The following is a 56,942-nucleotide window of genomic DNA, read 5'->3' on the forward strand; positions in this document are numbered from 1 at the left end:
AGTTTGATTCGTTGATCCATGGGAGACTCTTGGTTCCAGGGCATGATCAGTTACCTCCTGATCATGCGTATTAACCTGTAAACCATGTCCCCGGTTAGATATGTAAACGATGTCCCCGGTTTGTACCGGGGCGAGCCCGCTCACCACCATTGAGTTCGCCTGCTACCGAGATTCTCATGACTCCCTCTTCAGACCGGTTCAAACCCGCCTTCGGCCTCGGCAACCCCCACCTGCAAACACTGTGGGGGCCGCTGTGGCGCCCCACTACCCATCTCGAACGCCAACGCGAACGCCTGTGGCTGGACGACGGTGACTTCCTCGACCTCGACTGGCACGGCCCCCACGACGCCCAAGCGCCGCTGGTGCTGGTGCTGCACGGGCTGACCGGTTCATCCAACTCGCCCTACGTCGCCGGCCTGCAAAAAGCCCTCGCCAGCCAAGGCTGGGCCAGCGCAGCGCTGAACTGGCGTGGTTGTTCGGGAGAGCCCAATCTACTGGCGCGCAGCTATCACTCGGGCGCCAGCGAAGACCTGGCCGCCGCAATTGCCCACCTGCGTGCCAAGCGACCGTTGGCGCCGCTGTATGCCGTGGGGTATTCGCTGGGTGGCAACGTGCTGCTCAAGCACCTCGGTGAAACCGGCGGTGCCTGCGGGCTGCAAGGCGCGGCGGCGGTGTCGGTGCCCTTTCGCCTGGATCAATGCGCCGACCGCATCGGGCTGGGGTTTTCGCGGGTGTACCAGAAGCACTTCATGCGCGAGATGCTCGCGTATATCCGCGTCAAGCAGAGCCGCTTCCTACAGGACGGCCGCGCGGACGGGCTGAAGACCCTGGAGGCCTTGGGCTCGCTGGAGAAGATGCGCACATTCTGGGATTTCGACGGGCGGGTGACTGCGCCACTGCATGGCTTCCTCAGTGCCGAGGACTATTACCGACGGGCGTCGAGTCGCTACTACTTGGGGGAAATCCGCACGCCGACGCTGATTATCCAGGCGGCGGATGATCCGTTCGTGTTTGCCCACAGCTTGCCTGAGGCCGCTGAGTTGTCGGATTGCACGGAGTTCGAATTGACCGCCAAAGGTGGGCATGTCGGATTTGTCGACGGCTCACTCAAGCGCCCGAGCTACTACCTCGAACGCCGCATCCCACAATGGCTACTGACACAACATCGGTAAAAATGTGGGAGCGGGCTTAGATCCCGAATAGCTCAATCGCCGGTTGCAATAGCCCGCGCCGGATCAGTAATCCACTCACTCCAAGACCCCGCATACAACTTACCCAATGGGTACCCCGCCAGGCTCAGGGCAAACAGGTTATGACACGCCGTGACCCCCGAACCGCAATAGGCCACCAACTCGTCCGGTGAGCGGCCTTGCAACTGATCAGCAAACCGTTGCTTGAGCTGCTCAACCGGCAGGAAACGCCCATCGCTGCCCAGGTTTTCACTGAACGCCGCGCACTGCGCCCCCGGAATATGCCCGGCAACCGGGTCGATCGGCTCAACCTCACCACGAAACCGCGCCTGTGCGCGGGCATCGATCAGGGTCAAACCTGGCTGGCCCAAGCGTTTTTGCAAGTGCTCGGCATCCAGTAGCAAACCGTTATCCGGCGTGCCGACAAAGGTCCCAGACGCAACCAGCGGCGCATCCAGGCTCAACGGGAAACCGGCGGCATGCCAGGCCTTGAGGCCACCATCGAGGATAAACACACCATCGCGCTTGCCCAACCAGGCCAGCAACCACCACGCCCGGGCGGCGTATGCGCCGGGGCCGTCGTCATACAGCACCACGTCGGTGTCGGCATTGATGCCCCACGCCTGCAGTTGTTGAAGCAGAACGTCCGCCGCCGGCAGTGGATGACGGCCGGTCACGCCTTTAATCACCGGGCCACTGAGGTGGCGCTCAAGGTCAGCGTACTGCGCGCCCTCGATATGCCCCTCGGCGTAGCTGCAACGCCCGTAATCCGGGTCTTCGAGAGCAAAACGGCAATCCAGGATCACCAGCCCGGGCGACTTCTGGCGCTCGGCCAATTGGGAGGGACTGATCAGTTGGGCAAGCGGCATGACGGACTCCTGTAAACAGATTCGGGAAAGGTCCTACTTCACTTCTTCCAGTGCCTGATTCAACGGCACGTAAAACTCTTTGAACAACGCATCCACCGCATCCTTGGCTTGGGGTGTGACAAACCCCGCCTCCAGCACCAGCACTTGATACACCCCGCGTTTGATCGCCTCGGCGCTCAAATGGGCGGAGTTTTCATTGGTGGTGCACAGGAAACGCACCCACGACGTAAGGATGATCCACGCATTGAGGGTCAGGGCTTCGGTTTGGATCGGGTCCATATTGAGGATGCCGGCATCGACAAACCCCCGGTAGATGGCGTTGCCCTGGGTCAGGCAGCGCTGGGAAAACCGCCGATAGCCGGTGGCCAGTTCCGGGTCGCTTTCCAGCAAGTGTTCAAGGTCGCGGTGCAGGAAACGATAGCGCCACATGCCGGCCAGCAGGGCCTGCAAGTAGAAGCGCTTGTCTTCAACGGTGGCGGCGCGCCCCTGGGGCGGGCGCAGAAAACTGTCTACCAGGGCTTCGTATTCACGAAACAGCACGGCGATGATCGCCTGCTTGTTGGGGAAGTGGTAGTACAGGTTGCCCGGCGAAATTTCCATGTGGGCGGCGATGTGGTTGGTGCTGATACTGCGCTCGCCCTGCTGGTTAAAAAGCTCCAGGCTGGTTTGCACAATGCGCTCGCTGGTCTTTACTCGTGGTGCCATAGGGGAATCAGCTTCTATACACGTGATGGGGCATCTTACGGCCTATCCCGGCCAGGATAAATCTGCATGTTGCTGCAATGTTATTTGACAATTTAGAGCAATGACTCTAAAAATCCAGGCAGACCTATAACAACCGGGAACTGCGCCATGTCTGCCAACGTTGCCTACCTGCAAGATTCCCAGGCGCTGGATCAACTCCAGGACCTGTTCGACGCCCAACAGCGCGCCTATGCCGCCAACCCGATGCCGCCGGCAGCGCAACGCCTGCAGTGGCTCAAGGCCTTGCGCGACGTGCTCAGCGACGAACGCCAGGCGTTGATCAACGCGATCAGCCAGGACTTCAGCCACCGCAGCGCCGACGAAACCCTGTTCGCCGAACTGATGCCCAGCCTGCATGGCATTCACTACGCCAGCAAACACCTCAAGGGCTGGATGAAGCCTTCGCGCCGCGCCGTAGGCCTGGCCTTCCAGCCCGCGTCAGCCAAAGTCATCTATCAACCGCTGGGCGTGGTCGGGGTGATCGTGCCTTGGAATTACCCGCTGTACCTGGCCATCGGCCCGCTGGTCGGTGCATTGGCCGCCGGTAACCGGGTGATGCTCAAGCTCAGCGAATCCACCCCGGCCACCGGCGAACTGCTCAAGACGCTGCTGGCGAAGATCTTTCCCGAAGACCTGGTGTGCGTGGTGCTGGGCGAAGCTGAAGTGGGCATGGCGTTTTCCAGGCTGCGTTTCGACCACCTGCTGTTCACCGGCGCCACCAGCATCGGCAAACACGTGATGCGCGCGGCGGCCGAGCACCTCACGCCGGTCACCCTGGAGCTGGGCGGCAAGTCGCCGGCCATCGTGTCCGCCGATGTGCCGCTCAAGGACGCCGCCGAACGCATCGCCTTCGGCAAAGCCTTGAACGCCGGGCAGACCTGCGTGGCGCCGGACTACGTGCTGGTCCCGGAAGAGCGTGTGGAAGGGTTCGTCGAGGCCTACACCCAAGCCATTCGCGGGTTTTATCCGACCCTGGCAGACAACCCGGACTACACCGCCATCATCAACGAACGGCAATTGGCGCGGCTCAATGCCTACACCAAGGACGCCACCGACAAAGGCGCCACCCTGATCCCGCTGTATGAGCAAGGCCAGGCACGGCGCATGGCCCACAGCCTGCTGCTGAATGTCAGCGACGACATGACGGTGATGCAGGACGAGATCTTCGGCCCGCTGCTGCCCATCGTGCCCTATCGCGGCCTCGACCAGGCCTTTGCCTACATCAACCAGCGCCCTCGCCCGCTGGCCCTGTATTACTTCGGCTACAACAAGCGCGAACAGGAGCGTGTGCTGCACGAGACCCATTCCGGCGGCGTATGCCTGAACGACACCCTGCTGCACGTGGCCCAGGACGACATGCCATTTGGCGGCATCGGCCCCTCGGGCATGGGCCACTACCACGGTCACGAAGGCTTTCTCACCTTCAGCAAGGCCAAGGGCGTGCTGGTGAAACAGCGCCTGAACGCCGCGAAATTGATCTACCCACCGTACGGAAAATCCATCCAGAAGTTGATCCAGAAGCTGTTTATCCGCTGATCACGCCACTCTCGGGATAACAATAACAATGAACCCCAGCCTGACTGAAACACCCGCGCTGTCACGGCGCGGCGTCTTGAAAATCGGCCTGTGCGCCAGCGCCTTCCTGGCCACCGCCGGGCTTGGCGCCAGCCTCAGCGGCTGCTCCAGCAGCACGCCGGCCAGCGGTTTTGTGATGTTGCGCAGCAGTGATTTGCCGTTCCTGCGCGCCGTCATCCCGGTGCTGCTTGAAGGCGTGGCCAGCGCCCAGGAAGTCGCCAGCGCAATCGAAGACACGCTGAAAAAGCTCGACTTCAGCCTGCAACGCCTGTCGCCGGAGATGTTCAAGCTCACCCAGCAACTGTTCGACGTGCTGGGCATGGGCATCACCCGCGGACCGTTGACCGGGATCTGGGGCAGTTGGGAAAACGCCAGCAGCGAGCAGATCCGCAATTTCCTGCACCGCTGGGAGAACAGTTACCTGAACCTGTTGCGCATGGGCCAGGGCTCGCTGCTCAAGCTGGTGATCATGGCGTGGTACTTCCAGCCGGCGTCGTGGGCCCACTGCGGCTATCCCGGGCCGCCGAAGATCTAGCGTTGATAACCCCATCAAAACTGTGGGAGCTGGCTTGCCTGCGATGGCGGTGCATCAGTGAAGGCGGTATTGGCTGACCCACCGCCTTCGCGGGCAAGCCCGCTCCCACAGGGGGTTTGCAGTGAATGCCTGAACTCAACTTCGTACAAAAATAAGAGTGCATGTCTATGCCCGTACCCGATCTGTTCCGTGATGGCCTGGCCCGTGGCTGGAAAACCCACAATGGCTCTGCCCTCGACAGCGACCTGACCCTGGAAGCCGACGTAGCCATCATCGGCAGCGGCGCCGGGGGCGGTACCACCGCCGAAATCCTCAGTGCCGCCGGCTACAAAGTGTTGCTGATCGAGGAAGGCCCGCTCAAGACCAGCAGCGACTTCAAGCTGCTTGAAGACGAGGCCTACACCAGCCTGTACCAGGAAGGCATCGGCCGCATGAGCAAGGACGGCTCGATCACCATCCTGCAAGGTCGGGCGGTAGGCGGCACCACGCTGATCAACTGGACATCGAGCTTTCGCACACCAGACGCCACCCTTTCCCACTGGGCCAGCGAATACGCGGTGAAGGGCCACAGCAGCGCCGAGATGGCGCCGTGGTTTGAAAAAATGGAGCAGCGCCTGGGCATCGCCCCCTGGGCCATGCCGCCGAATGCCAACAACGAGGTGATCCGCAAAGGCTGCGAGAAGCTCGGCTACAGCTGGCACGTGATCCCGCGCAACGTACGTGGCTGCTTCAACCTGGGGTATTGCGGCATGGGGTGCCCGGTCAACGCCAAGCAATCGATGCTGGTGACCACGATCCCGTCCACCCTGGAAAAAGGCGGTGAGCTGCTCTACCTCGCCCGCGCCGAACGCCTGAAATTCACCGGCGACACCATCAGCAGCCTGGAATGCGTGGCGATGGACGCCCTGTGCGTGGCGCCCACAGGGCGCAGGATCAGCGTGAAGGCCAAGCACTACGTGCTGTCTGGCGGCGGCATCAACAGCCCGGCCCTACTGATGCGCTCGGACGCGCCCGACCCGCACTCGCGCCTGGGCAAGCGGACCTTTTTGCACCTGGTGAATTTTTCCGCCGGGCTGTTCGACGAGGTGATCAACCCGTTCTACGGCGCACCGCAGTCGATCTACTCCGACCATTTCCAATGGCAGGACGGCACCACCGGCAAAATGTCGTACAAGCTTGAGGCGCCGCCCCTGCACCCGGCGCTGGCCAGTACGCTGCTCGGTGGCTACGGCACGCAAAACGCCCTGGACATGAGCCAACTGCCCAATACCCACGCGATGCTCGCCCTGCTGCGCGACGGCTTTCACCCCGACAGCCCCGGTGGCAACGTGGAGTTGCGCGGCGACGGTACGCCGGTGCTCGACTATCAGGTCTCGGACTACGCCTGGGACGGCCTGCGCCGGGCATTCCACAGCATGGCCGAGATTCAGTTCGCCGCGGGCGCCAAGTCGGTCAAGCCGCTGCATCACGATGCGCGCTACGTCAAAACCCTGGCCGAAGCCCGAACCCTGATCGAAGGCCTGAAGCTGGAACTGCACCGCACCTGCCTGGGCAGCGCCCATGTGATGGGCGGTTGCGCCATGGGCGAAGAGCCGAAAAATGCGGTGGCCGACAGCCTCGGGCGCCATCACCAATTACGCAACCTGTCGATCCACGATGGCTCGCTATTCCCCACCAGCATTGGGGCAAACCCGCAATTGTCGGTGTATGGATTGACCGCACAATTGGCCACGGCCTTGGCCGAACGTCTGAAAACAGCGTGAAAAAACGTCGGATAAGCGGCCTCTATCTACATAAGTCGACTTGGCCGACCGGGATGGCTGCGATACCATCCGGTTCCCCAACGGACTCCGCCAGGACGACGCGATGAACCGAGTGTTGTACCCAGGTACTTTCGACCCGATTACCAAAGGCCATGGCGATCTGGTCGAACGCGCCTCACGCTTGTTCGACCATGTGATCATCGCGGTCGCAGCCAGCCCCAAGAAAAACCCGCTGTTCCCCCTGGAACAGCGCGTGGAGCTGGCGCGTGAAGTCACCAAGCACCTGCCCAATGTGGAAGTGGTGGGCTTCTCGACGCTGCTGGCGCATTTCGCCAAAGAGCAGAATGCCAATGTGTTCCTGCGCGGCCTGCGCGCGGTGTCGGACTTCGAATACGAATTCCAGCTGGCCAACATGAACCGCCAACTGGCGCCGGATGTGGAGAGCCTGTTTCTCACGCCGTCGGAACGTTATTCGTTCATTTCCTCGACGTTGGTTCGTGAAATCGCCGCGTTGGGTGGAGATATCACCAAGTTCGTCCACCCGGCCGTCGCCGATGCACTGACCCTGCGCTTCAAGAAGTAATTTGGCCCGTAGTCAGCGGGCTTGCCCGCGCCCGCGGTGTGTCAGGTTAGCTTGAGGCGCCTGGTCGATCGCAGCGCGGGGCAAGCCCGCTCACTACAGCCATAGGTCAGAGCTGCTCGCACTGCGGCCGCCAATGCGGCACAATTGCGCGCATTAGTTTTCAGATGCCCTGGCTGACAGCCCTGGCAGGAGTTTCCATGTCCCTGATCATCACCGACGATTGCATCAACTGCGACGTCTGCGAACCCGAGTGCCCGAACGCTGCCATTTCCCAAGGTGAAGAGATCTACGTGATCGATCCGAACCTGTGCACGCAGTGCGTCGGCCACTATGACGAACCTCAGTGCCAGCAGGTCTGCCCGGTGGATTGCATTCCGCTGGATGAAGCCCATCCGGAATCGCAAGAGCAGTTGATGGAGAAGTACCGCAAGATTACTGGCAAGGCTTAAGGGCCTCTTCGCGAGCAAGCCCGCTCCCACAGTTAACCGAGTTCCAACATGAGAATGCGGTCGAATGTGGGAGCGGGCTTGCTCGCGAAGGCGTCATCAGCCATCACCGAGCAATCAGCTCTGACACCTTGGGCAAAACACACTCGCCCGCTGCCCCAGCACCACATTGCGCAACTCAGTCCCGCACACCTTGCACGCCTCGTTCCCCCGGCCATAGACAAACAGCTCCTGCTGGAAGTACCCCGGCTGCCCGTCCCCACCGATAAAGTCGCGCAATGTCGTACCGCCCCGCTCGATCGCAGCGGCCAGGATGCGCTTGATCTCGATCGCCAGCTTTAAATAGCGCCCACGGGAAATACCGCCCGCCGCACGACGCGGATCAATCCCCGCCGCAAACAACGCCTCGGTCGCATAGATGTTGCCCACACCAACCACCACCGCGTTGTCCATGATGAACGGCTTCACCGCCATCGACTTGCCGCGAGACAGTTGAAACAAACGCTCACCGTCGAACAGGTCGGTCAACGGCTCCGGCCCCAGGCGCAGCAGCAGCTCGTGGTTGTGCGGGTCCTGGCTCCAGAGCATCGCGCCAAAGCGCCGCGGGTCGGTGTAGCGCAGGGCCAGGCCAGACTCCAGCTCGATGTCCACATGCTCATGCTTGGCCGCTGGCGTGCCGACCTCCACCAGGCGCAGGTTGCCCGACATGCCCAGGTGACTGATCAAGGTGCCCACTTCGGCATTGATCAACAGGTACTTGGCGCGCCGTTCCACCAGCACGATGCGCTGCCCGGACAGGCGCACATCCAGGTCTTCCGGGATCGGCCAGCGCAGGCGCCGCTCACGGACCACCACGCGGCTGACGCGCTGGCCTTCCAGGTGCGGCGCAATTCCGCGCCGGGTGGTTTCGACTTCAGGTAACTCGGGCATGTGTACCTCGTGAAAGAAGGGTCAGTGGGCGCCCAGTTCGCGGATCGACAACTTCATGCTTTCGAAGTCGTAGTCCGACAGGCCCACGTAGTCCAGCACCAGATGGCCGATGGCATTCCACTCATGATCGACAGTCTGGTTGCCCAACACGCGGTACGACGAGCCGATGTGCTCGGCCATTTTGAGGATCGCCAGCAGGTTTTTCAGCTGCGGATTGCGCGACGATTCATCGCTGAAGATCGCCAGGGCGTTGTGGTGGTTGGCGATGGCGTCGGTCACATGCTCCGGCAGGCGCCAGGACTTGGCGGTGTAGTAGCCGACCACCGCGTGGTTGGTGTTGAACGCGTTGTTCTCGGTGTCGACCACACGGCAGTCGGGGCCGGCGTTGGCATAGGCCTCTTCGAGCACCGTCATGTAGTTGGGGAAGCGCTTGAGCATCAGCGGCACGCCGCAATCGTGGAACAGGCCGAGGGCGTAAGCCTCGTCCACCGCCTGGGCGCCGATGCGCTTGGCCAGGGTCAGGCAGGTCATGGCCACGTCCTGGGCAGTGTCCCAGAAGCGGTTGAGGGTGACGATGGTGTCGTCGCTCATCTCGCCCTTGATCGACAGGGCGTTGATCAGGTTGATGATCGAACGGCTGCCCAGCAGGTTCACGGCGCGCTGGATCGAGGCGATCTTGTTGCTCAAGCCGTAATACGACGAGTTGACGATCTTCAGCAACGCGCCGGACAGGCCCGGGTCCTGGGCGATCAGCCGGGCGATCACTTCCAGGTCCGGGTCAGGCATGTACTGCTCCATCTGCAGATCCACCATGATCTGCGGTTGAGGCGGCACACTGATGCCTTGCAGGGCCTGCTGGATCTGTTCGGCGGATAGCTCTTGGGACATAAGTACTTACTCTGGGCTAGGCGGGGATTCTAACCCCTAAGCAAACCTGACCGACACCTCAAAAACCCGAACTGGAACCCGATCCAAGGTGGGAGCTGGCTTGCCTGCGATGGCCTCACCGCCGTACGTCAGATACACCGCGCCGTCTGCATCGCAGGCAAGCCAGCTCCCACATGAAACGGCGTGCAACAGGTATACTCCCGCTCTTTTTTCCGGAGCGACGTCATGTCCCTGCCAAGCCTGCGTCTCAAAGCCAACGCCGATCGTCGTTTGCGCAACGGCCACCTGTGGGTCTACAGCAACGAAATCGACGTGGCCGCCACCCCACTCCACGGCTTCCAGGCAGGCGACCAGGCTATCCTGGAAGCGGCCGGCGGCAAGACCCTGGGCATCGTGGCCATGAGCCCGAACAACCTGATCTGCGCCCGCCTACTGTCGCGCGACATCAAGTTGCCGCTGGACAAGTCGCTGCTGGTGCACCGCCTGAACGTCGCCCTGTCCCTGCGTGACCGCCTGTTCGACAAGCCGTTCTACCGCCTGGTCTACGGCGATTCCGACCTGTTGCCAGGCCTGGTGGTCGACCGTTTCGGCGACATCCTGGTGGTACAGATCGCCTCGGCGACCATGGAAGCCCATAAAGAAGACGTGATCGCCGCCCTGACCCAAGTGCTCAAGCCCAGCGGCATCCTGTTCAAGAACGACTCCGCCGCGCGCGACGCCGAAGGCCTCAACCGTTACGTCGAAACCGTGTTCGGCCTGGTGCCGGAGTGGGTGGCGCTGGAAGAAAACGGCGTGAAATTCGAAGCCCCGGTGATCCAGGGCCAGAAAACCGGCTGGTTCTACGACCACCGCATGAACCGCGCGCGCCTAGCGCCGTATGCCAAAGGCAAACGTGTACTCGACCTGTACAGCTACATCGGCGGCTGGGGCGTGCAAGCCGCGGCCTTTGGCGCCAGTGAAGTGTTCTGCGTCGACGCCTCGGCCTTCGCCCTCGACGGCGTGGAACGCAACGCCGCGCTGAACGGCTTCGCCGAGAAAATGACCTGCATCGAAGGCGACGTGTTTGAAGCCTTGAAAGAACTGAAAGCCAGCGAAGAACGCTTCGACGTGATCGTCGCCGACCCACCGGCCTTCATCAAACGCAAAAAAGACATGAAGAACGGCGAAGGCGCCTACCGCCGCCTGAACGAGCAAGCCATGCGCCTGCTCAGCAAAGACGGCATCCTCGTCAGCGCTTCGTGCTCCATGCACCTGCCGGAAGACGACCTGCAAAACATCCTGCTGACCAGCGCCCGCCACCTGGACCGCAATATCCAGATGCTCGAACGCGGCGGCCAGGGCCCGGATCACCCGGTGCATCCGGCGATTGTCGAGACGCGCTACATCAAGAGCATCACGTGCCGCCTGCTGCCTAACAGCTAAGTAGAGTTAGAACGCAGAACAAAATGTGGGAGCGGGCTTGCTCGCGAATGCGGTGGATCAGTTACAAAGTTGTTAACTGACACACCGTATTCGCGAGCAAGCCCGCTCCCACACTTTTTTGCGCAGTGCCAGAAACATTGTTCCGACTTCTACAAGCCACTTTTTTTGATTGAATTCCACTTTCCGCAGACTAGTATCGGTTTCTGGTTCTACTGCGGAAAACAAAAACAATGTCCGGGCCGACCCTCTCGCGCTTCATCCTGATCACCTGCATTTCCCTGATCAGCTTCTTTCCGATCAATATCCTGCTGCCCTCCTTCCCCGCCCTGTCCGCCCACTTCGATACGCCCACCGCTGACGTCGCGCTGTCCATCAGCCTGTTCACGCTGGTCTTTGCGGTCTCGCAACTGGTGGCCGGCCCGCTGTCGGATAAATGGGGGCGCAAGGAAGTGCTGGTCGGCTGCATCAGCCTGTCGATCCTCGGCGCCATCGGTTGCGCATGGGCGCCGGATTACCTGAGCTTCCTGCTGTTTCGCAGTGTCCAGGCCATGGGCTGTGGATTTTTCGTGCTGGGTCACGCGCTGGTGGAAGACCTGTTCGACGAACAAGACCGCGCCCGCATACGCCTGTATTACATGACCTTGAGCGGCTCGTTTGTCGCGCTGTCACCGCTGATCGGCTCCTGGCTGCAAACCACCTTCGACTGGCAAGGCAGTTTCTACGGCTTTGCCCTGATGGCCCTGGGCATGTTGATCCACGCGGCCTGCATCCTGCCGTCGAAGGCCGCCAGCACGCACCGCGCCGCCGTTTCCATCATCGGCACGCTGAAAGCCGTGGCTAAAAATCGCGACTTCCTACGTTATTGGTGGATCGCCGCGCTGGTGTTCGCCTGCTACTTCGCGCTGATCAGCGTGACACCGCTGATCTTCATGGACACGCTGCAGCTTTCCGAATACCAATACGCGCTGGTGCTGATGGTGTACGGCGTGGCCTACCTGCTCGGCGGCGTCGTGGCGTCGTATTTGCAGAAGCGCATCACCCTTTCGCGGCAGATAAACATCGGCCTCGGCTTGCTGAGTGTCGCCGGGGGGCTGCTGACATTGATTGTCGGCATGCGCGCCATCACCACGGTGACCTTGCTGATCCCGATGCTGATCAGCGCGCTGGCCGTGACCCTGGTGCGACCCGCAGCCATTTCCGCAGCGATGCTGCTGTTCTCCAGCAGCGCCGGCACGGCCGCGTCGGCGGGCAACAGCATCATGTTCCTCACCGCCGCCGTCAGCAGCGCGGCGCTGGCCCAGGCCGGCGAGCATCTGCTGCTGAGCATCGCCCTCAGTTTTATCGTGCTCAGCCTATGGGGGCTGGTGACCAACCGGCAGACTACGGCTCGCGCATTACCGGCGTGAGCAGCATGTCACTGGTCTGCAATTGCCGGTAACGCGGCTTGACCAGTTCGATCCTGCCGATGCGGATGTCGTGGATCAGCGTTTCGGTGTCCACATAGCCGTCCGGCAGTTGCGTCCAGATCAGTGGGCCGCGATCGTCCCATTGGCCTTTCTCATCCAGGGCAAAGATGCGCGGTGGCTTGGAGTCTTGGCGGTAGCCGGTGTTCGGAATCGCCAGCACTTCGGGCTGGCCATCCAGGTCGAGATCCACTGCCCACAACACACAGTTGGATTCGCACGGTGAGTCGGTTTCCAGACTCAGTTCGGCAAACTGTTCGCTGCCCTTGGGCTTGGGGCCGATCCATTCGAGTTCGGCCTTGGGCCGCTGGGCGCGCTCCTTGGCATATTGCTCGCTGAAACTCAGCGCCGTGTCGTCCATCCGTTCGCGCAAGACGCGACGGGAGTCCGCGTCGAGAATGCGCTCTTTATCCAGATCCTCCTGCAACTTGGCGTAAGCCTCCTCGCCGGCCTTCTCCAGGCCAAAACGCAGGTAGTGCGCATCAAAGGCCTCGGCCTTGGTGCGCCCGTCGAGCAAGCGTTGCACCTGATCATTCACACTGATCTGTACCGGGTTGAGCAGCGGCGTGTTGATCAACACCACCAGCGCACAAAACAGCAACGCCAGTGCCGGGTTGGTCACACGCAAGTTGCCCAGCCACACCGGTTTACGCAGCACCACCGCCCACACCGCCGCCAGGCCGTACAAACCACACAGTGATGCCGCCGCCAGCGCAATGAACCGTTGCGGCGACAAGGCGTATTGCTCGACCCGCAGCCAGCTCGAATAAAACGCCAGCGCCGCGAGCACCGGCAGGCACAACAGGCTCAACTCGATAAACCGCGTCAGCCACTTTGGATACGGCCGAGGCTGCGCGCCATCCTGGAACACCCCGTTGAGCAGAAACAGCTGAGCCCCGGCCAGCACCAGCAAAATCGGTGTGGAATAACCCGTCGCCCATATCCGCCCAAGCCCGGTAAACGGCAGGGCCAGGGTAAACAGCACGCTGATCAGCGCAATCAACGGCAGTAGCAAACCACACGCGCTGAACAGCATGCCGCGCATCTGGCCGATGACTTTTTCACTGCGGGCCGCCAAGTACATGCCGAGCGCGAACACCAGTGGCAGGGCGAAACACAGGAACAACTCACTCCAGAAATGATGCTCGAAGAACTCGATGCCCAACATCAGGAACAGCCGGCCCCACAGCTTGAGCAACGCCATGAACAGCCCCACCAGGATCAACGCGTAGAGCACGATGAACACGCTGTTCCAGGCTTGCTGGAACAGGTCTTCATAGCGCCAGCGCTGGCCTTTGGCCGAGGGCCAGGCGAACAGGAAGCTGGCGCAGACGTAACTCAGCACTACCACACTGATAAACCACGAGTTGATCGCCCAACGGTCGTCGCCGATATGCTCGACGCCATAACACACCCACAGCGTCATGCCGCCCATCAGCAGGGTGAACAGCAGCGTCGGCAACAGCGAACGCCAGTGCCGGACTTTTTCCCCGAGCAACTGCAACGTGGTGCCGCCCACCAGGACCAGGGTGTAGGTGACAAAAAACAGCGCTTCGTTCAAGCGATAAAGCTGGTCGGAGTAATAGAAGGCGATTCCCTGGACCAGGCCGATCAGCAGGTAGAAGCCAAGAAAACGATTGATACCGGGCATTCCAGTTCCTTTGGAGTGGGGAGGGACAAAAAAGGCCGCCAGTCTAAACAAAGCCGCAGGCCCTGTATTGCCCCGTTCCCTCCAGCCGCCAGCGGTGTAGAATCGGCCCTATTCATCGCCAGTCATCCCCCGGCGGGTTTATGAGCTCGAGGCCCAAGCACGCGGCGATCCCGCGACGCGAGTGGCAACTTCCGGACACACGGCCATTTTTCGGGTGTTCCAGTAGTGAAATAGAAGCTCACTCCCCTTTAGTACTTGATTAGCCGCCCGGAGTGCTCCAATGCCTGATTACCGCTCGAAAACATCCACCCACGGCCGCAACATGGCCGGCGCGCGCGCACTGTGGCGTGCCACGGGGATGAAAGATGACGACTTCAAAAAGCCGATCATCGCGATTGCCAACTCGTTCACCCAGTTCGTACCCGGCCACGTCCACCTCAAGGACCTGGGCCAACTGGTCGCCCGCGAGATCGAACGCGCCGGCGGTGTGGCTAAAGAATTCAACACCATCGCCGTCGACGACGGCATCGCCATGGGCCATGACGGCATGCTGTATTCCCTCCCGAGCCGCGAGATCATCGCCGACTCCGTGGAATACATGGTCAACGCCCACTGCGCCGACGCCATCGTGTGCATCTCCAACTGCGACAAGATCACCCCCGGCATGCTGATGGCTGCCCTGCGCCTGAACATCCCGGTGATCTTCGTCTCCGGCGGCCCGATGGAAGCCGGCAAGACCAAGCTCGCCTCCCACGGCCTCGACCTGGTGGACGCCATGGTCATCGCCGCCGATTCCAGCGCTTCTGACGAGAAGGTCGCGGAATACGAGCGCAGCGCTTGCCCAACGTGCGGCTCGTGCTCCGGCATGTTCACCGCCAACTCGATGAACTGCCTGGTGGAAGCCCTGGGCCTGGCCTTGCCGGGCAACGGTTCGACACTGGCCACCCACAGCGACCGCGAGCAGCTGTTCCTGCAGGCCGGCCGCACCATCGTCGAGCTGTGCAAGCGTTACTACGGCGAGAACGATGACTCGGTGTTGCCGCGCAACATTGCCAACTTCAAGGCGTTCGAAAACGCCATGACCCTGGACATCGCCATGGGCGGTTCCACCAACACCATCCTGCACTTGCTGGCCGCGGCCCAGGAAGCCGAGATCGATTTCGACCTGCGCGACATCGACCGCCTGTCCCGCCACGTGCCGCAACTGTGCAAAGTCGCGCCGAACATCCAGAAGTACCACATGGAAGATGTGCACCGCGCCGGCGGGATCTTCTCGATCCTCGGCTCCCTGGCCCGTGGCGGCCTGCTGCACACCGACCTGCCGACCGTGCACAGCCGCAGCATGGAAGAAGCCATCGCCAAGTGGGACATCACCCAGACAGACGACGAAGCGGTGCACCACTTCTTCAAGGCTGGCCCGGCCGGCATCCCGACGCAAACCGCGTTCAGCCAGTCGACCCGTTGGGACACGCTGGATGACGACCGCGAAAACGGCTGCATCCGCAGCGTCGAGCACGCCTACTCAAAAGAAGGCGGCCTGGCCGTGCTGTACGGCAACATCGCTCTGGATGGCTGCGTGGTGAAAACCGCCGGTGTGGATGAATCCATCCACGTCTTCGAAGGCCGCGCCAAGATCTACGAAAGCCAGGACAGCTCGGTTCGCGGCATCCTCGCCGACGAAGTGAAGGAAGGCGACATCGTGATCATCCGCTACGAAGGCCCGAAAGGCGGCCCGGGTATGCAGGAAATGCTCTACCCGACCTCTTACCTGAAATCCAAGGGTCTGGGCAAAGCCTGCGCCTTGCTGACCGACGGCCGTTTCTCTGGCGGCACCTCGGGCCTGTCCATCGGCCACGCTTCGCCAGAAGCCGCAGCCGGCGGCGCGATTGGCCTGGTGCAGGATGGCGACAAGGTGCTGATCGACATTCCGAACCGTTCGATCAACCTGTTGATCAGCGATGAGGAACTGGCGGCACGCCGGGTCGAGCAGGACAAGAAGGGGTGGAAGCCGGTGGAGAAGCGTCCGCGCAAAGTCACCACCGCGTTGAAAGCCTATGCCCTGCTGGCCACCAGTGCCGACAAGGGTGCGGTGCGTAACAAAGCGATGCTTGACGGGCTATAACCCCCCTCAGCGCCTCAAAAATGCCCCGATCTTCGGGGCATTTTTTTTGCCCCCTCGCTGGAACTAAATGTCATCAGCTACCGATAAACAAACTGACCCTACCGAACTCAGCACTGCAAATGCCCGTTCATGGTTTCAGTTTTCTAACAGGTAACGCTCATGCCCAGAATCGCGCCTGCACCTTCTTTCACTGTTGCCCCGCCCCTCCAGCATCCTCCACAACACAAAGCAAACCTGCCGCCAAACGGGGCAACGGCCCTTGGTGAACATTTCTACCTATTCCAAGGCCCGACACAGCAGTCTCCCAGAAAACTGGTCATCAGCGCCCATGGCGCCTACCTTCCGGGTATGAACTTGAAAGTGCCAGAGAACACGTCTCTTGTTTTTTATGGCCCGGATGGCCATTCGCTGCAAGACCCCACCCTGGGTGGCGTAGCCCGAGAAGCCGTGAATATTTACGAGAAAACGCGCCCTGGTGAAAAAGTCCGAAATTATCTGCTCGGCAAATACCCGGAAGACTCTTACAACAACATTCGATATACCGTGAACAACTCGGACTTCGACGTGCTGACTGTGCGCAACCGGAAAAACCCTTCACTCGCCTTGAGGAACATAGCCATCACTTTGCAGGATGCCCTGACGGAGGTGAATAACAAGGGGCTGCAGTATCAAGAGATTCACGCTTCATTCTGTCGCCCGAACCTGCTTAATCCTGCAGCACCTCTATACCGTGCCACTTTGCGCGAAGAAAGTTGCGATACAGTCCCGGCAACTGGAGCGCCGATACAGGATAAGTCGTCAGGCTGAAACGCCGCGCATAAAAAGTGCCCGCCAAGAGCCGGGCATTTTTTATCCGGCTGACATCAGAACTGTGGGGTGTAGGTCATGGTGAACATCACATTGCGCGGGTCGCCATAGTAGTTACTGCCCCAGTTCGCGTTGTACGCCGGGATGTAGTACTTCTTGTCGAACATATTGTTCAGGTTCGCCGCGACGGTGAACTCCTGGTTGATCTTGTAAGCCACCCGCGAATCCCACAGTGCATTGCCCGGCACGCTGAAGGTGCGATCGTAGGCGACAGTGCTGCTTTGCGCCGTCACGCCAGCGCCGACGCTGAACTTCTGCCAGTCCCCCGGCAATTGGTAGTCGCCCCATACCTTGAGCAGGTGCTTGGGTGTCCAGGTGCTGAAGACCTTGCCTTCGTACGTGTCGTCCTTGAGGAACTTGGTGGTGTTGTAGGTATAGCTGGAGACCAGTTGCAGACCCGGCAGCACTTCACCGCCCAATGTGGCTTCAAAGCCCTGGCTGCGGACCTTGCCCGAGGCCACCGAGCAGTACCAGCCATTGCAGTTCATCGGCCCTTGCAGGTCCTGGACGCCACGGTTTTCCTGGTCGTAGCGGAAGACCGCAAACGAGGTGTTGAGGCGACCATCGGCCAGTTCACCCTTGATGCCCAGCTCGTAGTTCTTGCCCTCGATAGGCTTGAGCAGCGAGCCGGAGGTGGTCAGGTTGGTTTGCGGCTCGAACGCATCGGCGTAGCTGGCGTAGGCCGACCATTGATCGTTCAGGGCATAGACCAGGCCTGCATACGGGGTGACCTTGCCGGAGGTTTGCGTGGTGCTTTCCTCGGCAGCGTCGTACACGCCCTGGCGACCGTTCTGGCCGATGTAGGAGTACTCATACCAACTGGTGCGCGCGCCGAGGATCAGCGTGAGCGGGTCCAGCACCTTGACGCGCCAGGTGCCGTAGATGCCTTTCTGGCGAATGTCATACCAGCTCTTCGAGGCGTTCCCCGCCTGGAACAACTGGTATTTGTCGCGCTGCACACGGTTGTGGTCGATGTTGAAAATATCCGCGCCATTCGTTGCCGCCCGCGCCCACTGGTCGTCGGTGGTGAGTTTGGAATAGTTGGCGCCCAGGACCATTTCCTGTTGGAAACCCAGGCCGTCGAACTTGCCGTTGACATACACGTCCGCGCCACGACTTTTGGTATTGAAGTCGGTCACCCAGTCGATGTAGCGCACATTGCCCGTATCACCGGGGTTGGGGACGGTGTCCCACGTTGCCTGGTAAGTCGCGTCGTTGTGCTCGTCCATTGCCACCAGCGCAGCCTTCACTTTCCAGTCATCGTTGAAACGATGCTCCAGGTCGGCGAACACCTGGGTCTGGTTGTTGACGGCACGGTTCCAGCTGGCGCCGACAAAGGTCGAACGCGGCAGGCCGATATCACTGCCATTGGCGTAGCGGGGCAACGACATGAAATTGGGGCGTGAATGGCCTTTCTGGTTACTGATGCCGACGCCCACGGTAGTGTCTGGCGTGAAGTCGTAGTCGACGGCGCCGTAGACGGTCTGGTTCCAGCCGCCCGCGTAGTCGACGAAGGAGTTGGTGGTGTCGTAATCCGCCACAAACCGGCCGCGCAAGGTGCCTTCCGGGTTGAGCGGGCCACCGGCATCGACTTGGGTGCCGTAATGGTCCCACGAGCCGGCCTTGGCGGTGATGGTCACTGTGGGCGCCTGCTGGCCACGCTTGCGCACCAGATTCATGGTGCCGCCGGGGCTGTTGGCGCCTTGCAGCAAGGCGGCCGGGCCACGCAGGGTTTCGACGCGGTCGTAGATCGCCATGTTTTCGGTGAGGTAGCTGCCCAGCGTGTAGGTGTTACGCGGGATGCCCACGCCGTCGTATTGCAGCGTGCCCACTTCGAAACCACGGGAGAAGATGAACATGCCAGGGCCAGGAGATTTGGTCGCCGTCAGGCCGGGCGTGCGCTTGACCACGTCGGACAGCTTGGTGGTGTTCTGGTCGTCCATCTGCTTGCGGGTCATGACGCTGACCGACTGCGGGATGTCCTTGAGTTTCTGCTCGCCCTTGCCGATGGTCACGGCACCCGTGGTGTAGGAGCCGGTACCTTCAGTGGTGACGCCCAGGCGCTCGGCACTGATGGTGGTGGCGCCGACTTCGAGGGCGCCACCGGCGTCCACACGCTTTTCCAGGGTGACGGTATCGGCATTGATAAACGCTGCGCTCAAGCCCGTGCCGCCGAGCAGTTGCCCCAAGGCTTCACGCTGCCCCAGGTTGCCCTTCACCCCCGGCGACACCACCCCCTGGGTCAACTCACCATTCACCAGCACCTGCACCCGCGTCACCACCGAAAATGCCGCCAGCGCACCGTCCAGGCTTTGCCCTGGAATATCGAAGCGGTAGGTCTGGGCCTGGGTGGCCTCAGCAGCCTGCAAATACAGCGGCGCAGTGCCGCTGGCCAAGGAAATAGCCAGTGCCAGCAAGGGCCGTGCGGCGTATCGGTGTGCCATGGATGGTGCTCCCCGGTGCAAAAAAGTCGGTGATCGGCGCCGCACTACTTGAGAGTGCTTACTATTTACGCCTCAGTGATCAAGGACGATGGCTTGCGGGGAAACCCTGAAAATATTTTGCAAAAGTTGCAGCTAAGAGGCTTTGCCTTCGCGCAACACCAGCAAATACGGGGTGTAGTGCTCGGCATGCAGGTTGAGGGTGTATTCCAGCGCCTTGATTACGGCATCGGGTTTGTCGATCTCAAACACGCCGGAGACCACGCGATTGCGCAACGCGTCGCCAAGCACCAAGGTCTTGCCGGGCCAGTAACGGTTCAACTCGTTGACCACTTCCGACAGCGGCTGTTGGCGGAACACCAGTTGGCGCTGGCGCCAGGCAAAACCGCTGGCGGGATCGAAAGCGTGCACGTCGGCGAGGCGCTGGTCCTGATATTCCACCGCCCGTCCCGGCTCCAGGTAGACCGGCTCGCCCATGCCCGCACTGACCTGCACCTTGCCCTGGGCCACCTGCACCCGCGTCTGCGCATCGCGCCGCGCCACGCTGAACTGGGTGCCGACCACCTTGACCCAGCCCTCACCGGACTGCACCACGAACGGCCGCGCCGGGTCCTTGGTCACGCTGAAAAAACCTTCGCCACGCAGCAGACGAATCTGACGCTCGCCGCCGCTCATGCGCACTTGAATCGCGCTGTCGGTGTTGAGTTGCAACTGAGAGCCATCGGCCAATTCGACGGTGCGCGATTCGCCGGTGCCGGTGGCGTAGTCCGCGCGCAGGCGGTCGAGCCAGGGCGTGTTCTGCACGGTCAGCCCAACCGCCAGCAGCACGGCAGCGGCATAAGCCCAGCGCCGCGCGGGTTTGCGCCACGCGGCCTGCTCGGCGCGGCGGATCAACCGTGCCGGTTCACGCAAACCGCCGAGCATCGCCTGCACTTCCTGCCAGGCTTCATCCTGGGCATTGCCCTGGCCGAGCCAGGCGGCGAAGGCGTCCATTTCAGCCGGCGTCACGTCCTCGGCCTGTAGGCGGAAATACCAGCCGGACGCTTGTTCAAACAGCTCGTCGGCAGTGGGTAACGCAGTCATGTCCGACGTCCTTGTGCATCGCAGGCAAGCCGCGTCTTGATGTAGGCGCGGCATTCAATCAAGGCGCGACGCAATTGGTATTCCACGCTGCGCGGGGTGATCGACAGGCGTTCGCCAATCTGGCGGTAGGAAAGTTCGTCGACATGATAGAGCAGGAAGATCTGCCGAGTCGCCTCGGGCAACGCCAGGATCGCGTCCTGCATCAGTTGCTCCTGCTGGTAGGCGGCCAATTGTTCATCGGCGCCGGGGTTGCTGCACGGCAGTTCTTCGCTGGGCTCGCCGGCGTCCAGGCGCTCACGGCGAATGGCCTGGCGCTGGTGATCGCGCACCAGGTTACTGGCGATGGTGAAGAGGAAGGCCGGGAGGTTGTCGATCTTCTCGCCGGAGTCCAACCGGGCCAGGCGCAGGAACGATTCCTGGGTCAGGTCGGCGGCTACCTGAGCGCTGCCGGTGCGGCGGGTGACGAAGGCTTCGAGGGCTTTCTTCTGCTCCGCGAACAGGCGCGCGATCTGCGAATTCCAGGAGAGCACGGCACTACCTTGAGATGAACGAGGGGTTCAGGAGGTGCGCACGCTAGCAGAGGATGAGATTGGTTCGCAATTGAAATCTATTTTTTACTGTGGGTGTTGTGGCGTTCTTCAGGGAGCCATCGCAGGCAAGCCAGCTCCCACACTTGACCGGGTTCACACGGTCAAAATGTGGGAGCTGGCTTGCCTGCGATAAGGGCGACTCGGTGTCACTGAATGTCGTCAGGCTTCACAATCACCCAATTCTTGTCCGCCGTCACCGCCAGCCCTTCCTTGGCCTGCGCCGCCGCGTGCTTGGCCATCATGCCGTTGAGCTGGGTCATGTATTTGTCCTTGCGGTTGATCCACAAATGCACGCCGCCCTTGGCCACGTCCACATCGTGGAACAGCATGTAGCCATCGCTCGTTGGCGTGTCACCGCCCACCAGCACCGGTTTTTTCCACTCGTCGATGTAGGTCAGGATCGCCGCGTGTTTACCGGCCATCCAGGTGGCCGGGGTCCACAGGTAAGGGGTGAGTTCGAGGCCGAGGTTGGCTTTCTCGTCATATTTGCCGGCGCTGATCTGTTTGCGTGCGGTGGTCAACTCGCCGGTCTTGCGGTCCTTGAGCAGGGTGGTCACGCCGATGACGTTCTCGGGTTTGACGTTGTAGCCGTACTTCGGATCGGCGGCGACCATGCGCACCAGTTCTTCCGAGGCAGCGGTCATCACATACACGTCGATGCCGTTTTCCATCAGCTTGTTGTACAGCTCCTGCTGGCCGGTGAAGACTTTCGGCGGCTGCACTTCGGATTTTTTCACCACGTCGCCTTCGAAATAGCTGACAGGCACCGGCTTGCCGGAGGCCATCAGTTCGTCGACCTGGACCTTGAGCTCCTTGAGGGTGAACCCCGAAAACACCTGGGCGACCCACGGGTAGCAGACCATGTCGTCCACTTCGCAGAGGCGATAGTAGTAACTGAACAGACTTTCCTTATGGTCGGCAGTGTCTTTGAACGGCATAAGCTTGAGCGACGGATCAAGGCTGTCGCGGGTGATCAGGCCCTTGTTTTCCATGTAGGGCAACAGGGACTCTTCGAGGTCGTAGCGGTAGCTGGTGTTGTCCATGTCGAACACCGCGAAATTGCCCTTGTTGGCGTTGGCGGCGATCATTTTGTTCAGTTGCTCGGCGGCCGGGGCCGGCCAGTGTTTCAACTCGGTGGCGGCCATGGCGTGGCCAGCAAGGCCCAGGCACAGCGCGGCGGCAAACATTCTCGAAGCGAGCTTCATATGCGTTTTCTCCCTGAGTGAAAGACATCGACGCTAACAAATCCCTGTGACAGTTAGCGCCCGAGCACGACCGCTTGCGTCCTGATTCCGCCAACGCCATATACCTGAGCGTCAAAGGCTTATTCCAAAAGCGACAGTCACCATTCGATATCGGTATTAAATCAATATATTTCAAGCTGTTAGGATTTCCGGTTCGCAATCGCAGGCTCACGCGATTGGCAGCCTCTGACGGAGCTTCAATGAATCTGCCTCTGATTCTCAACTTACTGGTGTTCGTGGTCCTGTTACTGGGCCTGGCACAAACCCGCCGCACAAACTGGAGCCTGGCCAAAAAGGTGTTGTTCGCCCTGGCCCTGGGCGTGGCGTTCGGTGTGGCACTGCATAGCATTTATGGCGCCGGCAACCCGGTGCTCAAGGCTTCCATCGGCTGGTTCGACCTGATCGGCAACGGTTATGTGCAATTGCTGCAAATGATCGTGATCCCGCTGGTATTTGCTTCGATCCTCAGCGCCGTGGCGCGTTTACACAACGCCGCGTCCCTGGGCAAGATCAGCTTCCTGACCATCGGCACGCTGTTGTTCACCACCGCGATCGCGGCGTTGATCGGTATCGGCCTGACCAACCTGTTCGGCCTCACCGCCGAAGGCCTGGTGGCCGGTACCCAGGAAATGGCGCGCCTGCAGGTGATCCAGAGTGATTACGCGGGCAAGGTCGCCGACCTGAATATCCCGCAGTTGCTGCTGTCGTTCGTGCCGTCGAACCCGTTCGCCGACCTGGCGCGGGCCAAGCCGACGTCGATCATCAGCGTGGTGATTTTCGCCGCGTTCCTGGGGGTTGCCGCGCTGCAACTGCTCAAGGATGACGTGGAAAAAGGCCAGAAAGTGCTCAACGCCATCGACACCCTGCAAGCCTGGGTGATGCGCCTGGTGCGCCTGGTGATGAAATTGACGCCGTACGGCGTATTGGCGCTGATGACCAAGGTGGTCGCCGGTTCCAACTTGCAAGACATCATCAAGCTCGGCAGTTTCGTGGTGGTGTCGTACCTGGCCCTGGGCCTGATGTTCGTGGTGCACGGCCTGCTGCTGTCCCTGGCCGGGATCAACCCGCTGCGCTTTTTCCGCAAGGTCTGGCCGGTGCTGACGTTTGCCTTCACCAGCCGCTCCAGCGCGGCGGCGATCCCGCTGAGCATCGAGGCGCAGACCCGTCGCCTGGGCATCCCGCACTCCATCGCCGGTTTCGCCGCCTCGTTTGGCGCGACCATCGGCCAGAATGGTTGCGCGGGTCTTTACCCGGCGATGTTGGCGGTGATGGTGGCGCCGACCGTGGGCATCAACCCGCTCGACCCGCTGTGGATCGCGACGCTGGTGGCGATTGTGACCCTGAGTTCGGCCGGTGTGGCGGGCGTGGGCGGCGGCGCGACGTTTGCCGCGCTGATCGTGCTGCCGGCGATGGGCTTGCCGGTGTCATTGGTGGCGTTGCTGATTTCCGTGGAGCCGCTGATCGACATGGGCCGCACGGCGTTGAACGTGAACGGCTCGATGACGGCCGGGGCGATTACCAGCCAGATCATGGGGCAGACGGATAACGCCGTATTGGATGCCGATGAGCACGCCGAACTAGCCCAAGCCTAAAATGTGTAAACGATGTCCCCGGTTTCAGATGTAAAGGATGTCTACGGTTCTACACCCGCGCTGAGCGGCGAAGCCGCCCCAAAACCAGACACCGCGTTTTTCCTGAAACACCGCGGCGTACCTGTTGGGGCGGCTTCGCCGCCCAGCGCGGGCAAGCCTGCTCACTACGGGCTGTCAGGCTTTTTTCCAGACTTCGAAGTTGTAGGCAGGCTTGTCACCTTCAGCCGGATTTTCTTGGTTGGAAACCAGCTTCCACTGGTTCAAATCAAACTCCGGAAACCACGCATCCCCCTGCGGGCTCAACGCCACCCGCGTCAAATACAGGCGATCGGCCTGCTCCAGCCCCTGCGCATACAACTGCGCACCGCCGATCAGCATCAGCTCATCCACGCCCTGCTCCAGCGCCCACGCTTCGGCGCGCTCAACCGCAGCGTCCAGCGACGGAAAAACCTCGGCACCTTCCAGCACCAGATCGGTCTGACGGCTGACCACAAGGTTCAAGCGCCCCGGTAACGGTCGGCCCAGGGAATCCCAGGTCTTGCGCCCCATGATGATCGGCTTGCCGAGCGTAGTGGCCTTGAAATATTTGAAATCCCCCGGCAAATGCCAGGGCATGCTGTTGTCGACGCCGATCACGCGGTTTTCACCGAGGGCTGCGATCAGGCTTAAAGGGAGAGTTTTTTTCATGGCGACGAGAATACCAGAGCCCCGAGTCAGGGGTTATGCTCCAGGCTCACAAACACAACAGGACGGCGCGTGACTGCACTGACCCCGCTGCAAAAACTCTGGCTGACAGAAACCGTGCGCCTGCGCGAAGAACACGCGGGGCCCCTGGACGACCAGGAAGCCAACCGCCTGGCCCGCGCGGCCGGTGGCGATTTGCCGATGCGTATCCAGCGCCGCGCCCTGCACCTGGCCGAGCGCGATGGCCTGAGCGCCGCCCTCACCCGCTGGCTGCAAGGTGCGCGCCTGGCGCTGGTGCTGCTGGCCATCGTCGCGCTGATCAGCGGCGCCGGCCTGGCCTTCGCCGCGCTGGGCAACGGCCTGGCCCCGGTGAATGTGTTCTGGGCCTTGGGCAGCCTGCTCGGTTTGAATCTGATCCTGCTGATCAGTTGGGCCCTGGGCCTGCTGTTTGCCGGCGAACACGGCGCCAGCCTGGGGCGGCTATGGTTGTGGCTCAGCGAAAAACTCGCCCGCGACGCCAAGGCCGCACAGTTGGCACCGGCGTTGTTGCTGTTGCTGCAACGCCAAAAACTCAATCGCTGGGCCGTCGGCGTGCTGGTCAATGGCCTGTGGCTGCTGGCCATGCTCAGCGCCCTGGCGATCCTGCTGACGCTGCTCGCCACCCGCCGCTACGGCTTCGTGTGGGAAACCACCATCCTCAGCGCCGACACCTTCGTCGCCGCAACCCAAACGTTGGGCAGCCTGCCCGCGCTGCTGGGCTTCAACGTACCAACCGTCGAGATGATCCGCGCCAGCGGCGATTCCGCGCTGAACATCGAACGCGCCCGCCAGGCCTGGGCCGCTTGGTTGGTAGGCGTGCTGCTGGTCTACGGCCTGCTGCCGCGCCTGCTCCTCGCCCTGCTCTGCCTGTGGCGCTGGCAACGCGGGCGCGCCGCCCTGCGCATGGACCTCAACCTGCCGGGCTACAGCCAGCTGCGTGAACGCCTGATGCCAAGCAGCGAACGCCTCGGCGTCAACGACGCCGCACCGGAGCAGTTGCCCCCTGTCAGCGGCGGCGTCAGCGACCTGCACAGCGACGGCGCCCTGCTGGTGGCCATCGAACTGGACGACCAGCATCCATGGCCGCCCAAGCTGCCTGCCAACGTCAACGACGCCGGCATCCTCGACAGCCGCGAATCGCGCCACAAACTGCTGGAACAACTCACGCGCTTCCCGCCCGCCCGCCTGGCCATCGCCTGCGACCCACGACGTTCGCCGGATCGCGGCAGCCTCGCGCTGATCGCCGAACTCGCCCGTAGCGCCGCCGCCACCCGTGTGTGGCTGCTGCAAGCACCGCCCGGCCAGGCGCTGGACGCCGAACGCCTGGGCGACTGGCACAGCGCGCTGCAACAGCTTGAGCTGCCCTTCGCCGACTGCGCGCCGCTGAACTGGCTGGAGACCGGTCATGACTAAACCGCTGAAACTCGCCGTGGTCGGCCACACCAATGTCGGCAAAACCTCGCTGCTGCGCACCCTGACCCGCGACGTGGGCTTCGGCGAAGTCTCCCACCGCCCCAGCACCACACGGCATGTCGAAGGTGCGCGCTTGTCGGTGGACGGCGAAGCCCTGCTGGAGTTGTACGACACCCCCGGCCTGGAAGACGCCATCGCCCTGCGCGACTACCTGGAGCGCCTGGACCGACCGGGTGAACGCCTCGACGGCCCGGCTCGGCTGGCGCGGTTCCTCGAAGGCAGCGAAGCGCGCCAGCGTTTCGAACAGGAAGCCAAGGTGCTGCGCCAACTGCTGGCCTCGGACGCCGGCCTGTACGTGATCGACGCCCGCGAGCCGGTGCTAGCCAAGTACCGCGACGAGCTGCAAGTGCTGGCCAGTTGCGGCAAGCCGTTACTGCCGGTGCTCAACTTTGTCAGCAGCAGCGACCACCGCGAACCGGACTGGCGTGAAGCCCTCGCCCGCCTGGGCCTGCATGCACTGGTGCGGTTCGACAGCGTCGCACCACCGGAAGACGGCGAGCGCCGCCTGTACGAAAGCCTCGCCCTATTGCTGGAAAACGCCCGGCCGCAGTTGGAGCGCCTGATTCTTGACCAGCAGGCCCAGCGCCAGGCCCGTCAGCAAAGCGCGGCGCGGTTGATCGCCGAGCTGCTGATCGACTGTGCCGCGTGCCGTCGCAGCGTGGTCACCGAAGATGAGCCGCACGCCATCAACGAGCTGCGCAAGGCCGTGCGCCAGCGCGAACAGAAATGCGTGGAAGCGCTGCTCAAACTGTTCGGCTTTCGCCCGCAAGACGCCGCCGCCAGCGATTTGCCGCTGCTTGACGGGCGCTGGGGCGATGACCTGTTCAACCCGGAAACCCTCAAGCAACTCGGGGTGCGCGTCGGTGGCGGGATCGCCGCCGGGGCCGCCGCCGGGGCGGGTGTGGATCTGCTGGTCGGCGGCCTGACCCTCGGCGCCGCCGCCCTGGCCGGGGCGATTGCCGGTGGTGCGCTGCAAACCGCGCGCAGCTACGGCAGCCGGCTGCTGGGCAAGATCAAAGGCCAACGCGAACTGACCGTGGACGACAGCGTGCTGCGCCTGCTCGCGCTGCGCCAACGTCAGTTGCTCAAGGCCCTGAACCTGCGTGGGCATGCGGCGATGCACAGCATCAAGGTCGATACGCCCCAGGACAAAAGCTGGCGCGAGGGCAAATTGCCGGACGCGCTGCACAAAGCCCGCGCCCATCCGCAATGGTCGTCGCTCAACCCCCACGCCAAACTCAGCCAGGCCGAACGCCAGGAGCAGGTCGAAGCACTCGCCCAGCGCCTCGACGAAACCTAAGCCGCCAACACCTGCCGCGCCTTGGCCTTGAGCACCTCAAGGTCGAGCAGCGGCACATGCATCTGCTTGGCCTGCTCGTCCCAATGACGCATGCGCAGGCTGACCGCGCAGAGCGGGTCCTGCTCAAAGGCCTGGGCTTCTTCGGCGGTCATCATCCCGCCCTGATAGCCCAGGGTGCGACGGCTGGCTGCGCTCAATCGGGCGTAGTAGTCCGGTTGGTTGAACGTCAGGTAGCGCTTGGCTTGCACGTGATATTCCACGAGCCTGGCCAAGCGTTCGCTGAACCCGGCGCGGCGCAGGTAATCCGCGCCCAGCCGTTCGTGGCTGACCACGCCGTAGCCGCCCATGTCCGCGCCGCCTTGGCCGCACAGATGCCCGATGTCGTGGAAAAACGCCGCCAGCACCACTTCATCGTCAAACCCTTCCAACATGGCAAGCTGCGCGGCCTGGGACATGTGCTCGATCTGCGACACCGGCTCGCCGATGTAATCCGCCGCGCCGTGTCGCTCGTACAGGCCAAAGACCTCGGCAATCGCCTGTTCCGGGCTCATCACACACTCCCCCACAACGCGCTGATATTGCGCTCGGCCAGCGCCGGCCCGACGCTCATGCCCACGCCGGTGTGCATCAACGCTGCGCTCACCCCCGGTGCCGCCCGCAGGAACGAGAACGGCCCCGGCCCCCGTGCCCCGTATACGCCCTGCCAGCGCTCCAGCACCTGGAGCCTGCAACCCAGGGTCTGCTCGGCCAGTTCGATCATCCAGTCGTCGACCTGCTCGGCGTTGAACGGCGAGGCATCGCTGCCGTAGGCATGGGAGTCGCCGATGATCAGCTCGCCATAGGGTGTCGGGCTGATCAGCAGGTGGATGCCGTGCTCGTGCAGGTGCGGCACATCGCGCAGGATCTGCGCCCGCACCGTCGCCGCCTCGGGCAGGTCAGCGAAGGCGCCGTAGTGCACGCAACTGAGGCCGGTGAGCAAGGCGTGTTGCAGGTTGAGATTGACCGCTGGCCGTGCGCGCAGCATTTGCAGGCGACAGATACTTGGGTTGAGTTCGGCCATCGCGTCGGCCAGCAGGGTTTGGTAGTCGTGACCGGAGCAGACGATGATCTGCTCGCCGCGAAAGCTGCCCACCGTACTGTGCAGCAGGCCCGGTTCCACATCGCGTACCAGGGTGGAGAAATGAAACTCCACGTTCAATTCGTCGCGAAGGTAGTTGATCAACGCCGGGAGCGCTTCGCGCGAATACAGTTGCTGGTCGTCCTTGCCGTGCAACGCGGCACGGTGATGGCGGAACTGGCCGCCATACAAATCCTTCATCGCTGCGCCTTGCAGCAATTCGACGTGGTAGCCGTGTTCCTTGGCGCGGCCGGCGCAAAAGGCTTCGAGCAGATGCTCTTCGGCTTCGTTGCGGGCGAACAGGTAGGCGCCGTTGCGCTTGAGCTGCAGGCCGGCGGCCTGGGCCCAGTGGCCCCAGATGTCACGGCTTTGCCGCGCCAGGTCGAGCATCGTGCCTGGCGGCTGGCCGGTGACCAGGGCCTGGCCGAAGTTGCGTACCGAGGCGCCCAGGGGCGTGGCGCTGCGTTCGAAGACCTTGACCTTGAGGCCGCGCTGGGCGGCGGCGAAGGCGTGGGACAGGCCGAGGATGCCGGCGCCGACAATTAAAAGGTCGGTGGGGTGTGTCATGGAATGATGTCCTGAATTCAAGGCCGCCTTCGCGAGCAAGCCCGCTCTCACATTTGAATGTGTTCACAAATCAAAATGTGGGAGCGGGCTTGCTCGCGAAGAGGCCAGTAGCTCTGACGAAAACCTTACTGACCGGCGACCTTCTCCGACTTCCCGTCATAGCGCTTGCGCCATTCGGTGAGGATGCTGTCGCGGTTCTTCGACGCCCAGGCAAAGTCGTTCTTGATCAGCCGTTGCTCATAATCGGCCGGCAATTCGGTCTGCGGCTTGGCAATCCCCGGCTGGGCGAGCACGGCGAAGTTGTCCTTGTACAGCGCCATCGCCGCCGGGCTGGCGGAAAAGTCGGCGAGTTTTTTCGCCGCGTCGGCGTGGGCCGTGCCCTTCATCACGGCCGTCGCTTCAATGTCCCAACCCAGGCCTTCTTTCGGCAGGATGATGTCCAGCGGCGCGCCCTGGCGCTTCAACTGCACGGCCGGGTATTCAAAGGAAATCCCGATCGGGAATTCACCAGACGCCGCCAGCTTGCACGGCTTGGAGCCCGAGTGAACGTACTGGCCGATGTTCTGGTGCAGGTCGTCCATGTACTGCCAGCCCTGCTTCTCGCCATAGGTCTGCAACCACGCGCTCACATCCAGGAAACCGGTGCCGGACGAGGCCGGGTTGGGCATCACGATCTTGCCCTTGTACTCAGGCTTGGTCAGGTCTTGCCAGCTCACCGGCTTGCTCAGGCCCTGCTTTTCGGCTTCAACGGTATTGAAGCAGATGGTCGCGGCCCACACGTCCATGCCGACCCAGGCCGGGGGGTTGGCAGGGTCACGGTAGTTTTTGCCGATTTTGTCCAGGTCCTTGGGGGCGTAGTTATCCAGCATGCCTTGCTGATCGAGGATCGCCAGGCTCGACGCGGCCAGGCCCCAGACCGCGTCGGCTTGCGGGCGGTCTTTCTCGGCCAGCAGCTTGGCGGTGATGATGCCGGTGGAGTCGCGCACCCACTTGATTTCGATGTCCGGGTTGGCCTTTTCGAAGGCTTGCTTATAGGTCTTCAACTGCTCGGCTTCGAGGGCCGTGTACACCGTAAGGTCGGTCTTGGCGAAGGCATTCAGGCTGAATGCAGACAGTACGGCAGCGACCAGTGCCAGGGGTTTGAACATGGAACACCTCCTATCGGGATTATTGGCCCGGCGCGCTCTGGCGCCAGGCTTGGGAGCGACGCAACGCGCCGCGTGAGGCCCACGCCAGCAACAGCGAGACGCCGGCCGAGGTGAACAGGATCAAGGTCGACATGGCCGCCGCGCCGCCCACGTTGCCGGCATCGTCCATGTTCAACACGGCGACGGCGGCGAGGATGGTGTCGGGGCTGTAGAGGAAAATCGCGGCGGATACGGTGGTCATCGCCGATACAAACAGGTAGCGCACGATGTCCAGCAACGCCGGCAGGCAGATCGGCACGGTGACTTTCAGGTAATGGCGATACAGCGGCGCCTTGAGGGACAGCGCGGCGGCTTCGAACTCGGCGTCCAGCTGGCGCAACGCCGTGGTGGCGGTCATCTGCGCGGTGGTCAAATAATGCGCAATGGTGCACACCACCAGCAGGGTCATGGTTCCGTAGAACACATGCAGCGGGTTGCCGTTGAGGTTGAAAAAGAACACGTAGCCCAGACCCAGCACCAACCCCGGCACGGCCATCGGCACAAAGCTGAGCAGGCGCAGCGCGAGGTTGAGGCCCTTCTGGCCCTTGGTCTTTTCCATCAGGTAGGCGCCGGTGAAGATCAGCACGCTGCCGATCAACGCGGTGCACAAGGCCAGGGTCAGGCTGTTGCGGTAGGCCAGCCAGCCGCCGCCGGCAGTGTCTTCGAACTGGTAGTGGTTCAGCGACAGCGACAGGTTGTACGGCCAGAATTTCACCAGCGAGGAGTACACCGCCATGCCGAACACCAGCAGCAAAACGGCGCAGATCAGTAGGACGATGGCCAGGTAGCAGCCGTCCCTTGAACGCGATGGCAGCGGTTGGAACACTTGGGCGCGGCCGCTCATGGAGTCGCCATGACGGCGGCGCAACCACGCATCCACGCCGAAGCTGAACAGCGCCGGCAACAGCAACACCATGCCGATCAACGCGCCGCGACCGAACTGTTGCTGGCCGACCACCGCCTTGTACGCCTCCAGCGCCAGCACTTGATAATCGCCGCCGACCACCACGGGCACGCCGAAGTCGGTGATGGTCAAGGTAAACACCAGACAGAATGCCGCGAATACCGCCTGGCGCGTGGCCGGCCAGGTGATGCTGCGAAACGCCCGGGCCGGGCTCGCCCCCATGCTGGAGGCCGCGTCGAACAGGCGCGCATCCGCCAGGGACAGCGCCGACAGCAGGATCATCAAGGCGTGTGGGAAGGTGTAGATCACTTCACCCAGAACGATGCCCCAGAAACCGTAGATATTCTCCGAGAGCAAGCCGCGCAACATACCCTGGTTGCCGAATAGATAAACCAGCGCAATCCCCGGCAGCATCGACGGTGCCATCAACGGCAGCAGGGACAGGCCGCGCCAGATCGCCTTGGCGGGAATCAGCGTGCGTTGCAGGGCGTAGGCAAACAGGTAGGCCAGCGGTACGACGATGGCCGCGACGCTGAGGGAAACTTTCAGACTGTTGCCGAGCAACCAGTGGAAGTTGGCGCTGCTGATCAGTGCTTTAGCCGCGACCAGACCGCCGCCCTGCCCCGCTTCGTTGCTGAAACCACGCCAGAAGATCGCCAGCAACGGCAGCAACACGGCGACGCCCAGCAAGCACAGCCAGAGCAGTTTGCCGCCGACTACAAACAGGCGGTCGCCCAGTTCCGCACGGGAAGCCTGGCGCACGGCGGGCAAGGTCATGACAACAGCCATCTCAGGCAAACACCTGCAGGCTGCGCGGCGGCAAGGCCACCCAGATGTCCTGGGCGCCCAGGCGCGGCATGGCTTCCGGGGCCAGTTCGGCGAGCAGCGCATGGCCGGGTAACTGCTCAAGCTCAAAGCTCATGCGGCAGCGGTTGCCGAGGAACGTGACCTCGCGGACCTTGGCCGGGAACAGGTTTTCTTCATGCACCGGCGGGTTGACGCTGATGGCTTCCGGGCGGCAGAACAGGCGGCCGGACTTGGCCACGCCGGCATCATCGGCCAAGCGCATGTTCATCCCGCCGACCTGGGCGTGGCTGGCGCTGTTGCGGCTGAATGGCAACCAATTGCCCTGGCCGACAAATTCCGCCACGAACGACGTGGCCGGGCGGTCGTAGATTTCCTGGGGCGTGGCGTACTGCTCGACCTTGCCGTTGTTCATCACGGCGATGCGGTCGGCCATCAGCATGGCCTCGTCCTGGTTGTGGGTGACCATCAGCGTGGTGATGCCCAGGCGCCGTTGCAGTTGGCGCAGTTCGGTGCACAGATGCTCGCGCACACGGGCGTCGAGGGCGGACATCGGTTCATCCAGCAGCAATAACGACGGCGCAGGCGCCAGTGCCCGGGCTAGAGCCACGCGTTGTTGCTGGCCGCCGGAGAGTTGGCCGGGGTATTTCTTTTCACTGCCGACCAGGCCGACCAGTTCCAACATCTGAGCGACACGCTTGCGCACTTCATCGCGGCCGCTGCCGGTGAGGCCGTAGCCGATGTTCGCTTCGACGGTCAGGTTGGGAAACAGGGCGTAGGACTGGAACAGAATGCCGTAGTCCCGCGCCTGGGGTGGCAGCAGGGAAACGTCGCGGTTGCCCAGGTAAAGTTCGCCGCTGTCCTGGCGCTCGAGCCCGGCGATGCAGCGCAGCAAGGTGGTCTTGCCACAGCCGGACGGGCCCAACAGGCACACCAACTCACCGGCGGCGACGTCCAGGGATACGTTATCGAGCGCAGTGAAGGCGCCGAAGCGTTTCTGGATATTGCGCACCTTCATCGGCGCGCCGGGTTGGCTCAGGGCAGTGTTCATGCGTGGCACCTCATCAAACGGATGAGGGTCATGCTAGGTAGGCAATGCGTCGCGCGTGTGGCAGGAAGGCAAAAGGTGGTGATAGTGGTATTGGTGGATTTGGGTAGGGGTCAAAGAGGTGTGGTGCCTGTACTGCCGCTTTTGCGGGCAAGCCTGCTCCCACACTTGATCGGGTTCACACGGTCAAAATGTGGGAGCGGGCTTGCCCGCGAAGAGGCCCTCAAGACCACCATAGAACTCAGAGGGGCGACATTTCCTGCGCCAACCCCAGAAACGCCGCTGGCAACCGTGCGTTTTTTCTTTCCTTGAGGCAGTACAAATACTCCGGAATCTGCGGCGCATGCTCGATGGTCAGCACCCGCAGTTGCGGGTCATGGGGCACTTCCTGGCGCGCAATGATGCTGATGCCAATATTGCGCAACACCGCCTCGCGGATCGACTCGCGACTGCCGATTTCCAGCAGCGGCCCGTAGCTCACGCTAGCGCCCTGCAACATCTCTTCCGTCAGCCGCCGTGTGGTCGAGCCCGCTTCACGCATCAACAAGGTATGCCCGGCCAGGGCACTGAGGGGCACATGGTCGAGCTTGGCCAGGGGATGGTCGCGATGCACCGCCAGCACCAGCGGGTCGGTGCCCAATACCCGGCGGATCAGGCGTGGGTCTTCCACCAACTGCGAGGACGCGGCGACATCGACGCGGTAATCGTCCAGCGCTTCGAGCACCTGTTGGGAGTTGCCGATTTCCACCGACACGTCCACCTGCGGCAGGCGTTCGCGGAAGGCTTTGACCAGATCGAGGATGTAATACGGCGCCGTCGCGGCAATCCGCAATGCGCCCTGGACCTGGCCGTTGTTGCGCAGGAAAAACTCGATGTCCGCTTCTTGCTGCAACAGCGCCTTGACCATCGGCAGCAGCCGCGCGCCTTCATCGCTGACGGTCAGACGCCGGCCGCCACGGTAGAACAGCTCAACACCGTATTGGCTTTCGAGGTTGCGAATCTGGGTGGTGACCGTGGGCTGGCTCAGGCCGAGTTTTTTCGCCGCCTGGGTAATGCTGCCCAGGCGCGCGACCATGTAAAAAGCCTTCAACTCGGCACTCAGCACGCCACCCTCACATCCATTATTTGCGCAACAGGCGCAGGCCATTGAACACCACCAGCAGGCTGACGCCCATGTCGGCAAACACCGCCATCCACATGGTGGCCATGCCCAGGAACGTGACTGCGAGGAAGATCGCCTTGATCACCAGCGCCAGGGCGATGTTCTGCCGCAGGATACTCGAGGTTTGCCGCGACAACCGAATGAATGCGGGAATCTTGCGCAGATCATCGTCCATCAGGGCCACATCGGCCGTCTCGATGGCGGTGTCGGTGCCGGCGGCGGCCATGGCGAAACCGATCTCGGCACGGGCCAGGGCCGGGGCATCGTTGATGCCGTCGCCGACCATGCCGACGCGATGGCCTTGGCCATAGAGGGTTTCGATGGCTTGCAGTTTATCGGTGGGCAGCAGGTCGCCACGGGCCTGATCAATGCCGACCTGGGCGCCAATCGCCTGGGCGGTGTGGGTGTTGTCGCCGGTGAGCATCAGGGTCTTGATGCCCAGCGCGTGCAGTTGCTGGATGGCTTCGCGGCTGCTGTCCTTGACCGTGTCGGCCACGGCAAACAGCGCCAGCGGGCCGGACTTGTCGAGCAACAGCACCACGGACTTGCCTTGTTTTTCCAGGGCGAAGAGTTTTTCTTCCAGCTCCGGCGAGCACAGGCCGAGGTCCTCCACCAGGCGGTGGTTGCCCAGGTGATAGGTTTCGCCGTTGATGTCGCCACGCACACCACGGCCCGCCAGCGCCGCGAAGTTATCCACAGCGTGCAGCGCCAGGTTTTTATCCACAGCCGCATTGGCGATGGCGAGGGACACCGGGTGGTCGGAACGCCCGGCCAAACTCGCGGCTAACGCCGGTGCGCTGGCTTCGACGTTGGGGAACAGCGCCAGGTAATCGGTTTGCACCGGCTTGCCGTGGGTGATGGTGCCGGTCTTGTCGAGGGCCAGGTAGTCGAGTTTGTAGCCGCCCTCCAGGTAGACGCCGCCCTTGATCAGGATGCCTTTGCGCGCCGCCGCCGCGAGGCCGCTGACGATGGTCACGGGCGTGGAGATCACCAGCGCACACGGGCACGCCACCACCAGCAGCACGAGGGCGCGGTAGATCCAGTCGAACCACACGCCGGCCATGAACAGCGGCGGGATCAGGGCTACGCCGAGGGCAAACAGGAATACCGCCGGGGTGTAGACCCTGGAGAAACTGTCGACAAAGCGCTGGGTCGGCGCGCGGGCGCCTTGGGCCTGTTCCACGGCGTGAATGATCCGCGCCAAGGTGGAGTTGTTGGCCGCTGCGGTGACTTTGTATTCCAGAGCGCCGGCCTGGTTGATGGTGCCGGCGAAGACCTTGTCGCCCACGGTCTTTTCAATGGGCAGGCTTTCGCCGGTGATCGGCGCTTGGTCAATGGTCGATTGGCCCGCAGTGACTTCACCGTCCAGGCCGATGCGCTCGCCAGGCTTGACCCGCACGATAGCCCCAAGATCGATGCTTTTGACCTCTTGTTCAGCCCACGAACCGTCGGCCTGCCGCACCGTGGCCTGTTCGGGGGTCATCTGCATCAGGCCGCTGATAGCGTTGCGCGCACGGTCCAGGGATTTGGCTTCGATCAGTTCGGCGACGGTAAACAGGAACATCACCATGGCCGCTTCCGGCCACTGGCCGATCAGGATTGCGCCGGTCACCGCGATGCTCATCAGCGCGTTGATGTTCAGGTTGAGGTTTTTCAGGGCGATCCAGCCCTTTTTGTAGGTGGTAAGGCCGCCGCTGAGGATCGACACCAGCGCCACCAGGGCAATCACCCAGGTCGGCGCGGCGTTAGTGAAGTGCAGCACTTCGGCGCCCAATGCACCGACGCCGGACAATGCCAGCGGCCACCAGTGTTTCTTGGCGGGTGGTGCGGCAGCCGGGGTGCCTTCCTCGATGGGGTCGGCCTGCATGCCGATGGATTTGATCGCGGCGATGATCGGCGCGGTGCTCGGCAGGTCGTGGGTGACGCCGAGGATGCGGTTGATCAGGTTGAATTCCAACTGCTGGATGCCGGCGAGCTTGCCCAGTTTGTTCTGGATCAGCGTCTGCTCGGTGGGGCAATCCATGGCTTCGATGCGGAACGTGCTCAAGCGCGAGCCGGCGGTGGGCGCCTCGTTCAGCGTCACCTTTGCCGCAGCCGGGCTGGCGGAACAGCAGGAATCGCCGTGGCCGTGGTTATGCACAGGCGTGAGTTTATGCTCGCCATGATCATGGTCGTGCTTGTGTTTATGCGGGGTGTGGATGGAATCGCTCATCAGGTCGCGTCCGTAAGGTGCCTGTTGCCAAGTAAAGACCCTGTAGCCACTATAGGGTCAAGCACCCATTTGGAGATTGCCGCGATGAAGATCGGCGAACTGGCGAAACTGACCGACTGCCCCGTCGAAACCATCCGCTATTACGAGAAGGAAGGCCTGCTGCCGCCGCCGGCGCGCACCGAGGCCAATTACCGCGTGTACACCCAGGCGCACACCGAGCGGCTGATCTTTATCCGCAATTGCCGCAGCCTGGACATGACCCTGGAGGAGATCCGCAGCCTGCTGGGCTTGCGCGACAGTCCGCAGGACCAGTGCGAAAGCGTGAACGCGTTGATCGACGAGCATATCCACCATGTGAAAGCGCGGATCGACGGGCTGTTGGCGTTGCAGGAACAGTTGCTGGACCTGCGCCAGCGTTGTGGCGGTGGGGAGCAGTGCGGGATTTTGCAGCGGCTTGAAGTCAGCGGAAGCGTGGCAGCCAGTGAGGCTGAGCCTTCCCATGTGGGCAGAAGCCACGGCCACTAACTCAAGTGAATACGGACTAAATGTGGGAGCGGGCTTGCTCGCGAATGCGGTGTGTCAGCTAACACATCTGCAAGCTGATCCACCGCTTTCGCGAGCAAGCCCGCTCCCACACAAGCTAGATCCCACATTGATCAGATGGCGACATCAGCCTTGATGCTCGGATCGGCGTCGTAACCCACAATCTCGAAATCTTCGAACTTGTAGTCATAGATCGACTCAGGCTTACGCTTGATCACCAACTCCGGCAGCTTCTTCGGCGTACGCGCCAGCTGGGTCTGGATCTGTTCCATATGGTTACTGTACGCATGGGTGTCGCCAGTGGTGACGATGATCTCGTGGGGGATCAGGTCGCACTGCTGCGCCAGCATATGGGTGAGCAGCGCCAGCGCCGCGGTGTTGTACGGCAGGCCGAGGAACACGTCGGAGCTGCGGATATACAACTGCATCGACAGGTGACCGTCATGCACGAAGGCCTGGTACAGCAGGTGGCACGGTGGCAGGGCTTGCTTGCCGTTGCGCGCGTTTTCCTGGGGGCTCAGGGTCTCGTCGGGCAGGTACTCGACGTTCCAACCGTGGAACAGGATGCGGCGGCTGTTGGGGTTGGTCTTGAGCGTATGCACCATGTAGTCGATCTGGTTGATCGTGCCACCGTCCTTGGTCGGCCAGGCGGTCCACTGCTCGCCGTAAACCGGGCCCAGGTCACCGTCTTCGGTGGCCCATTCGTCCCAGATCTTCACGCCGTTTTCATTCAGCCACTTGATGTTGGTGTTGCCGCTCAACATCCAGATCAGTTCGTTGGCGATGCTTTTGAAGTGAAGCTTCTTGGTGGTCAGCAGCGGAAAGCCGTCGGCCAAGTTATGCCGATACTGACGGGCAAACACGGCCTTGGTGCCGGTGCCGGTGCGATCGCCCTTGGTCAATCCATTGGTCACGACGTCGTTCAGTAGTTCGAGATATTGCTTCATTTTTTTACCCGTATCGTTGAAGCCGAGGCAGGGCAACCGCCTCGGCATTCGAATTTAAAGCGCAGTGTTCTTCAGCGGCTGCGGGCGATTGTACGCCCACCACAGCAGGCCCAGGCCGGCGAGGATCATCGGCAGGCTGAGGATCTGACCCATGGTCACCCAGCCCCACGCCAGGTAGCCCAACTGTGCATCCGGCACGCGCACAAATTCGACGATGAACCGGAAGATCCCGTAGAACAACGCGAACATGCCCGACACAGCCATGGTTGGGCGCGGCTTGCGCGAGAACAGGTAGAGAATCAGGAACAGTGCCACGCCTTCCAGCGCAAACTGGTAGAGCTGCGACGGATGGCGCGGCAGTTGCGCCGGGTCGCTGAAGGGCGGGAACACCATCGCCCACGGCACGTCGGTCGGCTTGCCCCAGAGCTCGGCGTTGATGAAGTTGCCGATGCGCCCGGCCCCCAGGCCAATCGGTACCAGCGGCGCGACGAAGTCCATCAGTTCGAAGAACGACTTGCCGTTGCGACGGCCGAACCACCAGGCAGCGATCATCACGCCGACAAACCCACCGTGGAACGCCATGCCGCCCTTCCACACTTCGAAGATCAGCGTCGGATTGGCGATGTACGCCGACAGATCGTAGAACAACACGTAGCCCAGGCGCCCGCCGACGATCACCCCCATCGACAGCCAGAAGACCATGTCGGAGAGTTTCTCCTTGGTCCAGGTCGGGTCGAAACGGTTCAGGCGCCGGGAAGCCAGCAGCCAGGCGCCGCCGATACCGATCAGGTACATCAACCCGTACCAGTGGATTTTCAGCGGACCGATGGCCAGGGCCACCGGGTCGATCTGCGGGTAAGGCAGCATTGCGACTCCTCGTTAAATCATTCGTTATAGCGCCCGGACCATGCCGTGGCGCGATTAAGGCTGCGTTACAGCAAGAAATTCAAACCGACGCAAAACAGCAACCCGGCAAACAGGCGCTTGAGCAAGCGCGGCGACAGTTTGTGCGCCAGGCGCGCGCCGAAACGGGCAAACACCATGCTGGTCAGGGCAATGCCCAACAGCGCCGGCAAATACACGAACCCTAGACTATGAGCGGGCAGCAGCGGGTCATGCCAGCCCAGAATCATGAAACTTAATGCACTGGCCAGGGCAATCGGCAGGCCGCACGCCGATGAGGTGGCCACCGACTGCTGCATCGGCACGCTGCGCCAGGTCAAGAACGGTACGGTCAACGAGCCGCCGCCGATGCCGAAAATCGCCGACGCCCAGCCGATCACCGTGCCGGCCAGGGTCAGGCCGAGTTTGCCCGGCACCGTGCGACTGGCCTTGGGCTTGACCTCCAGGGCCAGTTGCAGCGCGATCACCAAGGCGAACACACCAATGACCTTCTGCAAGTGCGGGCCGGAGATGGCTTCGGCGGTCAGTGCGCCAAAACCGGCGCCGATCAGGATGCCCACGGTCATCCACACAAAGATCGGCCAACGCACCGCGCCACGCCGGTGGTGCTCACGCACGGCGTTGATCGAGGTAAAAATGATGGTCGCCAGGGAGGTGCCCACGGCCAGGTGGGTCAGCACCTGGGGATCGAAGCCCTGCAAGGTGAAGCTGAACACCAGCACTGGCACGATGATGATCCCGCCGCCCACCCCGAACAGCCCGGCCAGCACACCCGCACAGGCGCCCAGCGCCAAATACAGCAAAAATTCCATGGGAGCCCCCAAATCAAGTCCGGCATGTTAACGGATGGAAGGCATGCGACCCAACTGGAGACGATGGAACGCCCGCGCTTGAGTGCGTAGAGTGGCAAAAAACACAAAAGGGATCGCCTGATGTGCCTGATTGTCTTCGCCTGGCGGCCGGGCCATGCCCAGCCACTGATCGTCGCGGCCAACCGTGATGAGTTCTACGCCCGCCCCAGCCTGCCGCTGGCCCAGTGGCCGGATGCACCCGAGGTCTACGCCGGCCGCGATCAAGAGGCCGGCGGCACCTGGCTGGGCGTGAATGCCGACGGGCGGTTTGCCGCCCTGACCAATATCCGCGATCCGCACCAGCCACCGGCGCGCAAGTCCCGCGGGGAACTGGTGGCGCGCTTTCTCAATGGAAACCTGCCGATTGACGACTACTTGGCCGACGTTAACGGCCGTTCGATCGAATATGCCGGGTTTAACCTGCTGCTGGGCACACGGGAGGAGTTGTGGCACTACAACGCCAATCACACCCAGCCGACGCGGTTGCAGGCCGGGGTGTATGGGTTATCCAACGCTGGGCTGGATACGCCGTGGCCCAAGTTGCTCAAGGCCAAGGCGGCGCTGAGTGCGGTGCTGGATGACCCGCAACCCGAGGCGTTGCTGGGGCTTTTGAGTGATCCGCAGACAGCGCCGTTTGCAGACTTGCCCGATACCGGCGTGGGGTTGGCGACGGAGAGTCTGTTATCCAGCGTGTTTATTGCCAGCCCCAGTTATGGGACGCGGGCGAGTACGGCGTTGATTGTGAATGCCGATGGGACTCGGCGGATGGTGGAGCGTAGTTTTGGGCCCCATGGTGGGCGGCTGGGTGAGGTAGAACTCAACGTGTAGTGAGCGGGCTTGCCCCGCGCTGGGTGGCGAAGCCGCCCTAAACCCAGACACCGCGATCTTCCTGAAACACCGCGGCGGCCGGTTTGGGGCGGCTTCGCCACCCAGCGCGGGGCAAGCCCGCTCACTACAAGGGCCATCAGCTGAAGTCAGAGAGTCTTCGCCGAAGCCGGATTGATCATCCGCGTCAGCCCCAGATTCTTCAGCGCCAACTGCAGCGAGCTGTGGATAACTTGCGGGTTGTCGATGGTCATCAATTCCGCCAGCAGCTCCTTGGCCATGCCCAGGTCCACCTGGCGCAGCATCCACTTCACCTTTGGCAGGTTGGTGGCGTTCATCGACAGGCTGTCAAAGCCCATTGCCATCAACAGCACTGCCGCCGCCGGGTCACCGGCCATTTCGCCGCAGATACTCACCGGCTTACCTTCGGCATGGGCGTCGCGCACCACATGTTGCAGGGCTTGCAGCACCGCCGGGTGCAGGTAGTCGTAGAGGTCGGCCACCCGTGGGTTGTTACGGTCCACGGCCAGCAGGTATTGGGTCAGGTCGTTGGAACCCACCGACAGGAAGTCCACCTGCCGCGCCAGTTCCTTGGCCTGGTACACCGCCGCCGGGATTTCGATCATCACGCCAATCGGCGGCATCGGTACGTCGGCGCCTTCGTCGCGCACTTCGCCCCAGGCACGGTGGATCAGGTGCAGCGCCTCTTCCAGCTCATGGGTGCCGGAGATCATCGGCAACAGGATGCGCAGGTTGTTCAGGCCTTCGCTGGCCTTGAGCATGGCGCGGGTCTGGACGAGGAAAATTTCAGGATGGTCGAGCGTGACACGAATCCCACGCCAGCCGAGGAAGGGGTTGTCTTCCTTGATCGGGAAATACGACAGTGACTTGTCGCCGCCAATGTCCAGGCTGCGCATGGTCACCGGCAACGGGTGGAAGGCCTGCAGTTGCTCGCGATAGATCGCCAGCTGCTCCTTCTCGCTCGGGAAACGCTGGTTGATCATGAACGGCACTTCGGTGCGGTACAGCCCCACCCCTTCGGCGCCACGCTGTTGCGCGCGAGCCACATCGGCCAGCAGGCCAGTGTTGACCAGCAGCGGCACGCGATGGCCGTCGGTGGTCACGCACGGCAGTTCGCGCAAGGAATCGAGGCCCAGCGCCAGTTGTTTCTCTTCTTCAACCACCTCGGCGTATTGCTTGCGCAGCACTTCGCCGGGGTTGGTGAACACCTCGCCGCGATGGCCATCGACAATCATGTCGATGCCGTCGACCTTGGCATACGGCAGGTCCACCAGGCCCATCACCGTCGGGATGCCCATGGCCCGGGCCAGGATCGCGACGTGGGAGTTGCCCGAACCGAGTACCGAGACCAGGCCCACCAGCTTGCCTTCCGGCACTTCGCCCAGTTGGGTCGCGGTCAGTTCTTCACTGACCAGGATGGTCTTGTCGGGGAAGACCATATTAGTGGTGCGATCTTCCTGCAGGTACGCCAGCAAACGACGACCGAGGTCGCGTACATCCGAGGCGCGCTCGCGCAGGTAGTCGTCGTCCATCATTTCGAAACGGTTGACGTGATCGGTGACCACCTGGCGCAGCGCGCCCTGGGCCCACTGGCCGGTCTTGATCACGGTCTTGACTTCGTTACCCAGGGACGCGTCGTCGAGCATCATCTGGTACACGTCGAACAGCGCACGCTCTTCGGGGCGCAGCTGGGTGGCCAGCTTGTTCGACAGGTTGCGCATGTCGGCGCGCACGCCTTCGAGGGCGGTCTTGAACAGTTTGATTTCAGCGTCAATGTCGTTGACGGTCTTGTCCGGCACTACATCCAGGTCCGCCGGCGGCAGCATGACCACCGCCGTACCGACCGCCGCGCCCGGCGAACCCGGCACGCCGACGAACTTGGCTTCCTGGATGCCCTTGCCCTCACGGCCCAGGCCGCGAATCGAGCCAGTGGCCTCGGCGTGGGCGATAACCCCGGCGAGCTGCGCGCTCATGGTCACGAGGAAGGCTTCTTCACCTTCGTCGAACTGGCGGCGTTCTTTTTGCTGGATGACCAACACGCCGACGACGCGGCGGTGGTGAATGATCGGCGCGCCGAGGAACGAGGCGTAGCGCTCCTCGCCGGTTTCGGCAAAGTAGCGGTAACGCGGGTGATCAGCCGCGTTTTCGAGGTTCAGGGGTTCTTCACGCGTCCCCACCAGGCCCACCAGACCTTCATTGGGCGCCATGCTGACCTTACCGATGGAGCGCTTGTTCAAGCCCTCGGTGGCCATCAGCACAAAACGGTTGGTCTCGGGGTCCAGCAGGTAAACCGAGCAGACCTGGCTGCCCATGGCTTCCTTGACGCGCAACACAATAATCCCCAACGCCGCCTTGAGATCCTTGGCGGAGTTAACTTCCTGGACGATCTTGCGCAGCGTATTGAGCATGGCTCGGGGTCGAACTCCGTCGTCAGTCGCGCGCTAAAAGGCGCGGGGCAAGCTCTTTGAGAGCGCGACGATAAACCTCGCGCTTGAATGTCACCACCTGGCCCAACGGATACCAATAGCTGACCCAGCGCCAGCCATCGAACTCCGGTTTACCGGTCAAATCCATCCGCACCCGCTGCTCGTTGGAGATCAGGCGCAGGAGAAACCATTTCTGCTTCTGGCCGATACACAGCGGTTGGCTGTGGGTACGCACCAGGCGTTGCGGCAAACGATAACGCAACCAGCCACGGGTACAGGCCAGAATCTGCACATCTTCGCGCTCAAGGCCGACTTCTTCGTTCAACTCACGGTACAAGGCGTCTTCAGGGGTTTCGTCGGGGTTGATTCCACCTTGAGGAAACTGCCAGGCATCTTGGTTGATTCGGCGAGCCCATAGCACCTGTCCGGCATCATTCGTAAGAATAATCCCGACATTAGGACGGAAACCATCGGGGTCGATCACGGCAACAACCTCGCAAACGCATGTCGCCGCATTGTTCCACAAAGGTTGTTGCAGCGGCAACGAGGCTTCTTAGCTTATGTGCACTCTTGTGAAAAGACCGTATTCTGGACGCCTTTTTACAGACATTTCAGCGAGTAACTGCAATGCGCCTGGCTTTATTCGACTTGGACAACACCCTTCTCGGCGGCGACAGCGATCACGCCTGGGGCGATTACCTCTGTGAACGCGGGATTCTCGACCCGATCGCCTACAAGGCCCGCAACGACGAGTTCTACCAGGATTACCTGGCCGGCAAGCTGGACAACGCCGCCTACCTGAACTTCAGCCTGGAAATCCTCGGCCGTACCGAGATGGCCCAACTCGACGAGTGGCACCGCGATTTCATGCGCGACTGCGTCGAGCCACTGATGCTGCCCAGCGCCGTGGAACTGCTGGCCAAGCACCGCGCCGCCGGCGACACACTGGTGATCATCACCGCCACCAACCGTTTCGTCACCGCGCCGATTGCCGCACGCCTGGGCGTGGAAACCCTGATTGCCACCGAATGCGAGATGGAAGATGGCCGCTACACCGGGCGCAGCACTGACGTGCCGTGCTTCCGGGAAGGCAAGGTGACGCGCTTGAATCGGTGGTTGGAAGAAACCGGATTCAGCCTGGAAGGCAGCTATTTCTATAGCGATTCGATGAATGACCTGCCGTTGCTGGAGCAAGTGACGCACGCGGTGGCGGTGGATCCGGACCCGAATTTGCGGGCTGAGGCCGAAAAGCGCGGGTGGCCGGTGATTACATTGCGCAGCTGATGGCCTCTTCGCGAGCAAGCCCGCTCCCACATTTTGACCGTATTCTCATGTTGGAACTCGGTCGAGTGTGGGAGCGGGCTTGCTCGCGAATGCAGGCGACTCGATCTTGCGCCTTAAACCGGCTTAGCGCCCATGAGCCCCGCAATCGCCACGAACCCCACCAGGCTGACCACCGCCAGCACCAGGGTGAAATTCAGGCTGCCGCCCTCGCCTTTACGCAGGCGATTAAGCCGCGCCACCAGCCAGAACCAGGCCAGCGCCGCTACGGTATAGAGGATGCTGGAGCCCAGGAGCCAGGTCTGCCCCAGCGGCCAGCCGACCAAATGCACCAGCCACCAGCCGGTGAACGGCATGCTGACCACGCAGATCCCCATCAGCAACCAGACGAAGGCCCACGGCCGCTGCACGGTAACCGCCGGGCCGGCACTGCGTTTGCGCCAGGCCAACAGCGCCAGGCCGAGGCCGCTGAGCAGCAGCAACACGGTGGCCGCGATGTGGATAACTTTCAGGGTGATCAGGGTTTGCATATCTCGAATCTCTCAAAGGCCGCCCCAATCAGCGTAGTCGCTCAACCGAGGAACAGTTTGTAGGCCGGGTTATCGCTTTCATCCCAGTACGGGTAGCCGATGGCTTCCAGGGCTGCCGGTACCAGGTGACGCTCGTTCGCCGGCACTTGCAGGCCTGCGACCACACGGCCGTCAGCTGCGCCGTGGTTGCGATAGTGGAACATCGAGATGTTCCAGCGCCCGCCTAATTTGTTAAGAAAGTTGAACAAGGCTCCCGGGCGCTCCGGGAATTCGAAGCGAAACACCACTTCATTGCTGACGTGCGCCGCATGCCCGCCGACCATATGGCGGATGTGCAACTTGGCCAGTTCGTTCTCGGTCAGGTCCAGCACCGGGAAACCCTGGCCGGTAAGGCTGGCGATCAAGGCACTGCGCGGGTCGTTTTCCGGGTGGGTCTGCACACCGACAAAGATGTGCGCCTCGCTGCCAGAGTGGAAGCGGTAGTTGAATTCAGTGATCTGGCGCTTGCCCACGGCCTCGCAGAACGCCTTGAAGCTGCCCGGCTTCTCGGGGATGGTCACGGCGATAATCGCTTCACGGCCTTCGCCCAGCTCGGCGCGCTCGGCTACGTGGCGCAGGCGGTCGAAGTTGACGTTGGCACCGGAGTCGATGGCCACCAGGGTTTGCCCGGTGACGCCACGGGTCTCGACGTACTTCTTGATGCCCGCCACACCCAGCGCGCCTGCCGGCTCGGTGATGGAACGGGTGTCGTCGTAGATATCCTTGATCGCCGCACAGATTTCATCGGTGCTCACGGTGATCACTTCATCCACATAGTCCTTGCAGATGTCGAAGGTGTGCTGGCCGATCTGCGCCACCGCCACGCCATCGGCAAATAGCCCGACGGTCGGCAGTACCACGCGCTCACCTGCGGCCAGCGCGGCTTGCAGGCAGTTGGAATCGTCCGGTTCGACGCCGATGACCTTGATGTCCGGCCGCAGGTATTTCACGTACGCCGCGATACCGGCGATCAGCCCGCCGCCGCCCACGGGTACGAAGATCGCGTCCAACGGCCCCGGGTGCTGGCGCAGGATTTCCATCGCCACGGTGCCCTGCCCGGCAATGGTGTGCGGATCATCGTAGGGGTGAATGTAGACGTAGCCCTTTTCGTCGACCAGTTTCAGCGAGTAGGCCAGGGCTTCCGGGAAGGAATCACCGTGCAACACCACCTTGCCACCACGGGAGCGCACACCTTCAACCTTGATCTCGGGGGTGGTCTTGGGCATCACGATGGTGGCCTTGACCCCCAGCACCTTGGCGGCCAGGGCCAGGCCCTGGGCATGGTTGCCCGCCGAGGCCGTGACCACACCGCGGGCACGCTCCTCGCTGCTCAATTGGGTCAGCTTGTTGTAGGCGCCGCGAATCTTGAACGAGAACACCGGCTGCAAGTCTTCACGCTTGAGCCAGACCTTGTTGCCCAGCCGCTCGGAGAGCTGGCGGGCGGTCTGCAGCGGGGTTTCTACGGCAACGTCGTAGACGCGCGAGGTGAGGATCTTTTTGACGTACTGTTCAAGCATCGGCGGGCATCTACTTTCACGGTTTGGCAGGGCCAAGGAGTCTAACCCGGCTTTTGGCCGGGCGACCACACGAATCCAGAGGTTTTGTTGGGTTATACTCGCGCCCCTCGATAACTCCCCCGCCCGTTCCGGAGCCCGCATGACCCAGGATCAACTCAAACAGGCAGTGGCCCAGGCCGCTGTCGATTTAATCCTTCCCAAACTCGACGACAAGAGCATCGTCGGTGTCGGCACCGGCTCCACCGCCAACTGCTTTATCGATGCGCTGGCCCAGCACAAGGGCGCATTCGACGGCGCCGTGGCCAGCTCCGAAGCCACCGCTGCACGCCTCAAGGGCCATGGCATTCCGGTGTACGAGCTCAACACCGTGAGCGACCTGGAGTTCTACGTCGACGGCGCCGATGAAAGCGACGCGCACCTGAACCTGATCAAAGGCGGCGGCGCAGCCCTGACCCGCGAGAAGATCGTCGCGGCCGTGGCCAAGACCTTCATCTGCATCGCCGACGCCAGTAAGCTGGTACCGGTGCTCGGCGCGTTCCCGCTGCCGGTGGAAGTGATCCCGATGGCCCGCAGCCACGTGGCCCGCGAGCTGGTAAAACTGGGCGGCGACCCGGTTTACCGTGAGGGCGTGTTGACCGATAACGGCAACATCATCCTGGATGTGTTCAATATGCAGATCACCAACCCGGTGGAGCTGGAAACCCAGATCAATGCCATCGTCGGCGTGGTCACCAATGGTTTGTTCGCTGCGCGCCCGGCTGATGTACTGCTGCTGGGCACCGCTGAAGGTGTGAAAACCCTCAAGGCCTAAGGCTTACTGCCTCGCTTTATGTGGGAGCCAGCTCCCACATTTGATCCCCTCGCTCAAAGCACCCATGTAACAAAAACGCTACTTTTCGCCGCCCCCCTCGCCAAAATCGTGCGCCACGTCACGACACTCAACACCGCCGCTGGTATCAAATCCGTTACAAATTACAGCCAGGCGACTCGCCCGTTTAACAATGCGCCAAATCACAATCGCCCAGGGAATGAGGCGCACATTGTGCAAAGGGTCTCGGCCTGAACATCCCCATCACCTCAAGGAAGACCTTGTGATAAAGCCCCTAGCCCTTGCTATCAGCGCGGCCTGCGCCCTGCTGCCGACCCACCTCCTGGCCTACGACTACGGCGAGCACGCCAACACCACCCTGGAAAAACTGATCAACGACTACCCCGGCCGTTATCGCGGCACGGCCAACTTCGCCGGGGCCGCCGATTGGATGCAGAGCCAGATGGGCACGGCCTACAGCATCAGCCGCCAGGACTTCACCTGGAACAGCGGCAGTCGCGCGTCGCAAAACGTGGTGGCCTACGCCGCCGGCACCAAACCGCAGTACGTGGTGATTGGCGCACACTTCGACACCTTCTTCGGCCGCCCGACCCTGCAAGGCCTGGACGACAACGGCTCCGGCGCCAGCGTGCTGACGGAAGTGGCGAAGAACCTTGGCGGCCTGCAACTGGAAAACGGCTTGCAGATCGTCGGCTTTGGCGCCGAAGAGGAAGGCCTGCGCGGTTCGCGGGCGTTTGTTGCGTCGCTGAGTGCCAGCCAGCGCGCGAACATGCTGGCGATGATCAACCTCGACAGCCTGATCACCGGCGACATGATGTACGCCCACGCCGGCCAGAACAGCACCGCCAACCCGGCCTTGGCGTCGTTGCGCGAGCACACCTTTGAGATCGCCAAGGAATTGAACATCCCGCTGTTCACCAACCCCGGCCTGGACCCGCAATACCCCAAAGGCACCGGCTGCTGCAGCGATGGCGAGCCCTTCGAGCCGCTGAACATCCCGATTCTGTATATAGAAGCCACCAACTGGGAACTGGGCGACCTCGACGGTTACACCCAGACCGACAACCCGAAGATCCCCGGTGGCTCGACCTGGCACGACCCCGCCGAAGACAACAAGGCCGTGCTCACCGACGCCTTCGGCCAGGCGCGCATCGATCAACGCCTGCGCGACTATTCGCGCCTGCTCAGCCGCCTCGTGCTGGAGTTGACCAACGCCGACCTGATGGCCTCCACCGCCTCGGGCGGCGCCGTTGCACGCAATATGCAAGACAACCTGCAACGCCAGCACCAGGCCATGGTGCGCCTGCATGACCGGCGCTGGCTGACCTTGCAGTCGGCCAGCCGCGAGGTTGGCAGCTTTGATGGCGAGATCGGCGTGGACGGCGAATACAACCCGGACAGCGGCTTCGATACTGCCCCCAACCCCGAAGCGCGACGCGTGGGCCTGCATGCGCTGGGCGACTATCAACTGACCCCGAGCCTGAACATCGGCGCCAGCCTAAGCTACCTCAACGGCCGTGACACGCTTGAGCACCGTGGCAAACTCGACAGCGACACTTGGCAAGCCGCGGCCTATGCGCTGCTCAACGATGGCGGGCCGAGCTGGCTGGCCGGCGACCTGAGCATCGGCCACAGCCGCTTCGAGTCCAAGCGCAACCTGCTGATCCAGGCGAATGGCGGACCGATCCTGCTCAACCAGCAATTGACCGGCAACACCGACGCCCTGACCCTGGGCGCGCGCGTGCTGGGTGGCTATGACTTTGACTTCGGCGCCATCAAGAGCGGGCCTTTTGCAGGCCTGGACTACAGCCACTCGCGTATCGATAAATTCCGCGAAAAGCAGGACCTGCGCACGGCCCTGACCTACGAGGAACAGTCTTTCGACTCCCTGGAAGCCAGCCTCGGCTGGCGCGTGCGAGGCGCTGTCGCCCTGCCCTACGGCCTCAACCTGCTGCCTTACGGCGACGTCGCTTGGGTCAAGGAGATGGCTGACGGCCGCCTGGACGACCTGCAACTGACCGCCCGCGCCGACGGCCAGGCGCGCACCGCCAAGCTGGGTTCAGCGGACAAGAGCTTTGGTCGCGCGCAAGTCGGCAGCCAATTGGCGATCACCCCGCAGTTGGGAGTATTTGCCGAGGTCAATGGCCGCCTGGGCCACAGCGAAGGCAGCCAGACCGGCTACTCGCTGGGGGTACAATGGATGTTCTGATCAGGGCTTCTTGAACACGTAGAACAGGTTGGGCTCACTGGTCAGGTACAACGTACCGTCATCGTCCATGGCAATCCCTTCGGCCTGAGGCACGCGTTTTTTCAGGCCATGGCGCCCGTTGAGCAGCGACAAACTGCTCAACGGGCGACCGTCGACATCCAGCTCCAACACCAGAAACGACTCATCCGACAGCGCCAGCAAATGGCCGCTGCGCTCATCGTATTGCAGGCTCGACAGGTCACGCACAAACAGCCCGGCATCGCGCTTGGGGTTGTTGATCACATGCACCGAGTAGGTTTTTTCCGGCTTGAAATGGGGAAAGCCGTGAATCTCGTAGATCAGCATCGGGTCGCGCTCCTTGGCCACGAACAGACGCTTGCCCAGCGAGTCATAGGCCAGCCCTTCAAAGCCCTTGTTGCCACCCATGTGCAGGCCCAGGACCATTTGCTCGGCGTCGGCGGCATCGAGAAACTGCGTGTCGTCATCCACATGCACCTTGATCAGCCGCTGCTGGCGCTCGTCGCTGATGACGTAGATGCTCTCGCTGATGAATTCCACCGCCTCGGCATCCCCAAACCCCACCAGGGGGATGCGCCGCAGGATCTTGCCTTCCAGCGACAGTTCGATCAGCTCGGGGTTTCTATTGGTGACGGTAAACAGGCTCTTGCGCACCGGGTCGTAAGTCAGGGCCGACACATCACTGTCCAGGCCTTCGATGACCTGGGCCTCAAGGGTCACACGGTAATCGGCCAGGCCGATGGAATGCTCATTGGCCGGCTGGCGCCACGCCAGGAAGTTGAACCAGCCACGCTCGAACAGGCGAAATTCTTGCGCAACCACTGCAGCGCTGATCAGGGCGATCAGCGCAAGTAGCAGGAGGATGGGTGTGGGGCGGACAAGTCGGCGCATCGGGCGGGCTCAAAGTCAAAGGTGGCGCATGAATATCACGCCCGTCTGAATTTAAACTTAAACGCGCCCTGGTGTCTGGCGGATGCCGTTCTTAGAGAACTATCCGACGTAACCGAGGTGTTATTTGTGCTTTTCGAAGCGATAGAACAGGTTCGGCTCGCTGACCATGTACAGGTTGCCGTCCTCGTCCATGGTCACCCCTTCCGCACGTGGAATGGTGTCCTTGAGCCCATTGAAACCGCCAAGCAGGGTCATGAAGCTGACTTGCTCGCCCTTTTCATCCAGCTCCAGCAGCAGGTGGGAATCGGCCGAAAGCACCAGCCAGTGACCGGTGCGTGGGTCCACGGCCAGGGCCGAGAGGTTGCGCATGTCCAATTCGGTGCTGCTCAGTTTTTGCTTGTCACCAGCCAGGGTCTGGCTGCCGTCGCTTTTCCAGGTGAACAGCGCAGGCGGGCGTTCTTCGCCAAGGATGATCTGCTGGTTGCGCTTGTCCCAGGTGACGCCCTCAAAGGCTTTGTTCTGGTTCTTCGACGGGCCCAGGTCGTAGCTGTGGAAGTCGGCCTTGTTCAGCTGGGTCGTGCCGGCGTCGACCTTGACGATGGTCAAGGTGTGGTCACGCTCGTCGACCACGGCCAACAGGTCGTTTTCCAGCACCGTCACGCCTTCCGGGTTGCTCCAGCCGTTGAGTGGCATCTTGCGCAGCACATCACCTTGCAGGGTCAGCTCAACCAGGAACGGGTTTTTGCCCATGACGGAAAACAGGGTTTTGGTGCGGGGGTTGTAGGAGACGTCCGAAGCCTCATCCTTCTCCATGCCTGGCAAAACTTTGCCATCGATCACCACCTGATAATCCGGCAGCCACACGCTCTGCTGGCGTTCGGCAGGGTTTTCGAAGCGTTCCTTGACCCACAGCATGCCGCGATCATCCCAGTGCATCGCCCAGGCGAGGCCATAGGTAATCACGCCGACCAATAGCAGCCAGGAATACCAGCGCAGGGCAAAACGCGAACGCGGCTTGGAGGTACTGCTGGGCAGGGTAACGGCCATGGGGGCGCTTTTTCCGGAAAGTCAGCGTTAGGTGATAGCACAGGATCTAGAAGCCCGCGCGCAAGACGCTGAGGATTATCCGGATGGCGTGTGAAAAAAATGCAAAGAGCTGGATTTTGCGGGCACACACAAAACCAATGTGGGAATGGGTTTGTGTGGGAGCGGGCTTGCTCGCGAAAGCGGTGTGTCAGTCAAAGATGTTCCAACTGAACCACCGTATTCGCGAGCAAGCCCGCTCCCACATTTTTAATCGCGTTTCGCCAGTACCTAGCGAACCACGCTTTCGAAGCGATTCACACCCGACAACTCCAGCACCAGCTCATCGCCCACATTCAGCGGGCCCACGCCTGCCGGGGTGCCGGTGAGGATCACGTCGCCAGCCTGCAGCGAGAAGCAGCCCGCCATGTACTGGATCATCGGCACGATCGGGTTGAGCATGATCGCGCTGTTGCCGTCCTGGCGCACTTCGCCATTGATGGTCAGGCGGATGCCGATGTCGGCTAGGTCAGGGAAGGTGCTGCTCACCACGAACGGCGCGATCACTGCCGCGCCGTCGAAGGACTTGGCGATTTCCCACGGCAGGCCCTTGGCTTTCAGCTCGGCCTGCTTGTCGCGCAGGGTCAGGTCCAGCGCCGGGGCGAAACCCGAGATCGCGTCCAGTACTTCTTCGCGGCTGGGCTTGGTCGACAGTGGTTTGCCGATCAACACTGCGATTTCCGCTTCGTAGTGCACCGAACCGCGTTCGGTAGGGATGGCAAAACCCCCTTCCAACGCCACCACGCAGCTGCCTGGCTTGATGAACAGCAACGGCTCGGTTGGCACCGGATTATCCAGTTCCTTGGCATGTTCGGCGTAGTTACGCCCAATGCACACCACTTTCCCTACCGGAAAGTGGATGTTGGTGCCGTCGACATACTTGTGCTGGTAGCTCATGGAACGACTCCTTCAGGGCCGATTAAACAGCGAAGATCTTGCCAGGGTTCATGATCCCGTTCGGGTCGAACACCGCTTTGACGGCTTTCATGTATTCGATCTCGACTGGCGAACGGCTGTAGGTCAGGTAATCGCGCTTGGTCATGCCCACACCGTGTTCGGCGGAGATCGAACCGTTGTACTTCTCGACGGTTTCGAACACCCACTTGTTAACAGTGGCGCACTTGGCGAAGAACTCATCCTTGCTCAGGTTTTCCGGCTTGAGGATGTTCAGGTGCAGGTTGCCGTCGCCGATGTGGCCGAACCAGACGATTTCGAAGTCCGGGTAGTGTTCGCCGACGATCGCGTCGATTTCCTTCAAGAACGCCGGCACTTTCGACACGGTTACCGAGATGTCGTTCTTGTACGGAGTCCAGTGGGAAATGGTCTCGGAGATGTACTCGCGCAGTTTCCACAGGTTGTGCAGTTGGGTTTCGCTCTGGCTCATCACGCCGTCCAGCACCCAGCCCTGCTCCACGCAGTGTTCGAAGGTTTCCAGCGCGTGGTTGGCAACTTCTTCGGTGGTCGCTTCGAATTCCAGCAGTGCGTAGAACGGGCACTCGGTTTCGAACGGTGCCGGCACGTCGCCACGGCCGAGGACTTTGGCCAGGGCCTTGTCGGAGAAGAACTCAAAGGCTGTCAGGTCGAGCTTGCTTTGGAACGCGTGCAGCACCGGCATGATCGAGTCGAAATCAGTCGTGCCCAACACCATGGCGGTGAGGTTTTTCGGCGCACGGTCCAGGCGCATGGTGGCTTCGACCACAAAGCCCAACGTACCTTCGGCGCCGATGAACAGCTGGCGCATGTCGTAGCCGGTGGCGTTCTTGATCAGATCGCGGTTCAGCTCCAGTACGTCGCCCTTGCCGGTGACGACCTTCATGCCGGCCACCCAGTTGCGGGTCATGCCGTAGCGAATCACCTTGATCCCGCCGGCATTGGTGCCGATATTGCCGCCAATCTGGCTGGAACCGGAGGATGCGAAGTCCACCGGGTAGTACAGGCCGTTTTCTTCGGCAACGTTCTGCAGTTGCTTGGTGACCACGCCCGGCTGGCACACGGCGGTGCGGTCGGTGAGGTTCACGTCGAGGATCTGGTTCATATAGTCGAAGGACACGACCACTTCACCATTCGCCGCCACGGCAGCGGCCGACAGGCCGGTACGACCACCGGATGGCACCAGCGCGACCTTATGGTTATTGGCCCAACGCACGATGGCCTGGACCTGCTCGATGGTCTTGGGGAAGACGATGGCGGTCGGCGCGGGTGCGAAGTGCTTGGTCCAATCCTTGCCGTAAGCCTCCAGGGAGTCTGCATCGGTCAGCACTTTGCCAGGCTCAACCAGGGTCTTTAGCTCATCAATCAGGGCAGGATGGGTCATCGACAGAACTCTCGAACAATTCATGGTCATCCTGAGAACGCTTCACGTCGCAGGAATGAGTGTTTGCGGGGCGCGTATGCTAGCATACCGCCCCCGCAGGACAGAGCCCAAGGGCGTTTCTGCGGTGACGGCTTTCCTGCCGTCCGGGTCAGCTTAAGCGATCCGATTCCCTGCCATTTTTCTCCGGGATACAGGTTTACGCAGATGAGCAAGACTTCTCTCGATAAGAGCAAGATCAAGTTCCTTCTTCTGGAAGGCGTCCACCCATCGGCTGTCGACGTTCTGAAAGCCGCCGGGTACACCAGCATTGAGTACATCACCAGTTCTCTGCCGGAAGCCCAGCTCAAGGAAAAGATCGCCGACGCGCACTTCATCGGCATTCGCTCCCGCACTCAGCTGACCGAAGAAATCTTCGATCACGCCAAGAAACTCGTGGCGGTCGGCTGTTTCTGCATCGGCACCAACCAGGTCGACCTCAACGCAGCTCGCGAGCGCGGCATCGCGGTGTTCAACGCACCGTACTCCAACACCCGTTCCGTGGCGGAGCTGGTGCTGGCCGAAGCGATCCTGCTGTTGCGCGGCATTCCTGAGAAGAACGCTTCCTGCCACCGTGGCGGCTGGATCAAAAGCGCAGCCAACTCCTTCGAAATCCGCGGCAAGAAGCTGGGCATCATCGGTTACGGCTCGATCGGTACTCAACTGTCGGTCCTGGCCGAAGGCCTGGGCATGCAGGTGTTCTTCTACGACACCCTGACCAAGCTGCCATTGGGCAACGCGACCCAAGTGGCCAGCCTGACCGAACTGCTGGGCATGTCCGACATCGTGACCCTGCACGTTCCGGAAACCGCTGAGACCCAGTGGATGATCGGCGAGAAGGAAATCCGCGCCATCAAGAAAGGCGGCATCCTGATCAACGCTGCACGCGGCACCGTGGTCGAGCTGGACGCCCTGGCCGACGCGATCAAGGACAAGCACCTGATCGGCGCCGCCATCGACGTGTTCCCGGTGGAGCCACGCTCCAACGACGACATCTTCGAAAGCCCGCTGCGCGGCCTGGACAACGTGATCCTGACCCCGCACATCGGCGGTTCCACTGCCGAAGCCCAAGCCAACATCGGCCTGGAAGTGTCGGAGAAGCTGGTCAAGTACAGCGACAACGGTACATCGGTATCCTCGGTGAACTTCCCGGAAGTGGCCCTGCCGGCTCACCCTGGCAAGCACCGTCTGCTGCACATCCACCAGAACATCCCTGGCGTGATGATGGAGATCAACAAGGTCTTCGCGGAAAACGGCATCAACATCTCCGGTCAGTTCCTGCAGACCAACGAAAAGGTCGGCTACGTGGTGATCGACGTCGACGCCGAGTACTCGGACCTGGCGCAAGAGAAACTGCAGCACATTAATGGGACCATCCGAAGCCGAGTGCTTTTCTAAAGCGGTGGTCGTGGTCGGCTACAAGCTACAAGTTTTAAGCGGCAAGCTAAAAGCTGTTCCTTGCAGCTTATAGCTTGAAGCTTGCAGCAATAAAAAAACGGGAACCCCGCCAGGGGCTCCCGTTTTTTTATTTCACATTAACCGTGATCACTTTCGAGGCTACAGTGGGCTCGAACTGGCGGTGTACGTTGTCGCCGGCCACCAGTTGCAGCGTGTGTTTGCCCGGGGTCAGGGTCAGTTCGGTTTCGGTTTGTGCCTTGCCGAAGTGGATCGAGGTGGCATCGGCTGGAATGGCTTCGTCGGCTTTGAGCGACTGCACGTCCCGGTCGACCAACAGGTGATGGTGGCCGGCGCCTTGCACTTGCTTGTCGATCGGCTCCAGGTCCAGGCCCTTGACGCCGAATTTGACGGTGAAGGTCTTGTCGACCGTCGCGCCGTCTTTGGGCGAGACGATAAACACCTCGGCACCCTTCGGTGCAGGGGTACGAGGCACATCGGCGGCATTGGCCAACATCGAGGCACCCAGCAACAGGCTGGCAATCGTTGCACGGGACAAAAGGGCTTTCATTCGCTTCTCCAGTTTTTCCAGGAAATCTGTAGGGTTATGACAACTTCGCGACAAATTGCTGTCCAAGGCACTCAACACCATAGCAAAGCGATGCTGAACGGCGCCTCGCACATAAAAAATTCTCTAGGAGTGACCATGCGCTTTTCGCCTGGCCTGTTACTTTTGCTGCCCCTCATGAGCCCCTTGGCTCACGCCGAACTGGTCGATGATGTGTTTGACCGTGGCGAACTGCGCATCGCCCTTGAAGCCAACACCCCGCCGTTCAACTTCAAGGAAGGCGACAAACTCACCGGTTTTGAAGTGGAACTCGGCGAACAACTGGCCAAGGAGATGGACGTGCGCCCTTCGTTTATCACCACCGACGACGCCGATTTACTGCCAGGCGTGGAAACCGGCAAGTACGACGTGGCCATCAACCATATCGCTATGACTGCCGCCTTGCAGGATCGGTTCGATTTCAGTGAGGCGTATCGCGAGAAGCCTGAGCTGGCGATCCCGTTCCAGAAGGGCAACCCGGCGTTCAAGGCAAGTTTGGATGGCGCGTTGCAGCGGGTGAAGGCGGATGGGCGGTTGAAAGCGTTGGCGCAGAAGTGGCTGGAGAACGAGCCCGCCCCCAAAGCCGAGTGATTTTTAAATGTGGGAGCTGGCTTGCCTGCTCCCACATTGAACTACACATTTTCTGAGAGATGGGCCAAGGCCACCGCCGCCTCGGGCAGCTCCAGCTCACTGAATACCTGCACCCCATGCTGTCTGAGCAGCGCTGTCGTCACGCCTTCTCCGCTGACTTTCACGCCACTAAACGTACCGTCATACGTCAGCAAATTCCCACAAGACGGGCTATTGGCCTTGAGCACGGCGATACGAATGCCATGCCGCTGCACCAACGCCAACGCCTGGCGAGCACCGTCGAGGAAGGCTTCGCTGAAATCTTCACCCTCGGCCGTCAGCACCTGCGCACGTCCTTCCCACACATCCACGCCCTGACCACCGGGAATCTCTGCGGGCGGGCGCGGCGTCGGCAAGCCACCGGAGACTTCCGGGCAGATCGCCACCACCCGCCCTTCGGCCTGCCACGCCGCCAATTGATCGAACGGCCCACTGGCGCCACCGTCGTAGCGCACCTTGTGCCCGAGCAAACAGCGGCTGATCAGAATCTTTTCCATGCTTAAAACGGCTCGTTGCCGCGCCGGCGAAACCAGCCGGTCAAGGACAGGCGCT

51 protein-coding genes (1 of these 51 running past the window's edge) are annotated in these 56,942 nt (G+C 61.8%); 20 read left to right on the forward strand and 31 right to left on the reverse strand.

The window, feature by feature from the left end; genetic code table 11:
- Positions 1-176 precede the first annotated feature (176 nt).
- Complete coding sequence (locus IB241_RS07580) at positions 177-1,172, forward strand: hydrolase (protein WP_192297848.1); 996 nt, start codon at positions 177-179, stop codon at positions 1,170-1,172.
- Between the two features lie 32 nt (positions 1,173-1,204).
- Here the strand turns inward: IB241_RS07580 and IB241_RS07585 are convergent, their stop codons facing one another.
- Together IB241_RS07585 and IB241_RS07590 are read right to left on the reverse strand one after the other, a co-directional pair.
- Positions 1,205-2,059 carry a sulfurtransferase gene (locus IB241_RS07585; protein WP_192297849.1) on the reverse strand — a complete coding sequence of 285 codons (855 nt, stop codon included), beginning with the start codon at positions 2,057-2,059 and terminating at the stop codon, positions 1,205-1,207.
- Between the two features lie 33 nt (positions 2,060-2,092).
- Positions 2,093-2,764 carry a TetR/AcrR family transcriptional regulator gene (locus IB241_RS07590; RefSeq protein WP_192297850.1) on the reverse strand — a complete coding sequence of 224 codons (672 nt, stop codon included), beginning with the start codon at positions 2,762-2,764 and terminating at the stop codon, positions 2,093-2,095.
- Between the two features lie 147 nt (positions 2,765-2,911).
- On the opposite strand from IB241_RS07590, the gene IB241_RS07595 reads away from it, so the two are divergent.
- From IB241_RS07595 to IB241_RS07615, 5 genes are all read left to right on the forward strand, one after another.
- Positions 2,912-4,339, forward strand: coding sequence for a coniferyl aldehyde dehydrogenase (locus IB241_RS07595; protein WP_192297851.1), 1,428 nt, complete (start codon positions 2,912-2,914; stop codon positions 4,337-4,339).
- A 28-nt stretch (positions 4,340-4,367) separates the two neighbouring features.
- Positions 4,368-4,913, forward strand: a complete 546-nt coding sequence (locus IB241_RS07600) for a twin-arginine translocation pathway signal protein (protein WP_192297852.1) — start codon at positions 4,368-4,370, stop codon at positions 4,911-4,913.
- A 167-nt stretch (positions 4,914-5,080) separates the two neighbouring features.
- Positions 5,081-6,676: a GMC family oxidoreductase gene (locus IB241_RS07605; protein WP_192297853.1), complete on the forward strand. Its 1,596-nt coding sequence runs from the start codon at positions 5,081-5,083 to the stop codon at positions 6,674-6,676.
- Positions 6,677-6,779: 103 nt separating this feature from the next.
- Complete coding sequence (coaD, locus tag IB241_RS07610) at positions 6,780-7,259, forward strand: pantetheine-phosphate adenylyltransferase (protein ID WP_003176711.1); 480 nt, start codon at positions 6,780-6,782, stop codon at positions 7,257-7,259.
- A 197-nt stretch (positions 7,260-7,456) separates the two neighbouring features.
- On the forward strand, positions 7,457-7,708 hold the full coding sequence (locus IB241_RS07615; RefSeq protein ID WP_192297854.1) for a YfhL family 4Fe-4S dicluster ferredoxin: 252 nt from the start codon (positions 7,457-7,459) through the stop codon (positions 7,706-7,708).
- A gap of 114 nt (positions 7,709-7,822) precedes the next feature.
- Here the strand turns inward: IB241_RS07615 and mutM are convergent, their stop codons facing one another.
- Together mutM and IB241_RS07625 are read right to left on the reverse strand one after the other, a co-directional pair.
- Complete coding sequence (mutM, locus tag IB241_RS07620) at positions 7,823-8,635, reverse strand: bifunctional DNA-formamidopyrimidine glycosylase/DNA-(apurinic or apyrimidinic site) lyase (protein ID WP_192297855.1); 813 nt, start codon at positions 8,633-8,635, stop codon at positions 7,823-7,825.
- A 21-nt stretch (positions 8,636-8,656) separates the two neighbouring features.
- Complete coding sequence (locus IB241_RS07625) at positions 8,657-9,469, reverse strand: HDOD domain-containing protein (protein WP_192298234.1); 813 nt, start codon at positions 9,467-9,469, stop codon at positions 8,657-8,659.
- A 279-nt stretch (positions 9,470-9,748) separates the two neighbouring features.
- Here IB241_RS07625 and IB241_RS07630 point away from each other — a divergent pair, with 279 nt between their 5' ends.
- Both IB241_RS07630 and IB241_RS07635 read left to right on the forward strand, forming a co-directional pair.
- Positions 9,749-10,945: a class I SAM-dependent rRNA methyltransferase gene (locus tag IB241_RS07630; RefSeq protein ID WP_005792302.1), complete on the forward strand. Its 1,197-nt coding sequence runs from the start codon at positions 9,749-9,751 to the stop codon at positions 10,943-10,945.
- A 230-nt stretch (positions 10,946-11,175) separates the two neighbouring features.
- Positions 11,176-12,351 (forward strand): MFS transporter, encoded by a 1,176-nt coding sequence (locus tag IB241_RS07635; protein ID WP_192297856.1) that lies wholly within the window; start codon positions 11,176-11,178, stop codon positions 12,349-12,351.
- On the opposite strand, the gene IB241_RS07640 is transcribed toward IB241_RS07635, so the two are convergent.
- Positions 12,326-14,059, reverse strand: coding sequence for a DUF4153 domain-containing protein (locus IB241_RS07640; protein WP_192297857.1), 1,734 nt, complete (start codon positions 14,057-14,059; stop codon positions 12,326-12,328). The genes IB241_RS07635 and IB241_RS07640 overlap by 26 nt on opposite strands.
- A 280-nt stretch (positions 14,060-14,339) precedes the next feature.
- Between IB241_RS07640 and ilvD the strand changes: the two genes are divergently transcribed.
- The gene (gene ilvD, locus IB241_RS07645) at positions 14,340-16,181 is read left to right on the forward strand and encodes a dihydroxy-acid dehydratase (RefSeq protein WP_192297858.1); all 1,842 of its coding nucleotides are present in this window, start codon (positions 14,340-14,342) and stop codon (positions 16,179-16,181) included.
- A 159-nt stretch (positions 16,182-16,340) separates the two neighbouring features.
- Complete coding sequence (locus IB241_RS07650; RefSeq protein WP_192297859.1) at positions 16,341-16,988, forward strand: putative adhesin; 648 nt, start codon at positions 16,341-16,343, stop codon at positions 16,986-16,988.
- A 56-nt stretch (positions 16,989-17,044) separates the two neighbouring features.
- Here the strand turns inward: IB241_RS07650 and IB241_RS07655 are convergent, their stop codons facing one another.
- The 4 genes from IB241_RS07655 to IB241_RS07670 all read right to left on the reverse strand — a co-directional run bounded on the left by IB241_RS07655 (position 17,045) and on the right by IB241_RS07670 (position 22,367).
- Entirely contained in the window at positions 17,045-19,492 is a 2,448-nt protein-coding gene (locus IB241_RS07655) for a TonB-dependent siderophore receptor (RefSeq protein ID WP_192297860.1), read from the reverse strand.
- Positions 19,493-19,624: 132 nt separating this feature from the next.
- The gene (locus tag IB241_RS07660; protein ID WP_192297861.1) at positions 19,625-20,572 is read right to left on the reverse strand and encodes a FecR family protein; all 948 of its coding nucleotides are present in this window, start codon (positions 20,570-20,572) and stop codon (positions 19,625-19,627) included.
- The gene (locus IB241_RS07665) at positions 20,569-21,102 is read right to left on the reverse strand and encodes an RNA polymerase sigma factor (RefSeq protein ID WP_192297862.1); all 534 of its coding nucleotides are present in this window, start codon (positions 21,100-21,102) and stop codon (positions 20,569-20,571) included. Before IB241_RS07665 ends, IB241_RS07660 begins: the two co-directional genes overlap by 4 nt.
- A gap of 206 nt (positions 21,103-21,308) precedes the next feature.
- The gene (locus IB241_RS07670) at positions 21,309-22,367 is read right to left on the reverse strand and encodes a haloacid dehalogenase-like hydrolase (RefSeq protein WP_370694873.1); all 1,059 of its coding nucleotides are present in this window, start codon (positions 22,365-22,367) and stop codon (positions 21,309-21,311) included.
- A gap of 239 nt (positions 22,368-22,606) precedes the next feature.
- On the opposite strand from IB241_RS07670, the gene IB241_RS07675 reads away from it, so the two are divergent.
- A complete protein-coding gene (locus tag IB241_RS07675) occupies positions 22,607-23,998 on the forward strand; it encodes an L-cystine transporter (protein WP_192297863.1) in 1,392 nt (463 codons plus the stop codon).
- Positions 23,999-24,172: 174 nt separating this feature from the next.
- Here the strand turns inward: IB241_RS07675 and IB241_RS07680 are convergent, their stop codons facing one another.
- Positions 24,173-24,685 carry a dihydrofolate reductase gene (locus IB241_RS07680; RefSeq protein ID WP_192297864.1) on the reverse strand — a complete coding sequence of 171 codons (513 nt, stop codon included), beginning with the start codon at positions 24,683-24,685 and terminating at the stop codon, positions 24,173-24,175.
- Positions 24,686-24,754: 69 nt separating this feature from the next.
- On the opposite strand from IB241_RS07680, the gene IB241_RS07685 reads away from it, so the two are divergent.
- Both IB241_RS07685 and IB241_RS07690 read left to right on the forward strand, forming a co-directional pair.
- Positions 24,755-26,134: a DUF2868 domain-containing protein gene (locus IB241_RS07685; RefSeq protein WP_192297865.1), complete on the forward strand. Its 1,380-nt coding sequence runs from the start codon at positions 24,755-24,757 to the stop codon at positions 26,132-26,134.
- A complete protein-coding gene (locus tag IB241_RS07690; protein ID WP_192297866.1) occupies positions 26,127-27,494 on the forward strand; it encodes a DUF3482 domain-containing protein in 1,368 nt (455 codons plus the stop codon). Before IB241_RS07685 ends, IB241_RS07690 begins: the two co-directional genes overlap by 8 nt.
- Here IB241_RS07690 and IB241_RS07695 read toward each other — a convergent pair.
- The 7 genes from IB241_RS07695 to IB241_RS07725 form a co-directional block, all read right to left on the reverse strand.
- The gene (locus tag IB241_RS07695) at positions 27,491-28,045 is read right to left on the reverse strand and encodes a phosphonate degradation HD-domain oxygenase (protein WP_192297867.1); all 555 of its coding nucleotides are present in this window, start codon (positions 28,043-28,045) and stop codon (positions 27,491-27,493) included. The genes IB241_RS07690 and IB241_RS07695 overlap by 4 nt on opposite strands.
- On the reverse strand, positions 28,045-29,178 hold the full coding sequence (locus IB241_RS07700; protein ID WP_192297868.1) for a TIGR03364 family FAD-dependent oxidoreductase: 1,134 nt from the start codon (positions 29,176-29,178) through the stop codon (positions 28,045-28,047). Before IB241_RS07700 ends, IB241_RS07695 begins: the two co-directional genes overlap by 1 nt.
- Positions 29,179-29,303: 125 nt before the next feature.
- Positions 29,304-30,326 (reverse strand): putative 2-aminoethylphosphonate ABC transporter substrate-binding protein, encoded by a 1,023-nt coding sequence (locus IB241_RS07705; protein WP_192297869.1) that lies wholly within the window; start codon positions 30,324-30,326, stop codon positions 29,304-29,306.
- Positions 30,327-30,345: 19 nt separating this feature from the next.
- Entirely contained in the window at positions 30,346-32,058 is a 1,713-nt protein-coding gene (locus tag IB241_RS07710; RefSeq protein ID WP_192297870.1) for a putative 2-aminoethylphosphonate ABC transporter permease subunit, read from the reverse strand.
- A gap of 1 nt (position 32,059) precedes the next feature.
- A complete protein-coding gene (locus tag IB241_RS07715) occupies positions 32,060-33,124 on the reverse strand; it encodes a putative 2-aminoethylphosphonate ABC transporter ATP-binding protein (RefSeq protein WP_192297871.1) in 1,065 nt (354 codons plus the stop codon).
- A gap of 238 nt (positions 33,125-33,362) precedes the next feature.
- Positions 33,363-34,226 (reverse strand): LysR family transcriptional regulator, encoded by an 864-nt coding sequence (locus IB241_RS07720; protein WP_192297872.1) that lies wholly within the window; start codon positions 34,224-34,226, stop codon positions 33,363-33,365.
- 16 nt (positions 34,227-34,242) lie between these two features.
- Positions 34,243-36,495 carry a heavy metal translocating P-type ATPase gene (locus tag IB241_RS07725; protein WP_192297873.1) on the reverse strand — a complete coding sequence of 751 codons (2,253 nt, stop codon included), beginning with the start codon at positions 36,493-36,495 and terminating at the stop codon, positions 34,243-34,245.
- A gap of 84 nt (positions 36,496-36,579) precedes the next feature.
- Here IB241_RS07725 and cadR point away from each other — a divergent pair, with 84 nt between their 5' ends.
- Positions 36,580-37,020, forward strand: a complete 441-nt coding sequence (gene cadR, locus IB241_RS07730) for a Cd(II)/Pb(II)-responsive transcriptional regulator (protein WP_192297874.1) — start codon at positions 36,580-36,582, stop codon at positions 37,018-37,020.
- Positions 37,021-37,151: 131 nt separating this feature from the next.
- Here cadR and IB241_RS07735 read toward each other — a convergent pair whose 3' ends face one another.
- The 3 genes from IB241_RS07735 to IB241_RS07745 all read right to left on the reverse strand — a co-directional run bounded on the left by IB241_RS07735 (position 37,152) and on the right by IB241_RS07745 (position 39,700).
- Positions 37,152-37,985: a thymidylate synthase gene (locus IB241_RS07735; RefSeq protein ID WP_192297875.1), complete on the reverse strand. Its 834-nt coding sequence runs from the start codon at positions 37,983-37,985 to the stop codon at positions 37,152-37,154.
- 54 nt (positions 37,986-38,039) lie between these two features.
- The gene (lgt, locus tag IB241_RS07740) at positions 38,040-38,852 is read right to left on the reverse strand and encodes a prolipoprotein diacylglyceryl transferase (protein WP_192297876.1); all 813 of its coding nucleotides are present in this window, start codon (positions 38,850-38,852) and stop codon (positions 38,040-38,042) included.
- 65 nt (positions 38,853-38,917) lie between these two features.
- Entirely contained in the window at positions 38,918-39,700 is a 783-nt protein-coding gene (locus IB241_RS07745) for a sulfite exporter TauE/SafE family protein (protein ID WP_192297877.1), read from the reverse strand.
- 120 nt (positions 39,701-39,820) lie between these two features.
- On the opposite strand from IB241_RS07745, the gene IB241_RS07750 reads away from it, so the two are divergent.
- Complete coding sequence (locus tag IB241_RS07750) at positions 39,821-40,567, forward strand: NRDE family protein (protein ID WP_192297878.1); 747 nt, start codon at positions 39,821-39,823, stop codon at positions 40,565-40,567.
- A gap of 146 nt (positions 40,568-40,713) precedes the next feature.
- Here the strand turns inward: IB241_RS07750 and ptsP are convergent, their stop codons facing one another.
- Together ptsP and IB241_RS07760 are read right to left on the reverse strand one after the other, a co-directional pair.
- Positions 40,714-42,993, reverse strand: a complete 2,280-nt coding sequence (ptsP, locus tag IB241_RS07755) for a phosphoenolpyruvate--protein phosphotransferase (protein ID WP_192297879.1) — start codon at positions 42,991-42,993, stop codon at positions 40,714-40,716.
- Between the two features lie 22 nt (positions 42,994-43,015).
- Complete coding sequence (locus IB241_RS07760) at positions 43,016-43,495, reverse strand: RNA pyrophosphohydrolase (protein ID WP_003176750.1); 480 nt, start codon at positions 43,493-43,495, stop codon at positions 43,016-43,018.
- Between the two features lie 143 nt (positions 43,496-43,638).
- Between IB241_RS07760 and IB241_RS07765 the strand changes: the two genes are divergently transcribed.
- Positions 43,639-44,295, forward strand: a complete 657-nt coding sequence (locus tag IB241_RS07765; protein ID WP_192297880.1) for an HAD family hydrolase — start codon at positions 43,639-43,641, stop codon at positions 44,293-44,295.
- Positions 44,296-44,408: 113 nt separating this feature from the next.
- On the opposite strand, the gene IB241_RS07770 is transcribed toward IB241_RS07765, so the two are convergent.
- Positions 44,409-44,822, reverse strand: a complete 414-nt coding sequence (locus tag IB241_RS07770) for a DUF2269 family protein (RefSeq protein WP_192297881.1) — start codon at positions 44,820-44,822, stop codon at positions 44,409-44,411.
- 41 nt (positions 44,823-44,863) lie between these two features.
- A complete protein-coding gene (ilvA, locus tag IB241_RS07775) occupies positions 44,864-46,378 on the reverse strand; it encodes a threonine ammonia-lyase, biosynthetic (protein ID WP_192297882.1) in 1,515 nt (504 codons plus the stop codon).
- A gap of 139 nt (positions 46,379-46,517) precedes the next feature.
- On the opposite strand from ilvA, the gene rpiA reads away from it, so the two are divergent.
- Together rpiA and IB241_RS07785 are read left to right on the forward strand one after the other, a co-directional pair.
- The gene (rpiA, locus tag IB241_RS07780) at positions 46,518-47,189 is read left to right on the forward strand and encodes a ribose-5-phosphate isomerase RpiA (protein ID WP_017736692.1); all 672 of its coding nucleotides are present in this window, start codon (positions 46,518-46,520) and stop codon (positions 47,187-47,189) included.
- 280 nt (positions 47,190-47,469) lie between these two features.
- A complete protein-coding gene (locus tag IB241_RS07785; RefSeq protein ID WP_192297883.1) occupies positions 47,470-49,416 on the forward strand; it encodes an autotransporter domain-containing protein in 1,947 nt (648 codons plus the stop codon).
- Here the strand turns inward: IB241_RS07785 and IB241_RS07790 are convergent, their stop codons facing one another.
- The 4 genes from IB241_RS07790 to IB241_RS07805 all read right to left on the reverse strand — a co-directional run bounded on the left by IB241_RS07790 (position 49,417) and on the right by IB241_RS07805 (position 53,722).
- Positions 49,417-50,325, reverse strand: coding sequence for an SdiA-regulated domain-containing protein (locus tag IB241_RS07790; protein WP_192297884.1), 909 nt, complete (start codon positions 50,323-50,325; stop codon positions 49,417-49,419). It abuts the gene before it with no gap.
- Between the two features lie 120 nt (positions 50,326-50,445).
- Positions 50,446-51,372 carry an SdiA-regulated domain-containing protein gene (locus tag IB241_RS07795; RefSeq protein WP_192297885.1) on the reverse strand — a complete coding sequence of 309 codons (927 nt, stop codon included), beginning with the start codon at positions 51,370-51,372 and terminating at the stop codon, positions 50,446-50,448.
- 267 nt (positions 51,373-51,639) lie between these two features.
- On the reverse strand, positions 51,640-52,305 hold the full coding sequence (locus IB241_RS07800; RefSeq protein WP_192297886.1) for a fumarylacetoacetate hydrolase family protein: 666 nt from the start codon (positions 52,303-52,305) through the stop codon (positions 51,640-51,642).
- Positions 52,306-52,327: 22 nt separating this feature from the next.
- Positions 52,328-53,722 carry an FAD-binding oxidoreductase gene (locus tag IB241_RS07805; RefSeq protein ID WP_192297887.1) on the reverse strand — a complete coding sequence of 465 codons (1,395 nt, stop codon included), beginning with the start codon at positions 53,720-53,722 and terminating at the stop codon, positions 52,328-52,330.
- A 204-nt stretch (positions 53,723-53,926) separates the two neighbouring features.
- On the opposite strand from IB241_RS07805, the gene serA reads away from it, so the two are divergent.
- Positions 53,927-55,156, forward strand: coding sequence for a phosphoglycerate dehydrogenase (serA, locus tag IB241_RS07810; RefSeq protein ID WP_192297888.1), 1,230 nt, complete (start codon positions 53,927-53,929; stop codon positions 55,154-55,156).
- A 127-nt stretch (positions 55,157-55,283) separates the two neighbouring features.
- On the opposite strand, the gene IB241_RS07815 is transcribed toward serA, so the two are convergent.
- Positions 55,284-55,724: a DUF4399 domain-containing protein gene (locus tag IB241_RS07815; protein WP_192297889.1), complete on the reverse strand. Its 441-nt coding sequence runs from the start codon at positions 55,722-55,724 to the stop codon at positions 55,284-55,286.
- Positions 55,725-55,859: 135 nt separating this feature from the next.
- Here IB241_RS07815 and IB241_RS07820 point away from each other — a divergent pair, with 135 nt between their 5' ends.
- Positions 55,860-56,351, forward strand: a complete 492-nt coding sequence (locus IB241_RS07820) for a transporter substrate-binding domain-containing protein (RefSeq protein ID WP_192297890.1) — start codon at positions 55,860-55,862, stop codon at positions 56,349-56,351.
- Positions 56,352-56,392: 41 nt separating this feature from the next.
- Here IB241_RS07820 and IB241_RS07825 read toward each other — a convergent pair whose 3' ends face one another.
- Positions 56,393-56,887 (reverse strand): DUF523 domain-containing protein, encoded by a 495-nt coding sequence (locus tag IB241_RS07825; protein ID WP_192297891.1) that lies wholly within the window; start codon positions 56,885-56,887, stop codon positions 56,393-56,395.
- A gap of 2 nt (positions 56,888-56,889) precedes the next feature.
- A protein-coding gene (locus tag IB241_RS07830) for a 2OG-Fe(II) oxygenase (RefSeq protein ID WP_192298236.1) crosses the window boundary here: on the reverse strand, positions 56,890-56,942 show its 3' portion. 580 nt of this gene lie beyond the right edge of the window; the window shows 53 of its 633 coding nt (coding positions 581-633); its start codon lies off the right edge, out of view; the stop codon is at positions 56,890-56,892.

It is taken from the genome of Pseudomonas sp. PDM05 (assembly GCF_014851685.1).
Classification (GTDB): domain Bacteria; phylum Pseudomonadota; class Gammaproteobacteria; order Pseudomonadales; family Pseudomonadaceae; genus Aquipseudomonas.

Excerpts from the sequence above, each read along its gene's own strand:
- IB241_RS07595 (WP_192297851.1), top strand. The coding sequence starts at position 2,912 with ATGTCTGCCAACGTTGCCTACCTGCAAGATTCCCAGGCGCTGGATCAA.
- lgt (WP_192297876.1), bottom strand. The coding sequence starts at position 38,852 with ATGCTGCCTTACCCGCAGATCGACCCGGTGGCCCTGGCCATCGGTCCG.
- IB241_RS07790 (WP_192297884.1), bottom strand. The coding sequence starts at position 50,325 with ATGCGCCGACTTGTCCGCCCCACACCCATCCTCCTGCTACTTGCGCTG.
- IB241_RS07670 (WP_370694873.1), bottom strand. The coding sequence starts at position 22,367 with ATGAAGCTCGCTTCGAGAATGTTTGCCGCCGCGCTGTGCCTGGGCCTT.
- IB241_RS07695 (WP_192297867.1), bottom strand. The coding sequence starts at position 28,045 with ATGAGCCCGGAACAGGCGATTGCCGAGGTCTTTGGCCTGTACGAGCGA.
- ilvD (WP_192297858.1), top strand. The coding sequence starts at position 14,340 with ATGCCTGATTACCGCTCGAAAACATCCACCCACGGCCGCAACATGGCC.
- IB241_RS07710 (WP_192297870.1), bottom strand. The coding sequence starts at position 32,058 with ATGGCTGTTGTCATGACCTTGCCCGCCGTGCGCCAGGCTTCCCGTGCG.
- IB241_RS07745 (WP_192297877.1), bottom strand. The coding sequence starts at position 39,700 with ATGGAATTTTTGCTGTATTTGGCGCTGGGCGCCTGTGCGGGTGTGCTG.
- IB241_RS07800 (WP_192297886.1), bottom strand. The coding sequence starts at position 52,305 with ATGAGCTACCAGCACAAGTATGTCGACGGCACCAACATCCACTTTCCG.
- IB241_RS07805 (WP_192297887.1), bottom strand. The coding sequence starts at position 53,722 with ATGACCCATCCTGCCCTGATTGATGAGCTAAAGACCCTGGTTGAGCCT.
- IB241_RS07655 (WP_192297860.1), bottom strand. The coding sequence starts at position 19,492 with ATGGCACACCGATACGCCGCACGGCCCTTGCTGGCACTGGCTATTTCC.
- coaD (WP_003176711.1), top strand. The coding sequence starts at position 6,780 with ATGAACCGAGTGTTGTACCCAGGTACTTTCGACCCGATTACCAAAGGC.
- IB241_RS07650 (WP_192297859.1), top strand. The coding sequence starts at position 16,341 with ATGCCCAGAATCGCGCCTGCACCTTCTTTCACTGTTGCCCCGCCCCTC.
- cadR (WP_192297874.1), top strand. The coding sequence starts at position 36,580 with ATGAAGATCGGCGAACTGGCGAAACTGACCGACTGCCCCGTCGAAACC.
- IB241_RS07630 (WP_005792302.1), top strand. The coding sequence starts at position 9,749 with ATGTCCCTGCCAAGCCTGCGTCTCAAAGCCAACGCCGATCGTCGTTTG.
- IB241_RS07820 (WP_192297890.1), top strand. The coding sequence starts at position 55,860 with ATGCGCTTTTCGCCTGGCCTGTTACTTTTGCTGCCCCTCATGAGCCCC.
- ilvA (WP_192297882.1), bottom strand. The coding sequence starts at position 46,378 with ATGCTTGAACAGTACGTCAAAAAGATCCTCACCTCGCGCGTCTACGAC.
- IB241_RS07585 (WP_192297849.1), bottom strand. The coding sequence starts at position 2,059 with ATGCCGCTTGCCCAACTGATCAGTCCCTCCCAATTGGCCGAGCGCCAG.
- IB241_RS07795 (WP_192297885.1), bottom strand. The coding sequence starts at position 51,372 with ATGGCCGTTACCCTGCCCAGCAGTACCTCCAAGCCGCGTTCGCGTTTT.
- IB241_RS07690 (WP_192297866.1), top strand. The coding sequence starts at position 26,127 with ATGACTAAACCGCTGAAACTCGCCGTGGTCGGCCACACCAATGTCGGC.
- IB241_RS07825 (WP_192297891.1), bottom strand. The coding sequence starts at position 56,887 with ATGGAAAAGATTCTGATCAGCCGCTGTTTGCTCGGGCACAAGGTGCGC.
- IB241_RS07600 (WP_192297852.1), top strand. The coding sequence starts at position 4,368 with ATGAACCCCAGCCTGACTGAAACACCCGCGCTGTCACGGCGCGGCGTC.
- mutM (WP_192297855.1), bottom strand. The coding sequence starts at position 8,635 with ATGCCCGAGTTACCTGAAGTCGAAACCACCCGGCGCGGAATTGCGCCG.
- IB241_RS07735 (WP_192297875.1), bottom strand. The coding sequence starts at position 37,985 with ATGAAGCAATATCTCGAACTACTGAACGACGTCGTGACCAATGGATTG.
- IB241_RS07675 (WP_192297863.1), top strand. The coding sequence starts at position 22,607 with ATGAATCTGCCTCTGATTCTCAACTTACTGGTGTTCGTGGTCCTGTTA.
- IB241_RS07635 (WP_192297856.1), top strand. The coding sequence starts at position 11,176 with ATGTCCGGGCCGACCCTCTCGCGCTTCATCCTGATCACCTGCATTTCC.
- IB241_RS07580 (WP_192297848.1), top strand. The coding sequence starts at position 177 with ATGACTCCCTCTTCAGACCGGTTCAAACCCGCCTTCGGCCTCGGCAAC.
- IB241_RS07725 (WP_192297873.1), bottom strand. The coding sequence starts at position 36,495 with ATGAGCGATTCCATCCACACCCCGCATAAACACAAGCACGACCATGAT.
- IB241_RS07765 (WP_192297880.1), top strand. The coding sequence starts at position 43,639 with ATGCGCCTGGCTTTATTCGACTTGGACAACACCCTTCTCGGCGGCGAC.
- ptsP (WP_192297879.1), bottom strand. The coding sequence starts at position 42,993 with ATGCTCAATACGCTGCGCAAGATCGTCCAGGAAGTTAACTCCGCCAAG.
- IB241_RS07770 (WP_192297881.1), bottom strand. The coding sequence starts at position 44,822 with ATGCAAACCCTGATCACCCTGAAAGTTATCCACATCGCGGCCACCGTG.
- IB241_RS07750 (WP_192297878.1), top strand. The coding sequence starts at position 39,821 with ATGTGCCTGATTGTCTTCGCCTGGCGGCCGGGCCATGCCCAGCCACTG.
- IB241_RS07715 (WP_192297871.1), bottom strand. The coding sequence starts at position 33,124 with ATGAACACTGCCCTGAGCCAACCCGGCGCGCCGATGAAGGTGCGCAAT.
- serA (WP_192297888.1), top strand. The coding sequence starts at position 53,927 with ATGAGCAAGACTTCTCTCGATAAGAGCAAGATCAAGTTCCTTCTTCTG.
- IB241_RS07680 (WP_192297864.1), bottom strand. The coding sequence starts at position 24,685 with ATGAAAAAAACTCTCCCTTTAAGCCTGATCGCAGCCCTCGGTGAAAAC.
- IB241_RS07815 (WP_192297889.1), bottom strand. The coding sequence starts at position 55,724 with ATGAAAGCCCTTTTGTCCCGTGCAACGATTGCCAGCCTGTTGCTGGGT.
- IB241_RS07605 (WP_192297853.1), top strand. The coding sequence starts at position 5,081 with ATGCCCGTACCCGATCTGTTCCGTGATGGCCTGGCCCGTGGCTGGAAA.
- IB241_RS07705 (WP_192297869.1), bottom strand. The coding sequence starts at position 30,326 with ATGTTCAAACCCCTGGCACTGGTCGCTGCCGTACTGTCTGCATTCAGC.
- IB241_RS07700 (WP_192297868.1), bottom strand. The coding sequence starts at position 29,178 with ATGACACACCCCACCGACCTTTTAATTGTCGGCGCCGGCATCCTCGGC.
- IB241_RS07615 (WP_192297854.1), top strand. The coding sequence starts at position 7,457 with ATGTCCCTGATCATCACCGACGATTGCATCAACTGCGACGTCTGCGAA.
- rpiA (WP_017736692.1), top strand. The coding sequence starts at position 46,518 with ATGACCCAGGATCAACTCAAACAGGCAGTGGCCCAGGCCGCTGTCGAT.
- IB241_RS07640 (WP_192297857.1), bottom strand. The coding sequence starts at position 14,059 with ATGCCCGGTATCAATCGTTTTCTTGGCTTCTACCTGCTGATCGGCCTG.
- IB241_RS07590 (WP_192297850.1), bottom strand. The coding sequence starts at position 2,764 with ATGGCACCACGAGTAAAGACCAGCGAGCGCATTGTGCAAACCAGCCTG.
- IB241_RS07660 (WP_192297861.1), bottom strand. The coding sequence starts at position 20,572 with ATGACTGCGTTACCCACTGCCGACGAGCTGTTTGAACAAGCGTCCGGC.